Annotated in this window: 48 protein-coding genes, 1 tRNA gene and 4 pseudogenes (2 of these 53 only partly in view); 28 read left to right on the forward strand and 25 right to left on the reverse strand. The window is 50.2% G+C overall.

Annotation, left to right across the window (positions count from 1 at the left end):
* From ACM1PF_RS12130 to ACM1PF_RS12140, 3 genes and pseudogenes are all read right to left on the reverse strand, one after another.
* A protein-coding gene (locus tag ACM1PF_RS12130; RefSeq protein ID WP_416674811.1) for a permease crosses the window boundary here: on the reverse strand, positions 1 to 283 show its start. The gene continues 755 nt to the left of window position 1, outside the view; only the first 283 of its 1,038 coding nucleotides appear in the window; the start codon lies at positions 281 to 283; its stop codon lies beyond the left edge, outside the window.
* A gap of 149 nt (positions 284 to 432) precedes the next feature.
* Positions 433 to 1,889: pseudogene (gene glmM / locus ACM1PF_RS12135) on the reverse strand (phosphoglucosamine mutase).
* Positions 1,890 to 2,429: 540 nt separating this feature from the next.
* A complete protein-coding gene (locus ACM1PF_RS12140; RefSeq protein WP_416674813.1) occupies positions 2,430 to 3,308 on the reverse strand; it encodes a phosphate/phosphite/phosphonate ABC transporter substrate-binding protein in 879 nt (292 codons plus the stop codon).
* A 619-nt stretch (positions 3,309 to 3,927) separates the two neighbouring features.
* Between ACM1PF_RS12140 and ACM1PF_RS12145 the strand changes: the two genes are divergently transcribed.
* A complete protein-coding gene (locus tag ACM1PF_RS12145; RefSeq protein WP_416676634.1) occupies positions 3,928 to 4,830 on the forward strand; it encodes a c-type heme family protein in 903 nt (300 codons plus the stop codon).
* 68 nt (positions 4,831 to 4,898) lie between these two features.
* Here the strand turns inward: ACM1PF_RS12145 and ACM1PF_RS12150 are convergent, their stop codons facing one another.
* Positions 4,899 to 6,323: a protein kinase domain-containing protein gene (locus ACM1PF_RS12150; RefSeq protein ID WP_416674815.1), complete on the reverse strand. Its 1,425-nt coding sequence runs from the start codon at positions 6,321 to 6,323 to the stop codon at positions 4,899 to 4,901.
* A gap of 435 nt (positions 6,324 to 6,758) precedes the next feature.
* On the opposite strand from ACM1PF_RS12150, the gene ACM1PF_RS12155 reads away from it, so the two are divergent.
* Entirely contained in the window at positions 6,759 to 7,292 is a 534-nt protein-coding gene (locus ACM1PF_RS12155) for a tetratricopeptide repeat protein (RefSeq protein ID WP_416674817.1), read from the forward strand.
* On the opposite strand, the gene ACM1PF_RS12160 is transcribed toward ACM1PF_RS12155, so the two are convergent.
* The 4 genes from ACM1PF_RS12160 to ACM1PF_RS12175 form a co-directional block, all read right to left on the reverse strand.
* A complete protein-coding gene (locus tag ACM1PF_RS12160) occupies positions 7,289 to 7,891 on the reverse strand; it encodes a cobalt-precorrin-8X methylmutase (RefSeq protein WP_416676635.1) in 603 nt (200 codons plus the stop codon). The two genes, ACM1PF_RS12155 and ACM1PF_RS12160, sit on opposite strands and share 4 nt — an antisense overlap.
* A gap of 69 nt (positions 7,892 to 7,960) precedes the next feature.
* A complete protein-coding gene (locus ACM1PF_RS12165) occupies positions 7,961 to 8,752 on the reverse strand; it encodes a DUF1868 domain-containing protein (protein ID WP_416674818.1) in 792 nt (263 codons plus the stop codon).
* Between the two features lie 293 nt (positions 8,753 to 9,045).
* Positions 9,046 to 9,651, reverse strand: coding sequence for a YdcF family protein (locus tag ACM1PF_RS12170; protein ID WP_416674820.1), 606 nt, complete (start codon positions 9,649 to 9,651; stop codon positions 9,046 to 9,048).
* A gap of 559 nt (positions 9,652 to 10,210) precedes the next feature.
* Complete coding sequence (locus ACM1PF_RS12175; protein WP_416674822.1) at positions 10,211 to 10,435, reverse strand: hypothetical protein; 225 nt, start codon at positions 10,433 to 10,435, stop codon at positions 10,211 to 10,213.
* Between the two features lie 141 nt (positions 10,436 to 10,576).
* On the opposite strand from ACM1PF_RS12175, the gene ACM1PF_RS12180 reads away from it, so the two are divergent.
* Positions 10,577 to 11,542, forward strand: coding sequence for a glutathione S-transferase family protein (locus ACM1PF_RS12180; protein ID WP_416674823.1), 966 nt, complete (start codon positions 10,577 to 10,579; stop codon positions 11,540 to 11,542).
* A gap of 81 nt (positions 11,543 to 11,623) precedes the next feature.
* Positions 11,624 to 13,243, forward strand: coding sequence for a glycosyltransferase family 39 protein (locus ACM1PF_RS12185; RefSeq protein WP_416674825.1), 1,620 nt, complete (start codon positions 11,624 to 11,626; stop codon positions 13,241 to 13,243).
* A gap of 197 nt (positions 13,244 to 13,440) precedes the next feature.
* Here the strand turns inward: ACM1PF_RS12185 and ACM1PF_RS12190 are convergent, their stop codons facing one another.
* The 5 genes from ACM1PF_RS12190 to ACM1PF_RS12210 form a co-directional block, all read right to left on the reverse strand.
* Positions 13,441 to 15,492 (reverse strand): iron uptake porin, encoded by a 2,052-nt coding sequence (locus ACM1PF_RS12190; protein ID WP_416674827.1) that lies wholly within the window; start codon positions 15,490 to 15,492, stop codon positions 13,441 to 13,443.
* A gap of 312 nt (positions 15,493 to 15,804) precedes the next feature.
* Positions 15,805 to 16,200, reverse strand: a complete 396-nt coding sequence (locus tag ACM1PF_RS12195) for a DUF1622 domain-containing protein (protein WP_416674828.1) — start codon at positions 16,198 to 16,200, stop codon at positions 15,805 to 15,807.
* A 41-nt stretch (positions 16,201 to 16,241) separates the two neighbouring features.
* On the reverse strand, positions 16,242 to 17,111 hold the full coding sequence (locus ACM1PF_RS12200; RefSeq protein ID WP_416674830.1) for a bile acid:sodium symporter family protein: 870 nt from the start codon (positions 17,109 to 17,111) through the stop codon (positions 16,242 to 16,244).
* Between the two features lie 48 nt (positions 17,112 to 17,159).
* Positions 17,160 to 17,744: a hypothetical protein gene (locus tag ACM1PF_RS12205; protein WP_416674832.1), complete on the reverse strand. Its 585-nt coding sequence runs from the start codon at positions 17,742 to 17,744 to the stop codon at positions 17,160 to 17,162.
* Positions 17,745 to 17,796: 52 nt separating this feature from the next.
* Positions 17,797 to 18,771 carry a MarC family protein gene (locus ACM1PF_RS12210; RefSeq protein WP_416674834.1) on the reverse strand — a complete coding sequence of 325 codons (975 nt, stop codon included), beginning with the start codon at positions 18,769 to 18,771 and terminating at the stop codon, positions 17,797 to 17,799.
* Positions 18,772 to 18,899: 128 nt separating this feature from the next.
* On the opposite strand from ACM1PF_RS12210, the gene ACM1PF_RS12215 reads away from it, so the two are divergent.
* Positions 18,900 to 19,580, forward strand: coding sequence for a Uma2 family endonuclease (locus ACM1PF_RS12215; RefSeq protein WP_416674836.1), 681 nt, complete (start codon positions 18,900 to 18,902; stop codon positions 19,578 to 19,580).
* A 141-nt stretch (positions 19,581 to 19,721) separates the two neighbouring features.
* Here the strand turns inward: ACM1PF_RS12215 and ACM1PF_RS12220 are convergent, their stop codons facing one another.
* The 3 genes from ACM1PF_RS12220 to ACM1PF_RS12230 all read right to left on the reverse strand — a co-directional run bounded on the left by ACM1PF_RS12220 (position 19,722) and on the right by ACM1PF_RS12230 (position 23,061).
* Complete coding sequence (locus tag ACM1PF_RS12220) at positions 19,722 to 20,663, reverse strand: HAD family hydrolase (RefSeq protein WP_416676636.1); 942 nt, start codon at positions 20,661 to 20,663, stop codon at positions 19,722 to 19,724.
* A 74-nt stretch (positions 20,664 to 20,737) separates the two neighbouring features.
* The gene (locus ACM1PF_RS12225; RefSeq protein WP_416674838.1) at positions 20,738 to 21,751 is read right to left on the reverse strand and encodes a DUF1254 domain-containing protein; all 1,014 of its coding nucleotides are present in this window, start codon (positions 21,749 to 21,751) and stop codon (positions 20,738 to 20,740) included.
* Complete coding sequence (locus tag ACM1PF_RS12230; RefSeq protein ID WP_416674840.1) at positions 21,709 to 23,061, reverse strand: DUF1254 domain-containing protein; 1,353 nt, start codon at positions 23,059 to 23,061, stop codon at positions 21,709 to 21,711. The genes ACM1PF_RS12225 and ACM1PF_RS12230 overlap by 43 nt, the downstream gene beginning before the upstream one ends.
* Positions 23,062 to 23,166: 105 nt before the next feature.
* Here ACM1PF_RS12230 and ACM1PF_RS12235 point away from each other — a divergent pair, with 105 nt between their 5' ends.
* Positions 23,167 to 23,802, forward strand: coding sequence for a Uma2 family endonuclease (locus tag ACM1PF_RS12235; protein WP_416674842.1), 636 nt, complete (start codon positions 23,167 to 23,169; stop codon positions 23,800 to 23,802).
* A gap of 90 nt (positions 23,803 to 23,892) precedes the next feature.
* On the opposite strand, the gene ACM1PF_RS12240 is transcribed toward ACM1PF_RS12235, so the two are convergent.
* Genes ACM1PF_RS12240 through ACM1PF_RS12255 form a run of 4 tightly spaced genes read right to left on the reverse strand, consistent with a single transcriptional unit; the run spans position 23,893 to position 30,566 of the window.
* Positions 23,893 to 26,247 carry an arylsulfatase gene (locus ACM1PF_RS12240; RefSeq protein WP_416674844.1) on the reverse strand — a complete coding sequence of 785 codons (2,355 nt, stop codon included), beginning with the start codon at positions 26,245 to 26,247 and terminating at the stop codon, positions 23,893 to 23,895.
* A 24-nt stretch (positions 26,248 to 26,271) separates the two neighbouring features.
* On the reverse strand, positions 26,272 to 28,638 hold the full coding sequence (locus ACM1PF_RS12245; RefSeq protein WP_416674846.1) for an arylsulfatase: 2,367 nt from the start codon (positions 28,636 to 28,638) through the stop codon (positions 26,272 to 26,274).
* 60 nt (positions 28,639 to 28,698) lie between these two features.
* Positions 28,699 to 29,679 (reverse strand): formylglycine-generating enzyme family protein, encoded by a 981-nt coding sequence (locus ACM1PF_RS12250; RefSeq protein WP_416674847.1) that lies wholly within the window; start codon positions 29,677 to 29,679, stop codon positions 28,699 to 28,701.
* A 41-nt stretch (positions 29,680 to 29,720) separates the two neighbouring features.
* Positions 29,721 to 30,566 (reverse strand): hypothetical protein, encoded by an 846-nt coding sequence (locus ACM1PF_RS12255; protein ID WP_416674849.1) that lies wholly within the window; start codon positions 30,564 to 30,566, stop codon positions 29,721 to 29,723.
* Between the two features lie 366 nt (positions 30,567 to 30,932).
* Between ACM1PF_RS12255 and ACM1PF_RS12260 the strand changes: the two are divergent.
* The 3 genes and pseudogenes from ACM1PF_RS12260 to ACM1PF_RS12270 all read left to right on the forward strand — a co-directional run bounded on the left by ACM1PF_RS12260 (position 30,933) and on the right by ACM1PF_RS12270 (position 33,578).
* Positions 30,933 to 31,493 (forward strand): annotated as a pseudogene (locus tag ACM1PF_RS12260) (HaeII family restriction endonuclease).
* Positions 31,494 to 31,587: 94 nt separating this feature from the next.
* A pseudogene (locus ACM1PF_RS12265) lies at positions 31,588 to 32,615 on the forward strand (IS5 family transposase).
* Between the two features lie 444 nt (positions 32,616 to 33,059).
* The gene (locus ACM1PF_RS12270) at positions 33,060 to 33,578 is read left to right on the forward strand and encodes a hypothetical protein (RefSeq protein ID WP_416674851.1); all 519 of its coding nucleotides are present in this window, start codon (positions 33,060 to 33,062) and stop codon (positions 33,576 to 33,578) included.
* 233 nt (positions 33,579 to 33,811) lie between these two features.
* On the opposite strand, the gene uraH is transcribed toward ACM1PF_RS12270, so the two are convergent.
* Both uraH and ACM1PF_RS12280 read right to left on the reverse strand, forming a co-directional pair.
* Positions 33,812 to 34,174, reverse strand: coding sequence for a hydroxyisourate hydrolase (uraH, locus tag ACM1PF_RS12275; protein ID WP_416674853.1), 363 nt, complete (start codon positions 34,172 to 34,174; stop codon positions 33,812 to 33,814).
* Between the two features lie 175 nt (positions 34,175 to 34,349).
* Positions 34,350 to 35,540 (reverse strand): Gfo/Idh/MocA family oxidoreductase, encoded by a 1,191-nt coding sequence (locus ACM1PF_RS12280; RefSeq protein ID WP_416674855.1) that lies wholly within the window; start codon positions 35,538 to 35,540, stop codon positions 34,350 to 34,352.
* Between the two features lie 387 nt (positions 35,541 to 35,927).
* Between ACM1PF_RS12280 and ACM1PF_RS12285 the strand changes: the two genes are divergently transcribed.
* Entirely contained in the window at positions 35,928 to 37,076 is a 1,149-nt protein-coding gene (locus ACM1PF_RS12285; protein ID WP_416674857.1) for a baeRF3 domain-containing protein, read from the forward strand.
* Positions 37,077 to 37,172: 96 nt separating this feature from the next.
* A complete protein-coding gene (locus ACM1PF_RS12290) occupies positions 37,173 to 37,520 on the forward strand; it encodes a cupin domain-containing protein (RefSeq protein WP_416674859.1) in 348 nt (115 codons plus the stop codon).
* A gap of 159 nt (positions 37,521 to 37,679) precedes the next feature.
* Here the strand turns inward: ACM1PF_RS12290 and ACM1PF_RS12295 are convergent, their stop codons facing one another.
* Positions 37,680 to 39,074 carry an ABC transporter substrate-binding protein gene (locus tag ACM1PF_RS12295; RefSeq protein WP_416674860.1) on the reverse strand — a complete coding sequence of 465 codons (1,395 nt, stop codon included), beginning with the start codon at positions 39,072 to 39,074 and terminating at the stop codon, positions 37,680 to 37,682.
* A gap of 571 nt (positions 39,075 to 39,645) precedes the next feature.
* Here ACM1PF_RS12295 and apcA point away from each other — a divergent pair.
* The 6 genes and pseudogenes from apcA (at position 39,646) to ACM1PF_RS12325 (ending at position 45,756) form a co-directional block, all read left to right on the forward strand.
* The gene (gene apcA / locus ACM1PF_RS12300; RefSeq protein WP_106170825.1) at positions 39,646 to 40,131 is read left to right on the forward strand and encodes an allophycocyanin subunit alpha; all 486 of its coding nucleotides are present in this window, start codon (positions 39,646 to 39,648) and stop codon (positions 40,129 to 40,131) included.
* Between the two features lie 133 nt (positions 40,132 to 40,264).
* Complete coding sequence (gene apcB, locus ACM1PF_RS12305; protein WP_416674862.1) at positions 40,265 to 40,750, forward strand: allophycocyanin subunit beta; 486 nt, start codon at positions 40,265 to 40,267, stop codon at positions 40,748 to 40,750.
* Between the two features lie 291 nt (positions 40,751 to 41,041).
* Positions 41,042 to 41,245, forward strand: coding sequence for a phycobilisome linker polypeptide (locus tag ACM1PF_RS12310; protein WP_416674863.1), 204 nt, complete (start codon positions 41,042 to 41,044; stop codon positions 41,243 to 41,245).
* 197 nt (positions 41,246 to 41,442) lie between these two features.
* On the forward strand, positions 41,443 to 42,600 hold the full coding sequence (locus tag ACM1PF_RS12315) for an FtsW/RodA/SpoVE family cell cycle protein (RefSeq protein ID WP_416674865.1): 1,158 nt from the start codon (positions 41,443 to 41,445) through the stop codon (positions 42,598 to 42,600).
* A 176-nt stretch (positions 42,601 to 42,776) separates the two neighbouring features.
* Positions 42,777 to 44,356, forward strand: a pseudogene (locus tag ACM1PF_RS12320) (B12-binding domain-containing radical SAM protein).
* Positions 44,357 to 44,661: 305 nt separating this feature from the next.
* The gene (locus tag ACM1PF_RS12325; RefSeq protein ID WP_416674866.1) at positions 44,662 to 45,756 is read left to right on the forward strand and encodes a sensor histidine kinase; all 1,095 of its coding nucleotides are present in this window, start codon (positions 44,662 to 44,664) and stop codon (positions 45,754 to 45,756) included.
* Between the two features lie 173 nt (positions 45,757 to 45,929).
* Here ACM1PF_RS12325 and ACM1PF_RS12330 read toward each other — a convergent pair whose 3' ends face one another.
* Entirely contained in the window at positions 45,930 to 46,733 is an 804-nt protein-coding gene (locus ACM1PF_RS12330; RefSeq protein WP_416674867.1) for a glycosyltransferase family 2 protein, read from the reverse strand.
* A gap of 920 nt (positions 46,734 to 47,653) precedes the next feature.
* Between ACM1PF_RS12330 and ACM1PF_RS12335 the strand changes: the two genes are divergently transcribed.
* The 7 genes from ACM1PF_RS12335 to ACM1PF_RS12365 all read left to right on the forward strand — a co-directional run bounded on the left by ACM1PF_RS12335 (position 47,654) and on the right by ACM1PF_RS12365 (position 51,094).
* The gene (locus ACM1PF_RS12335) at positions 47,654 to 47,902 is read left to right on the forward strand and encodes a hypothetical protein (RefSeq protein WP_416674869.1); all 249 of its coding nucleotides are present in this window, start codon (positions 47,654 to 47,656) and stop codon (positions 47,900 to 47,902) included.
* Positions 47,903 to 48,230: 328 nt separating this feature from the next.
* Complete coding sequence (locus ACM1PF_RS12340) at positions 48,231 to 49,217, forward strand: NAD-dependent epimerase (protein ID WP_416674870.1); 987 nt, start codon at positions 48,231 to 48,233, stop codon at positions 49,215 to 49,217.
* Positions 49,218 to 49,415: 198 nt separating this feature from the next.
* Positions 49,416 to 49,489 (forward strand) — tRNA-Pro (locus tag ACM1PF_RS12345).
* A gap of 213 nt (positions 49,490 to 49,702) precedes the next feature.
* A complete protein-coding gene (locus tag ACM1PF_RS12350) occupies positions 49,703 to 49,957 on the forward strand; it encodes a hypothetical protein (protein ID WP_416674872.1) in 255 nt (84 codons plus the stop codon).
* On the forward strand, positions 49,858 to 50,127 hold the full coding sequence (locus ACM1PF_RS12355) for a type II toxin-antitoxin system VapC family toxin (protein WP_416674874.1): 270 nt from the start codon (positions 49,858 to 49,860) through the stop codon (positions 50,125 to 50,127). The genes ACM1PF_RS12350 and ACM1PF_RS12355 overlap by 100 nt, the downstream gene beginning before the upstream one ends.
* Complete coding sequence (locus ACM1PF_RS12360) at positions 50,124 to 50,339, forward strand: hypothetical protein (RefSeq protein WP_416674876.1); 216 nt, start codon at positions 50,124 to 50,126, stop codon at positions 50,337 to 50,339. The genes ACM1PF_RS12355 and ACM1PF_RS12360 overlap by 4 nt, the downstream gene beginning before the upstream one ends.
* A gap of 224 nt (positions 50,340 to 50,563) precedes the next feature.
* The gene (locus tag ACM1PF_RS12365; protein WP_416674877.1) at positions 50,564 to 51,094 is read left to right on the forward strand and encodes a hypothetical protein; all 531 of its coding nucleotides are present in this window, start codon (positions 50,564 to 50,566) and stop codon (positions 51,092 to 51,094) included.
* A 12-nt stretch (positions 51,095 to 51,106) separates the two neighbouring features.
* Here ACM1PF_RS12365 and ACM1PF_RS12370 read toward each other — a convergent pair whose 3' ends face one another.
* Positions 51,107 to 51,319 (reverse strand): acetyltransferase, encoded by a 213-nt coding sequence (locus tag ACM1PF_RS12370; protein WP_416674879.1) that lies wholly within the window; start codon positions 51,317 to 51,319, stop codon positions 51,107 to 51,109.
* A gap of 203 nt (positions 51,320 to 51,522) precedes the next feature.
* Here ACM1PF_RS12370 and ACM1PF_RS12375 point away from each other — a divergent pair, with 203 nt between their 5' ends.
* The 4 genes from ACM1PF_RS12375 to ACM1PF_RS12390 all read left to right on the forward strand — a co-directional run.
* On the forward strand, positions 51,523 to 54,156 hold the full coding sequence (locus ACM1PF_RS12375; RefSeq protein WP_416674880.1) for a chloride channel protein: 2,634 nt from the start codon (positions 51,523 to 51,525) through the stop codon (positions 54,154 to 54,156).
* A 43-nt stretch (positions 54,157 to 54,199) separates the two neighbouring features.
* The gene (locus ACM1PF_RS12380; protein ID WP_416674881.1) at positions 54,200 to 54,376 is read left to right on the forward strand and encodes a hypothetical protein; all 177 of its coding nucleotides are present in this window, start codon (positions 54,200 to 54,202) and stop codon (positions 54,374 to 54,376) included.
* 157 nt (positions 54,377 to 54,533) lie between these two features.
* Positions 54,534 to 55,571 carry a hypothetical protein gene (locus tag ACM1PF_RS12385; protein ID WP_416674883.1) on the forward strand — a complete coding sequence of 346 codons (1,038 nt, stop codon included), beginning with the start codon at positions 54,534 to 54,536 and terminating at the stop codon, positions 55,569 to 55,571.
* 352 nt (positions 55,572 to 55,923) lie between these two features.
* Positions 55,924 to 57,671, forward strand: the beginning of a protein-coding gene (locus ACM1PF_RS12390; RefSeq protein WP_416674885.1) for a WD40 domain-containing protein. It continues 2,206 nt past the right edge of the window; 1,748 of the gene's 3,954 nt are visible here — the first part of the coding sequence; the start codon lies at positions 55,924 to 55,926; its stop codon lies beyond the right edge, outside the window.

A 57,671-nucleotide genomic window follows, 5' to 3' on the forward strand; every position in this document is an offset into this window, starting at 1 on the left:
GGGCGGCCAACAGAAACCCGATCGCCATTGCGGGAGGCGCACCCTGCACCATTAACCGTCGTGCTACAGGTACGTTGCCACATTCGCAGACTGGAAAAAAACAGCCAATCAAACTCCCTGCAAAGGCTGAAATCAGGGGATTTCGAGGCACTGCTGCCACCAGCTTGCGCTCATCGACAAACAGCAAAAGGATACTGGAAAACAGCACTCCCAGCAGCAGGAAGGGCATGGCCTCAACCAGCAAACTGAAGAACAGTGTCAGCGCGTTGTTGACCTGATTCATGGGCATTTATGCGTGAAGAGCAAATCGGGGATCACAGAGCGTCCGGTTGGGGATCAAATCACGACATGCTATTGTAACCGATCGCTGACAGAAGGCAAGGGATGGCGCGTGCCCCCATCCCCTGATGCCCTCCCTCAAAACTCCTAAAATCATTGTGCTGCATAGGCTTGGACTGCCAACACCAGATTTTCTGTCCAGTGCTGAGTCAGTTCCGCATTTGCCGCCTCCACCATGACCCGAATCACGGGTTCCGTCCCAGAGGCCCGTACCAGAATTCGCCCCTGATCGCCCATTGCCGCTTCTGCCTGGGTAATGGCCGATTGCAGAAGGTCGTTCTGCTGCCAGTTGAGCCGTCGATCGCGGTCTTCCACTCGCACATTCCGCAAAATCTGGGGGTAGGATTGGAAACTCTGGTTCACCATTTCTGTCAGGCTGGTTCCCGACTGCTTCACCAGGGCTGAAAGGTGCAGGGCGGTCAGCAACCCATCGCCTGAAACGCCATAGTGAGGACAGAGGATATGCCCCGACTGCTCTCCCCCTAGCTTGGCTCCCCGTCGCTGCATTTCGGCATGAACGTACTGATCACCGACAGCCGTTCGTACCAGGGTTCCTCCCTGCGCCTGCCAGGCCCGCTCAAAGCCCAGATTCGCCATCACTGTCGAAATAATCAGATTTTCTGGCAGTTGGTTCGCCTGCTGAAGCGCATTTCCCCACAGATAAAGAATATAGTCTCCATCCACGATTCGTCCCTGGGCATCTACCGCAATCACCCGATCGGCATCTCCATCAAAGGCAAAGCCCAAATCGGCTCCTGACTGCTGTACCGTCGCTTGCAGTAATTCAGGATGGGTGGAACCACAGTTAACATTGATGCGATCGCCATCGGGTTGATCGTGCAGACAGATGACTTCAGCTCCCATCTGACTGAAGATCATCGGGGCCAGCTTCGCAGCGGCTCCCCAGGCTAAATCTAAGACAATCCTTAGCCCTTCCAGGTTTAACCGACTCAGGAGGGGGCCTGAACCGATGCTTGATAGTGATGAATTAATTCGGGGCGGCTGTAGTGTTTCCCCCAGGAGCGATGGAGTAGATTAACCGGATTGGCGTGGAGTGTCCCGCGTAAAGCGGCTTCAATTTCGGCTTGCAGGTTAGCATCCAGCTTGGCTCCATTTGCCCCAAAGAATTTAATCCCGTTATCCTCTGGCGGGTTGTGGCTGGCGGAAATCATCACACCACCCAGGGCGTGGGTACTGCTGGTTAAATGGGCCACCGCAGGGGTTGGACAGAGTCCCACATTCCAGACCTCTAATCCAGCGGCCGTCAGCCCTGCCGACAAAGCCATTGCTAGCATATCGCTAGAGTTGCGAGAGTCTTGCCCGACCACGATCGCCCCAGGTTCAGTCGAATGCGATCGCAGCACTTGCCCCGCCCAAAAGCCGACCTGCATAGCCAGCGGAGCCGTCAACAAATCCCCCACTCGTCCCCGGATGCCATCGGTACCAAATAAGCGAGTTTTTGGCAGCTTTACCCAACCCCACGGAGCTGTTTCTAGCTCTGGAATGGGGTGATCAACATCGGGGCGATCGATAGCGGGGCGATCGATCATCGCATGGGTTGCTTGGCTGACGGTTGCAGGACTTGAACTTTCGGTCGCGGCAGGAACCTGAGAGGAGGAGAGCCGAGTCTTCTCAGAAGGCACAGATGATAGTACCATAACGTTTTCACTCCATACATCACACTCAAAGCGGAGCATAGCACGGTTGTTCACGAAGCGCACATCAACAGGGACACCCGTAGTGACACTTGAGATAGCCCTAACAATGGCACCGATCGCAGCATTCCGCATCCTACTAAGTAAACAGAACTGTCTGGCGCAACGGCTCTATTGACTTAATTCACTCTCTTTAAAGTTTTGCGATTTTGGGTAGTGCGAATGGTAGCAAAAGGCACAAGTTTAACCGAGCTGTTTGCTCACTGTGATTATATGGCGAAGAGAGAAAATTGGCCCTGGTATTTTTGCGTTTCTGAGTTTTGCGATCGCCCAGGCTTTCCAGAAGGCGATGATGCCTGCACTATGGTTGGCTCAAATCGCTGCATCAAATTTTTCTTCATCCTCTACGAAATAGTGCTATCCGGGGTGGGTGAGTCAGCCTCCTGCTTCTTCCTCGTAGAGTAGAACCGCTGGCGTTTGCCGTACCTGTTCTCTGAGCGGAAACACCTTTTGAACTAACTCATTGAATTGGGCGTAGTTTGGCACCTCTGCGGTGGGTACATATCCTGCATCTGACGCAATATCGGCGGGAGCATCCAGTAAGGTGCGTTCAATTTCCGCTTGGAGATTCCGCTCGACGGTCGGCCCAAGCAGCACTAGACCCGGTGGAATCCAGCGGCTGGTATGGAGAATCCGGAACTCAGTTTCAGGAAAATCGCGGCGATGTTGTTCAAAATCTCCCATCGACAACGCGCTGGCATCCACTGTTCCCTCACTCAGCCATTGCAGTGCCGTCCGAGGCGTGGGGGCAAACTGGATTTCCTGAAAAACTAACCCATAAAGGTCATAGATCGGGAGATAGTAACCTGCTGCTGATCCCGGTTCTCCTAAGGCGATGACTTTGTTATTTAAGTCCACCAGCGTTTCTGCCGGACTTTCAGCCCGAACGATCATTAAAGACCGGCGAGCACTATCGATTTCCTCTAGGGCGAATAGCGGGATGTAAAGATTTTGATCGATGGCGATCGAGGCTAGCCCTGGTGGTGCAAACACAATATCCCATTGCCGCCGTTCAATTTGCTCCAGGGCTTGAATTTCGTTGTAAGCCGGTTCCAGTTGGACGAGCGATCGTGTTTGTTCGGCTAAATATTGCTGAAGGGGTTCGTACCGTTCCAGGGAGATTTCTCCTTCATCGTAGCTAACGACTCCGATCGTTAACTCGTTAAAGCCTTGCGCGTCCGGTGTTGGATTACAACCAACGCCTAGCAGCCCTACTAATAGTAGTTTAGCGAACAAAATTCGATGAACAAACATAGTGATATCACAAAGATATGGCAAAGGAAGGGGGGCAAGCTGTCAACTCATTGGGTCGGATTCAAAGATTGTCTTAAGAAGAATTTTCTTCAAGTGAAAAGGGGCTAAGATTGAGTCACGTTATAGCTACAATGTACCGCCTGGAAAAATCTGAATCCCTTAACTTTTTTAATATTTTTTGACCCGGAAACTGCGTTTGACGATTGTGTTGAACTCCAGCGTACGAGTTCCGCTGGATCATCGCCAGCTCATCTACGCCAGATCATTGATACTAAGCCATTTTAGATGTGCCAGATTTAGACCAGATTTAGACCAGCACTCAGATATGCCAGCTCATTATGCCGCCCCATTGCAGCCATGAACAAACTTAAAGCGTAACGGAATTGAGCATTGCGAAGTTGTAGCGGTAAGCAATCGCTATACCCAATTGTTTACAAAATTGTCATTCAACCGCCTCGATCGCCTGATCGGCAAGTCTCAGGCGTTGTATGCAAAATCAAGGATGCAACCTGAATATCTGAAGTCGTAGCAGAAGGCAAGAAATATGAATAAATGCGAAGCCGTTTTAATTCTTAATTTCAACTCCGAAACAATTTAGTTTTAGTCTAGCCGTGTGATGATGTTAAAAAACTTTAGTCTAAGACGAAAATTTACAATTCTGCTAACAATAATTCTTGTAGCAGGTTTAACCCTCAGTGGCTTAGTTCTCTCCAGCGTTCTCAGGCAAAATGCCCGGAATGATGTGGCCGCCACCGGGTTAATTTTGATGGAAGCAATGGGATCGGTGCGCGAGTACACCAGTACCCAAATCAACCCGGAATTAGCCGATCGCCTCGAAGAAGTATTCCTGCCGCAAACCATTCCAGCTTACTCAGCCCGCGAGGTGTTTGACCTCCTGCGCGGTCATCCGGAATACCGCGATTTCTTCTACAAAGAAGCAACTCTCAATCCCACCAACCTGCGGGACAAAGCCGATGGATTTGAAACTCAAATTGTCGAGCGATTTCGGGACAATACTAGCCTCCGAGAAGTCAGCGGTTTTCGTTCCGTTCCCAGCGGCAAGGTATTTTATATTGCTCGTCCGTTGATCGTGCCCAGCGAAACCTGTTTAACGTGTCACAGTACACCCGATCGAGCACCCAGAAGCCAGATTGAACGGTATGGGGCAGCGAATGGATTTGGTTGGCAACTGAATGAGATTGTGGGAGCCAGAATGGTCTCTGTGCCGGCCAGTCGTGTGATTAATAAAGCCAATCAGTCGATCTTGCTAATTCTGGGCATCGTTTCGGGCATTTTTGTGGCAGTGATTCTGCTGGTGAATGCAATTCTCAATCGTCAGGTGATTCGTCCCTTGAAGCGCATGACTCGCGTTGCCGAAGAAGTCAGCACTGGACATACCGACTTAGAGTTTGAGCAGCTTTCTAACGATGAAATCGGGAATTTGGCCCGCGCCTTTAAGCGAATGCAGTTGAGTCTGGAAATTGCCCTGAAGCGACTGAACCGCAACACGCACGGCGGTTGAGGAATGGAATCAAGGATGATTGGGGATGGACTGCTTGGGGGTGCATCCCAATTTGCATTTTCCTGGACTCACGAGAGCAATTTCCGTCTGAACTCTAATCCAGCCTGGGGATCAGGAATTTCCTGCGCCAGAATTTCTACAAATTGCTGTAAGCTAACCAGGGTATGTTCAGCAATGGCTTCCTCAACCACTAAACCTGCGATCGGGCCAATGTAGTAGGCCAGTTCCTCTCTACATCGCTTCACAAAAACCGGATGCAGAGCTGGATGCAGGTTAGGTGGTACTGGGGCTGGGGCTGGATGGGAGGATAGATTGTGTCCCGGAATATTCTGGAGGGGCTGGGGCGGCTGGGGTGGATAGGAGGGTGGAGTCACCAGGGTCTCAGCATGAGCTGGTGCAGCACGGTGAGGTGGAAACTGCGTTTCTATCCCATCTTGGGAAAAGTCCACTTCGTAGGGCGATGCCAGTAGCGTTTTGTCGTCGGCATTGGGGCGAGGCTGATTTAAGCCTTGAGCAGCGGAGCGGGCTGTAATTGCTGCCAATACCTCCTTAGCCGACTGAAACCGTCGCCCTGGAACAAACTCCAGCATCTTATCCAGCAACTGTTCCAGTCGATCGCTGACTCGCGTATAGGGGTGCCAATTCCAGGAATCCCCATTGGCATCGAGCAAGGCTTCGGGGGATTGCCCAGTAAGCAAACATAGGGCTGTTACGGCCAGGGAATAGAGATCAGTGGAGGGATAAACCTGTTTGCCTGCGATCTGCTCTGGGGGTGCGAAGCCAAGGGTGCCGAACACCAGGGAATTACTTTTAAGGGGGACTCCCGTTGTCACCTGTTTCACGGCCCCAAAATCGATCAGATAAATACGCCCATTTTGATCCCGCATCATATTACTGGGCTTAATATCCCGGTGAATGGCTCCGCGATCGTGAATAAACTGCAACACAGGTAACACCTGCTGCATGATCTCCAACACGTCCGCTTCGGAAAACCTGCCATTTTGCCGTAATTCTTTATCTAAATCTCGCCCCTGCACATACTCTTGCACCAGATAAATATATTCCTCTGGTTCTCCTTGATGGGGATCAGAAGCACGCGAACCTGTAAAGCCAGGAGCCGTTAAGCCGAAGTAAGCAAACAGGGTCGGAATTTGATGATGATTGTCCCCTAAAACTTCTAAAATTTCTGCTTCTCGACGGAATGCCCGTTTTACCCCTTCCACCTGATTGGGAGCAAGATGATTACGCAATTGCAATTGCTTGATCACACAATGACGCTGCTTGGCCGATCGCAAATCTAATCCTAGAAAAGTTGTGCCAAAAGCTCCACCCCCCAGGCGTTCGAGTGGCAAATACCGTCCATCCAAAACGAGCGGCATGGTGCAAGCAGCACAATAACGTTGCTGTACTGTCCTGAAGAAGGTGCCGTCATCTAAATCAGGGATGGCATTAACCGGATCTGGGCAATTTGGACGAGTGCAATAAATGTCCATCTATAAAACTTATTAAATCTGAACAATCAATCGCTTGGGGTGAAGGTAAATTGTGAGTTGTGCAAAGGTAAATTGAACCGACAAAATACTTCAGCGCGGGGCACTAGCTACTAAATGCTGCAATCCCAACCAGCAGGATAGGGGAATACTCAATTTGGTGATTCACCATCATTGCATCCGGCTAACCCTGCACCTAGCTGATAATGCATCTTGTCAACCATTGACTCGCCTCAGATCAGTAAGCTCTGATTGAAGTATTAGCAGCTATAATACCCTTTACTCAATTTATACGGTCTGTTAGAGCCAAATTCCTTAAACAAACGCTGAAATGAAACAATCGATCGCCCAGCCCGATTGCGGATGAGTCTTTCTCCATTGCAACTCCAATTGTAGTGTAGGCTGAAAAAGGAAATCGTTTGCTGTGTACTAAGGGTTATGGATGATCGTTTACTTCCTGTTGTCTATCTCAGTATCTTGGTGACGCTGCTGGCCATTGCAAGCTGGTTTTTGTTTCGGCAAATTTTGAGGACTCGTCGCACTGAAAGCACTCTGTCACGGTTGCAGAGCAAGCTGAGTAAGGAAAAAGGCACGGCTCAGGAATATTACGAACTCGGCAGCATTCTGCTAGACAAGCGGCTCTATGCTCAGGCCATTGCTCAATTTCAAAAAGCTTTGAAGTCCAAAGATCTAAAAGACGACGAAAACGCGGCACTGATTTACAACGCTTTGGGGTATACCTACACGGCCCAAGAACAGTTTGATCTGGCAATTAAGCAATACAAAGAAGCATTAGATCGCAAGCCAGCTTACCCCACTGCCCTCAACAACCTGGGGTTTGCCTACGAGAAAAAGCAGCTCACGGCGCAAGCGTTGGAAGCCTATGAAGAAACTTTAAAAATTGAACCCAAAAACGCCACAGCCAAGCGGCGAGCAGAGTCCTTGCGACGGCGATTGGTTCCTTCTTCCTAGACTTCATCCCACGCCAACAGCAGCAATGCATTGACGATCGCAGCGGCTACCGGAGAGCCTCCCTTCCGTCCTTCCACCCGAATTTGAGGCACTGGAAGCTGGGCCAGGGCAGCTTTAGATTCCAGCACCGAGATAAAGCCCACGGGAGCTGCGATCGCCACAGGTGGATAGGCTGCCTGCGATCGCCAATCCTCACATAACGCTAATAGGGCCGTGGGAGCATTACCAATCACGTAGATTGCCTGGGGATAACGCTGCCAGCAGGAGAGCATTCCCGTTTCGGTACGGGTTTTACCTGGCAGAGCGACCTCGGCTTGCTCCACTGCACAAATGATGGGATTGCCAAAGGTTTTACTCACCAGGGTGGCAATCCCCTGTTTGACCATACTGACATCCACCACGATCGGCACCGATCGCCGCATCCCCTCGATCGCTCCTTCGATCGCCCCTGAACTGAACTGAACGAGATCTTTGAACTCAAAATCGGCAGTACTGTGAATGATTCGCCGGACGATCGCATATTCCGCGTCCGTCAGTGAGTGCGTTCCAATTTCCCGATCAATCACCGCAAAGCTTTGCTCCAGGATGGGATGGTTCAGGGCAGCCGCCTTGCAGGATTGATGGGTTTTATTTGATCCAGAGCGTGATCCGGGTGATGATCCAGCCACTTAAAACTCCAGTGTTGCCCAACCTGACTCTCGGTAGTAGCGAGTCATGTCATCAAACTTGCGCAGTTCAGCCCGATGTACCCACATTTCCTGGGGTGCGTGGGTTTCTAGCCAGTGGTCATTCAGGGCAATCAGGTCTTGCGCCAGGCGATCGTGGTTTGCTGCCCCTGCGGGTTCACCGAAATATCCCAGGGTAATGTGAGCCGTAAAGTTATATTGCTGCTCCACCCCCAGCGCAATCAACTCTGGAGATTGATAGAGCATTCGCCGCATCAGCAGCACCCGGTTATAGGACTCTTCATCTCTGGGAACCAGGCAGACTCCTAAGGCGCGAGTTCGTAGAAATAACCCAATCACCTGCCAGTAGATCGGCTGATCTGCCTGAACCATTGCCTCACTCTTTTGAAACACCTGAGCTACACAGGTCTGAAGCCGTTGCTCAAACTCTGGCGTATCTTCACAGGCATGGTGATAGGCACTGGCCCAAACCAGATCGGCCAGGGTGAAGTGGAAGCTATCCACAGGCAAAGGAACCAACAAGCCTGGCTCTAATCGCTCTAAGATTTCGCTTTGATAGGTTTGCAGATGTTCATAGAACTCCGCATTTTTGCCATCATCGACGCAGGGCGGACTGATGACGGTATAGCCCGGAAACGGCGCAGGTTCAATCCCTCCGCTGGCAAGGGGCTGAAACTTTGGCGAGGGCTGGATGAACTGCACCTGAGATTGAAACGTCTCAGGCAAGGTCATACGGGCCACTCGATTTACATAAACCTGGTAAGTGTCGTCCAATCTGGCTTACCTCGAACTTCAACGCTGAAAAAGTGTATTGGGAAGATTTCCTTAATGTACCGGGAATCTGGACAAAACGGGGAGGTGGGAGGAAGAAAAGACAAAAGTGAAGCTGGTGGAAGGCAGCGTGGGAAAGGGAGCAACCTATTAATGTTTAGATATGTAACGCCTCCTGAAGGATGGAATATCTCACTTTAGGACTAAATGCGTTTGTGTTTTGTAGAAAATCATTCATTTGGGAGTGAGGAGTGAGGAGTGGGGAGTGGGGAGTGGGTGGGTGGGTAAGTTGGGGGTTATCCTTCTGCCTGTTGTCTTTTGGTTTGGGATGCCCATTGCTGGATTCGATCGACGGTAATCAGGCATTGCTCAGAGGGATAGGGGGTGGTGATGTCCCTGGTGGGTTGGAGCAGGGTGTTGGGCGATCGGGGGTTGAACCGTCCCAGGGCGGCGTAGCTGAGGAGTCCCAAATATTCTCGAACGGCAAGGAACGATCGTTGGCTTTGTCCCACAGCATCTGGTAGAGGTTCGATGTGGGGGATGACAGAAAACCCAAGGCTTTTGAAGGTGAGCCAAGATCGCAACATATGGGGTGGATCGGTGATCAAAATAATTTGATTGATGCCTTGAGGCCCCAAAATCCCGGCGGCGGAGTAGGCTTCTGATTTAGTCGTGCGAGCGCAGGCTGTGCCTGAAAGTGCCTGGGTGGGTAAATCCTGTTGTTCGAGCTTTGCAAAGACCTGAATGCTCTGGTGGCGACCCGTCACAAAAAGTTGGCGGACTCGACCGCTGTTGAACATGGAAATTGCCGTATTGTAGCGATCGCCCTCGATGTTGCGGCCACGGGAAAGGACAACAACAGTATCCGCAGCCTGCCCGGTGTCCTGAGGCACCAACTGCACCAGTAACCAGGTCGCAGGGATCGAAAATAGGGGTGAAATGGTGAACCAGTAGCCTGCCAGTAGAATGATCCCCCCTTCACCACACGCTGTCTGAGGGGGGAAGAACTGACCAGGAGCAGGAGGATTCCCATGACCACCAGCAGGGTGAGGGTGATGAGTCCAGGATTGGTCAAGCCGTTGTAAATTCCCCAGGAGAAGCGCGTCCAGCGAACTCCTACCACAGAGCGCAGCAGGTCTAGCATGGGTAGTCCGTATGGGTACGTCAAAATAGAGGTGGCGGGTCAGGCTAGCTCAACCCAATCTCAGTAGATCGAAAATGGATTGCATTCACGGCAACGCCTGCTGTTGATCCCCCTAAATCCCCCTTAAAAAGGGGGACTTCAAACCTTTTTCGGCTCGGTTCCCCCTTTTTAAAGGGGGCTAGGGGGGATCTAAACTGGGTTTGCGATCTACTGAATCTATAGAATTTTTAACATTGAAATCAGGAATCGTCTGGCTAGAAAGCCGATTCAACATCAGTTCTTTAAATTCAGGTCTTTGGAGTTCAGGTCTTTAAGGTTCAGTTTTTAAAATTTCTGATCCGGCGCACATAGCCTGAGTCGATCGCATCTTGCAACAGATCCAGCAGGCGTTGATCCGATTCTGATAGGTTCTGGGTTGTCCAGCGTTGAATTTGGGTTTCCATGCCCGGCAGGATTTCTCTTTGTTCCAGAACCGATCGGACATCGGACTCTAGCAAACGGAACTCTGGACGACAAGCGCGATCGTTGAAGGTTGATACCATGCTAGGGAAAGGTTGGTTTGAAACAAAATATTGCTACAAATAGAAATCCACCACTGGGCAAGGGTATTCCCGAAAGTAGGTGAATTTCTGCTGTAGAACTGCTTTAATCCAAACGGGATAGATTACCACAAGGAGAGAACGATGGGATTGGGTGTGTTAATCGATGGCAAGTGGGTTCCAGAACGGGAACAGGAGGATAACCAGGGAAAGTTTGTCCGTCCTTCTACGACGTTCCGCAATTGGATCACGGCGGATGGTTCCAGCGGTTTTCCGGCAGAAGCCGATCGCTATCATCTCTATGTGTCTCTGGCGTGTCCCTGGGCACATCGCACCTTAATCATGCGCCAATTGAAGGGATTGACGGATGCGATTTCCGTCTCAGTGGTGGATCCGGTGATTGACCAAAATAGCTGGGAATTTTCCAATGCGCCAGGGAGCATTCCCGATTTCGTCAACCACACAGAGTACCTCTGGCAGGTTTATCTCAAGGCAGACCCAGAGTACAGCGGTCGGGTAACGGTTCCGGTGCTGTGGGATAAGCAGACGGGCACGATCGTTAACAATGAGTCCCGCGAAATTATTCGGATGTTGGATACGGAATTCACGGGGGTTGCCAATGAAGTTGATCTGTATCCAGCGGAGTTGCAGGAGGCAATCGAGCAAACGATTGATGCGATTTATCAACCCGTGAATAATGGCGTGTACCGGGCGGGTTTTGCTACGACTCAATCTGCCTATGAGGAGGGAGTAACTGACCTGTTTGCAGCCCTTGACCATTGGGAAACTGTCCTGGGACAGCAGCGGTATTTATGCGGCGATCGGCTGACGGAAGCGGATATTTGTATGTTCACAACGCTGTTGCGGTTTGATTCGGTTTATTATGTACATTTCAAGTGCAATCTACGACGAATCGTTGACTACCCCAATCTGTGGGGCTATCTTCGGGATATCTACCAGCATCCGGGTGTGAAGGAAACTTGCAGTTTAGAGCATATTAAATTGCACTATTACAAAAGCCATCCAAAGGTAAATCCAACCCGGATTGTGCCGAAGGGGCCAATCCTAGATCTGGACGAACCGCACGGACGCGATCGATTGTTTGCCTAATTTGCTTCTTGCGCTTCCCTGTTTTCCAGTGTGTGCATCTACCACTTTGGGAACAATAAAGAGGGAGTTAGAAGTTATTTCATGCGCCTGATTATTTTTATTTTGGGCTTAGTCCTGGGACTGGGAACTTGCCTGCGGTTTGATCACTTAGACCAAAAAATCTACTGGTATGATGAAGCCTTTACTTCATTGCGGGCAGCGGGTTACACCGAGGTGGAAGTGGTGCAGCATTTTGCTGACTCTTCAGTGGTGACCGCAGCCGAACTTCAGCAGTTTCAACAGCCCAATCTACAGCGGAGGTTAGGCGATACCTTACACAGTCTGGCGATCGAAGATACCCATCATCCTCCCCTGTACTATTCTCTGGCCCATCTCTGGATGCGAACGATCGGCAGTTCGGTGACGGCGATGCGGAGTTTATCTGCCCTGTTAAGCCTGCTTCTGTTTCCAGGGCTGTACTGGCTCTGTAGGGAATTATTCGGCACAAAGGATGCCCTTTGGGGGCACACGTCCGGCTGGATGGCGATGGCTTTGGTGGCAGTCTCTCCCTTCCACATCCTCTATGCTCAGGAAGCCCGACAGTATAGCCTCTGGGCAGCGATGACGGCGATCGCCACGGCGGCTTTGCTACGGGCAATCCGGCGGAATACGGTGGTCAGTTGGGGGATCTATGCCCTGACGTTGACCCTCAGCTTCTACACCTTTTTGTTTGCTGCATTAACGGCGATCGCCCACGGCATTTACGTGCTGGTGATCACACGATGCCGATTCAACTCAACCTTGAGGCGATACTTGCTGGCTTCGCTGGTGGGGACAGTCATCTTCTTGCCCTGGGCCTGGATTGTGGCGACGAATCTAGAACAGGCTCAGGCGGTAACGGAATGGACAACGCACCAACGGCCGTTGCTGGGGTTGGTTAGCAGTTGGGCCAATATCTTAGGAGAACTGTTCTACAACCGGGGAGAAACGATCGTCGATCGCGCCCTTCAGGCAGGCATGATTGCTCTGATTGGTGTTGCCTTCTATTGCCTCTGGCGACGGACTCAACAGTCGGTCTGGTCCCTGGTGGTTTTGCTGACGGCAGTTCCAGCCCTGACGCTGATGGTGCCTGATGTATTGCTGGGGGGCCATCGATCGGCTTTTCCCCGCTACCTCACGCCAACGTTGCTGGGAATTCAACTTGCTGTTGCCTATTTGCTAACGCTGAAGGCAGTGAATCCAGGATCGCAAGCTAAAGCCAGTCAGGTGTTCCTGTGGCGATCGATTCTGGCGGTGGTGATGGTGGGCGGGCTGATCTCCTGTATGGTCACGGTTCAGGCTCCCAGTTCTTCTATTAAATGGTTGAATGATATTAATTTTGAAGTCGCACCGATCGTCAATCAGGAGGCAAATTCCCTGCTGATTAGCGATACGGCCACAGCTGATTTACTGTCCCTTAGCTATTCCCTCGATCGAGATGTAAACTTGTTCCTGCGACCACGCTGCTATACCTGTCGTCTGGATGCTCCAACGGGAATTGACATGAATGTGCTAGAGATTCCAGAGGGATTCTCATCTGTGTTTTTGTTTCATCCCCGAAGTACCAGTGAGTGGCGGCGATCGCTGCAAACAGTCTCCGGCTTCGAGTTTGAGCTGGTTCCCACCGGGGAAGATCAAGCCCTCTGGCGCGTGCGGCGATCGGATGATGCAGTGGACTCTTGACCTATGAAGGCGAAGGGAGCATGTCACTTTTGTCGCCCTCACCCTAAATCCCTCTCCCAAAGGGCGAGGGACTTCAATCCGGCTCCCCTTCTCCCTGTGGGAGAAGGGGTTGGGGGATGAGGGTCAGACTTGCAAACGTGACATACTCCCAAGGCGAATCCCTCCACAAAACCTCGAAGGAGGTAGGGCGGGTGTCCCTAGAACTTGAAGGTTGTCCGTACGGTGGCAATAAAATCATTACCGTTGGCATTGTCCTGGTTAGGAGCCGTTAGCCAAATCACTCCAGGCGTGATGGAAATATTGCTGTTAATTTGGTGGCGGTAAAAGGCTTCGATGTGGAAGGGAATGTCTGTCTCGAACTCATCTGGACTGCCGCCTTCAAACCGGGTTAAGTAAGGCTCTGCCCCAACCACCAATCCCAACAGGTTGCCTTCCTGCCCTAAATCTGGGAAGGCAAACGTCAGGGCATAGTTGAGAATCTGTCCATCGCCTTGTTCGATCAAACGAGCATAGGTTGCACCAAACCAGCCGCTAATGGCAAACCCTGGACTGGGTTGAAAGGTTGCCTGCACGCCGTAGGAGTTGGTAATGACTGGATCAACGTCAAATAAACGCTGGGCAGAGAGGCGAGTTTGACCCGCTAAGGTATTGGCAACGGCTGTCCCGGTGACTGCAAACGAGTTGTAGTTGAAGCCATAGCGTCCACCTGGGAAATAAGCGTTGATATAGGTGGCTGCAATGCTGAATTCTTGAGCCGGAGTCCAGGTGATTTGTCCGATCGCCGAATAGCCGCCATTGAACAGCCCTCTGCCATCTCTGGGATCGCTCAGGGTCAATCCGTCTGCCAAATAACCGGCTGACAGCCTGAGTTGCTCACTCAGAAAGTAATTCAAGCCCAGACCACCGCCTGACCCCAAGCTGTAGATGGCATTACGTTCACCAAACACCGAGATTGCCCCTGTGCCGCCATCATTGTCATCCAAGTAGGGGTTAAGGGTGGGTGCAACGGCATAGAGAGGCAAAAAGCCACCGGGCGCAACGGTAACGAGCAACTGTTCTCCAATGGGAAAAGTGTAGGCGAGGGTGATGAGCAAGATGTTGTTGTTCGTATTTGCCCCGAACTGGGATGACAAGGTTCCTTCGGCACTGGGAATCTCAATTCCCCCCGCTCTAGTTCCAGGAAGATTGAACCCGACTCCTAACGCGGGAACATTCCCTGCCCAAAAGCTGGTCAGTAGCAAATCTCGTCCGGTGAAGCTGGTTAGAAAGTCGAGACTGACGCGATATTGCCCGACCGTCACGTTCTCACTACCGCTCTCGCCAAAGACATCTGCCACCGCAAAAATAGCGGTTCCTCCCAATCGGGTGGTGGTGGAGAATTGGTTCTCCTCTAATTCCGCTACACGAAATTCCAGCCCATCGACTCTGGCTCGTATGGTGGCTAACTCCGCTGCAAATTCTGCTTGCAGACGCTGTAGGGTTGCCAAATCTTCCTGGGTTGCCAGGTCGGCGGTGCTGGCTGCGAGCAATTCACTGATGCGATCGAGACAGGCATTCAGACCTGCGGCAAATTCATAACGAGTCAAGGCACTTTGTCCACGATAGGTGCTATCGGGATAACCCACAATGCAACCGTATCGCTCCACCAGCGATTGCAATGCCTGATAGGCCCAATCAGTGGGTTGTACATCCGAGAGTTGGGTGACTGAAGTGACTTGTCCCATTGCATCCAGTTCTGTCCCAATTTCCTGAGTGTCTGACAGATTCAGGTCAAGGCGATCGACAACAGATGGATTTTCTTCAAGGGGCTGGAACGATTCATCCGTCTGTTGATCTGTAACTGAATGGTCGATCGATGGTACGTCAGCGACTGTATCTGACGTGCTTAATTCAGCAACGGATAGAGGTGGGGAGATCAACACTTCGGTTTCGATAATTGTTATATTACCGTCATCTAAATGAGTTTGCGTTGTGGAGTCGATCGCGTTACTCTCAAGTTCAGTTAGCTGTACAAAGTTGCTCAGGAAATCATGTCCAAATCCCTCTAGGAGTTGATCAGAATCAAGTTCGTGGTTCTGAAATTCAGGTAACTCACTGCTGCTTCCCTCTGCGGCACTGGCTGGAGCTTCTACCAGTATTGATAGGGCAAAGACGATCGGCATCAACATGGGCAGTGTCAGTAGCCATTTACTCCATTCGCTACTCCAACCGTTACTCCGTCCATTACTCCAAACGGTATGATTTAACATTTCCCTCACCCACTTTAAGGTTTGTAATTGTCACTTGAATGTGTTTTTCCAAGAAAGAAAATTGGGTGTATCCCACTTTTGCATTTGCATGATGGATAGTTCACTGGCAGGCAAGATGCCTGCGCTACGGAAATCGATCAATTCGCATAAATAGGATGCTCCCAATAAAATTCAATAAAAACTGATATAGCTATCCTCCGTAGGATTTGAACGGGGTGCAGGGGTAAAACCCTGGCGTGGGGGCGTTGTCCCTACCCCCTTGCTCACAAACAATTTGTGAACGCTATAGAAATTTCTAACTTCTATCTCTATCTAAGCTTCGATCGGGCGTTCAGATAATCGTTTTTCCTTTGCTTGTTCTTGTAGTTCCATCAGGTTTTCCAGCTCTTTGTTTAAGAAGTAGTTTAGAAAGGTGCGAATCAGGGCAATGACTCCCAGTTGAATCAAAGCTTGTTGGGAAGGGGCGATCGTGGTGGCTAAAATATCTGCTCCTAATTGGAATTCCAGAGCTAATGCCAACCAGATACCAAAACTAATTCGTAGTTGAATAAATGGAAAGTCAACATGACGGCGGCTGATCTTAATCGCAAATTGAATCGCTTTAAATACCCCAAGCAAAACACAACCCACCGAGAGCGATTCCAGCAGAAATTCGCCCAGGGTTGCTATCCCAATTAGTACATCTTCAAGAGATTCAAACCATTCCATTGTCTTCTCCAAACTAAGCTGCTGAAATTAAGAGCCTGCAATTAAAGAGCCTGCACTTTCTCTCTTTCTCTCCTGGCACGTTTACCAAACTCAGCCGCAACGGGCATCACAATCATCATCCCAACCAGCCCTGCCGCTGCTAAAAAAACCAGCACATCCGGTCGATCGCTAAAGTTTCCAGTGGCAACGGTAAAAGCAGCCGCCATATTACGTTGACCTGTGCCTAGAGCCAAAACTTTTCTAGCATCACTCCCGGAACCACCCAGAAAGTAGCCAACGGCTGTAGCAATTACAACCAACAGCGCGATCGCAAAAATTGCGCCACTGCCAAACAGCCCTAAAACATTACCTAAGTTCAATCCAAGCATCAGCACCAGCAGTAATGCCAAACTCACATTCGAAATTTGGGTGAAGGGATGAAGAATGGCTACTGCGGTGTCCTGATACCGCGCATTGATCAACAAGCCAATGACTAGTGGCACTAAAATTTCCAGAATGAGGGTAATCGCAATGCTGAATGCATTGACTTCAACGCCAGGGAGGAGTAGGGGCAGCACAAGCGGCAGATAAATCACCGTCGTGATGACCAGGAGAGTCATTAAACCAACGCTAAACGGCACATTACCTTTGGCAATTTGAGCCAATTTGGGCAAGAAGGGGGCACCTGCTGCCGCTGCCAGCAAAATTAATCCAATTTGATGCTCAAGCGAAAGCGGAATGACTCGTGACAGTATCACGGCTGCGATCGGCACTACCCCAAAATTGACCAATAATGCCAGAATCACGAGTCGTTGATTGCGAAGGGAATTAAGAATTTGTGGAACGGTCAAAGTCAAACCCATGCTGAACATACTGGTGACGACAAACGTCAGCGTAAATAGATTTGAAAGAGTCTGTAGAATCTCAGCCATTCGTGATCTCCCTGTAGTTCATAATTACGCCTAATCAAGTCTCTAGATTTAATGTCTTTCAACGTTGCTTCTGCGCTCGGTTAACAAATATCCAATGATTCCTGGTATTACAAGAGTTGTGATAAAAATGGTGGTTGAAGTGCTGAGCCGACTGGAATAGGAGCGGGCTTCTTCCAGTCCAGCGACAATAAATTCTGCTGTGACATTGACCGCGAAAATTCCAGTAGTTAATGCGCTTACCCTAAAGAGAAACATTCTCAGGGGAGGAACATGGGGATTATGTAATTTTCGACCCAATAGCATTCCAGCAATGAAACCTGCCACACCCTGCAATCCTAGCATCAGCAAGCGAACTTGAAATTCAGGAGGAGCATCCGCCTGGGATTCTGACAGCACAGCACTCGTACCAATGATGACACCCGCGATCGCCCCTACTGCCGTCCACCAGAGCGACGGCTTGGTGAGTAGAGTACAGGCGACAGCTAAACAAGCCGCCACCAAACTACAGACGATCGCAGCCGGCACGGGAGGTAAGGCTCTAATCACCAGCAACGATACAGTTCCTCCCGCTACACTGCCAAACACCATCAGCAGTTTGTCAGTAGAAGTTGCGTTTTGCTCAAAGTTTTGCATGGGTGTCGCAAGTGATTGTTAATTAATGGAGGGGATAGTCTTCTTCAATTCATCAAAAGCCGAATAAACGACGAAATACTAATGCTTCAATTTCTAATCCAGTAATGATCCATTCAATCCCTAACGCCAACTGCAACACCCCCAGCACAAAACCAAAGATTCGCAGGGTGATGGGTCTGAGGAATGTCAAAATCGGTCGGGCTGCCAGCATACCCACGAGATTTAGCAGCATCACCAGCACCAACACGCCCAAAACCACCAGCGAATTAAAGCCAATTTCCTGGGAGATCAACATCAACACCAGGGCGATCGCAATGCCAAAGGGCGGCAGAATGGTGGGAAAGGTGAGGGGCGCAACAACCAGATCGAGAGAAGGGGGAGAGGACTCTTCAGGCAGCGGGAGCCGCTGGTACTGGATCATCACCATGTTGAGTGCGACCAGAAATAGGAGAATTCCCCCCGCAATCAGTAATGCAGGTAGACGAATCTGCCAAACGCGCACCATGTTTTGCCCGATCAGTGCCACTACCAAAATGACGATCGTTGCCAGAGCCGCACTACGAAAGGCTAACTGTCGGCGCAATAAAGGGTCTGCCTTTTGAGTCAATTGCACAAAAGATGGAATGACTTTGAGCGGTCCCAGGGTGACAAAGAAAACGATAAATAGATTAAATATCCCCAGTGGGGCATCGATTGGCGTACGGGCAATGCGATCGGCAATGCGTTGCTTGGGTAAAATAACGGGTTCAGAGGCAGGGGGGATAGGGGCAGTGGGGTCAGGAGCTTGAGCGATCGGGGAGGAGGTCAAACCTTCTGAAGCATAGCATTGCTGGGTATCAGTAGCGATCGAACATGCAACGGCATCGATTTGAGCAGTGGCTAGATTGGGGAAAGGTAGGTGCAGGGAACACGTTAAAAGGAAAACAGCGAGTACACTAATTCCTCGTCGCGCTAACTTGGATCGACAAAAATTGCCGCACAACACTGAATTATAAAACGATCGCCAGAAAATCGCTAGACGAGACATATTTGTGAATTGAAATAAGTCTTTTATAAACATACTCATTGCACCTGATTTGAAAAATTCTAGGCAGCCGCCTACTTTCTGGGTTGCGATCGATTGGTATAATGGAGTACAAGCGTTCGGTTAGAAACATGACTGCAACCTTTCCCTCCCAAGTGAAAACGGGTTTACCGCCCCTCAGCTATGACCTGATCCATTGGCGGCAGGCAACCTGGCAAGAGTACGTTGCTTTGCGTGATGACCCTACACAAGAGCGGGTAAAATTGGCGTTTAATCAAGGACGGCTGTGGGTAGCGATGGGCGGAGAAGGAATTAATCATGCGGGTGTAAGCGATTTACTAACAATGATGTTTGGTTTCTGGGCGGCTCAACATCCAGAACAACTCTTCACCTCTCTGGGGCGATGCCTGTTGGAGAAGCCCGAAACCCAGGCGTGCGCTCCTGACCTGGTGCTATACCTTGGTGCAGATTATCCCCAGTGGCAACCCGGAGAGCCGCGCCGAATTGACTTGACCCAATCCCGTGTGCCTGATCTGGTGGGAGAAATTTCAGACACTACACTGACAAATGATTTGGATGAACAAAAGCATCTCTATGCCTCGCTGGGCATTCCTGAATATTGGGTGGTAGATGTGCGCGGGCAGCGGGTATTTGCATTTCTGTTACAGGAGAATGGAGAATATAAAATTTGTGAGGAATCACGATCGCTGGCAGGATTGCCGATCGCATTGATGGAAGAAACGCTACAACGATTAGGTGAGGGCACAAATACGAGTGCGGCTGCCTGGTTTGCTCAACAGATTGCCCAGTAAATTACCCAGCAAATTTCTTAGGAATGCGAATTTAATCATCTGAAATTCTTGTGGGGTGGGCATCTTGCCCGCCCAGTCAATGAGGCAGAATTACTGCACAGGTTATTTAATCCATGATCCTTGGCAAGAAAATTGGCGTAGTCATGGAAACACCTGCTTGAAATCCCGTTTCATACTGACGATATGCCCACCGTTTAGCTTCGGAACTTCTTCTAATGCTTCTCGCAGGGGACTGAGGTGAAAATCCCGATCGTAGGCATATTCGCGTTCTGCGTCATCGTGGTGCAGCAACAGTGCCAGCCGTGCCCCCGTTCCTGCTGCTGTGTATTGCAGCATTGCCAGATCCCCATCGGAATTACCAAAGGCCAGAAGCGGACGGCGACCAATGTGCAACTCGATATTCACTACTTTTTCAGCTCGATCGTCAAAACTGTTCAGTTCAGGTTGTTTTACCAAAACAGGCTTGCCATCTTGCCATTCCAGTTTTGTTTTGCCGCTACTGCCAATCACCTGTTCTGGCGGAATACCATAGATCGATTCAGCCACGGTTCGTACCACTCCATTGCCACCCCCCGTGACAATAAACGTCTTAAAGCCATTCGATCGCAAATACTCCAGCAGTTCTCGTTGTGATTGGTAAACGCATTCTCGAAATAAACGTTGAAAGCGAGGGTGCATTGCTGAATCAAACCAGGATTGGGCGATCGCCCGAAATTCCTCGATTGCCATACCCGTATGGGTGGCAAAGACCAGCGTTACCAGCTCTTGTTTGCCAAAGGTGGCAAGGGTGGTTTTGTCATTTTCCAGGACGGCTTTGAAGGGCTGTTGTGCTGCCAGCTCTGGTTGTGCGGCGGCGATCGTTTTAACGCGATCGAGTAGGAAAAATCCCTGAACAAAGTTCGGCTGTTCACACCAGAGCGTACCATCGTTATCAAAGGTGGCAATTCGTTCAGAGGGGGGTACGTAATCGGGACTTCCTTCGGTCGTGACTCGCTGCACAAAATCCAGAATGGCATCCCTGGTTGCTCCCTCGTTCCAGGAAGGGAGGGGAGCGATCGCCGCTGCAACAGAATTTGAACTCATCATGACTCTTACTTCGGAAAGTGACCTGAATTAATCTGCTTTGTGAGATTGGTTAGCCTTTCTGGCGAAAGCTATCATTTCTCAACGGGTACGGCATCCGGTAGGGTGTAGCTGCCATTCAGCACTGACTCACCAGGACGATAGACGCGCATCAGGAAATTCCAGCCCTCGGTCACATCCAGACGATTTGGAACGTCACCGCAGGCTTCTTTAGAACCGAAGTGGACTGTAAAAGTACCGCCATTGTTGAACGTCGCGTTGAACTGATTCAGCAGGTTGTTAGTGCTCTTCATATAGCCATCAGCACCATAGACCGTAATCGACCAGAAGCCAGCATTTTCAGGCACGGTGTAAGTCGCCCTATGGCAGCGATCGGCGGGTAGCTTGCCGTTGTAGTTGATGTAAACCGCATCTTTGTTAGGAAACAGTCCCCATCCTCCAGCACAAGCGAACTGGCGTGTCTGCTCGTTGACCGTTCCCCGCGGCCCCATCCAGTCATCAGGAAATCTGTCGTACTTAGCAAATTCTGCGTTGAATTGTTCTTTGAGTGCGTCAAGCGACTTTGTATCCCACTTTGGCTCTGGGAAGGGATCTGCGCTCGCCGCCGTGATCACAAACTGGTCTTGCAGGCTGTTCACCAGGGCAATGTCCGATGGATCATCGGGGTGGTGCAAATGAATGCGGACAATGAGACAGAGATACTTTGTATCCTGGGGCAGTTGATGGGTGCCCGACTCATAAATCACGCCAGGTGCATAGTGGTCGTTGTCCACCATCAGCACAGAGAAATATCGACCTTTCGGCATTTGGGGCACCGTGAGGGTTGCCCCTTTGGATGTGTCAACCAATGCCGTAGAGTACAGCGTGTCTTTGTTCATCCGCACTACGTTTTGCTGGTCGAGAGGTGTCAGGTTGCGGAAGTGGAGCCAGCGGTTTACACCACCCGCTGCTGCGAGACCACTTGCAAAAGCCCGATCGGTTTCAGCACGGCAGTAGTTCTCTGGCGTGACGATCGTGCCGGATACTTTTTGATCTGGTGTATTCATCATTTTTCCTCCTTTACCCGCTGCATGGGCGGTAGTTTCCATGGGCCGTTGAGTGCTTCTTCTTTGGGCCAATACAGGCGCACCGTGACCCAAAATGGACCCGTCGGTGCAGGCAACCAATTTGATTCCTTATCCGTTCCGGGAGAGTCGTTTTGGATGTAAAGCGTGATTCCCTGATCGTCATCTCGTTTCAGTTGGGGCAGCATCGGGGAATTGATCAGATAGCGATCGATCGGGTTGGCAACCAGCAAACTCGCGGGCAGTTCATAGATCGTGATCGACCAGAAGGCATGGGCAGGGGGAAGCTGATCCGGCTCAAACCGCACTCTGTAGCGATGGGCACCGTTGAGTCTCTGTCCCTCAGAGTCCAGGTAATATGAGGGGTAGAGTGCTTCCTCTTTTGAGTTGCCGTAAATTCCCAGGGCAGCGGATGTCATGCGGAAGAGGTAATTGTTCTGCAAAAATTCGCGGGTGCCAAAGCCATCGGCAGCCGTGAGCTTGCCTGTATCAACATTTGCCTTCTTGTTCTCGCCAAACGCCGCCCAAGCATCAGCGATGCCGTCCTCTAATGCTTGCTGGAGTTCGGGTGAGAGCGAATTAACATCAAACGGTTCATCCACACCAATACCGATCGTTGCAAAACGCGCCATCAACTCCTGCTCAGAGGGATGGGTGGGGCAGAACTGGAGAACAAAATTCAGGATGTTGAAAAAATCAAGCGAGGTGCGCTGCTGATCGGCAGGGAGTGGCTTCAGGAAATCGATCGCGGATGCGGCTCCGGGACCAGGCGCACCCAGAAACTCAGAAAGCCTCTGAACCTGATAGCCCGTCTGGATCTGCTTAACGTTTTCAATATCCTCTGGATTGAAAAGCTGCGTCCGGTAGAGGACAAAAACAAATTCTGTTTCAGAGCGAATGACTGACTGAATACCTTCCGGTTTCTCGCCCTGCCAGCCCGGACCCGCCAGCAGAAAGCGACCGCCATTATTGCCCGTTGCACGACTGCCGACATAGGCAAAATTGTATGTGTACATGTCAATGAATTGCAGCGAGTAGTAACGCCCTGCCTCGATCGCAGGCACAGTCAGCACGATCGGCTCTGCGCGTAGATCGGCACCCACATAGGAATAGGGCGTATCCGAATTAGGAGTCTGGATCGCCTTATCGTTCGGTGTGTATACCCGCGCATTGTTGAAGATGGTGTTCCAGGGTGCCTTGAACTCCAAACCGTCGCGATCGACGAAGTATGAATATTGAATGCGGTAATTATCGACCAGTGGGAAACCGTAGATATAGGCTTCTTTAGCGATCGATCGGGCTTCGGCAAGTGTTACAGGCTGTTGTACTTGCATTTCTTCACCTTTATGCTGCAAATGGTCAAGTGATCGGTGCGAGGTGCAATCCTGTGGCAGGCTGCGATCGCTCTACAATAAATTCAGTGCAGGACGCGAGGGCATATGGTACTCCTTAATGATTTAACGCAACGGCTGCAAATTGATGACCCAGAAGAACGGCGATCGATCAGCAATGTCAGTTGGGCGCAGTATGAAGCCTTGCTGGCTGATCTGGAAGATACCTCTCACTATCGGGTGAGCTATTTAGATGGAGTGTTGGAAATTGTGTCTCCCAGTCGTCGGCATGAAAGTGGAAAAACTCAGATCGGAACATTCCTCGAAATCTATTTCCTGGAAACCGATACTGAATACTTCCCCACAGGCTCCACGACCCTTCGCAAAGAGGAGCAACAGGCAGGTACAGAACCCGATGAAAGCTACTGCATTGGCACTGACAAAGAGTTTCCCGATCTGGCAATCGAAGTCGTCGTGACCAGCGGCGGCATCAATCGGTTGGAACTCTATCGACGGTTGGGAGTGCGTGAAGTATGGTTCTGGCAAAACAATCAGTTTTCGATGTATCACCTGCGTGAAGAAGCCCCTGCTCAGTTCGCTCAGACCTTTGGTTATGAAGCAATCAGCCACAGTGAAATCCTCCCTGATTTAGATATGAATTTGCTGGCTGCCGGTGTGCGTAATCCCAATCCGCTAGCGGCAGCCAAGGAATTTCGGCAAGGTGTACGAGAGCAGCGATCGTAGGAACTCGCTACGCTGGTTAGTGATCGATCGCGTGTTCATTCAGGAAGCAATCTCAGCGATATCGCAGTGTTATGACGAGTTCAGTTGTAGTTACTGCCGCGCTAAATAAATTCGCATCTGATCCGCGTGGTCTTCCACCGATTCTCCAGTCACATCCACCAGGGCTTTATGCACCTTCCCCGTGAACTTAAACGGGGGCTGGTAGTCGGGCATCGTCGGAGAGCCCGGATCGGAACCGACCGCAACCCCGGCTGACCATCCAAGGGCGATCGGAGTGGTGACAGGCAGGTGCTCTTCACCGACTGGCTGCCCATCCACCAGCAGCGTCACCTTGGCGGGTGTGCCCTTGCCGTTGGGAATATCTGCTGGCCCTGTCGGCTCAAATTGCACGCTAAAAATGTGATGACCACTGGGTAAAGGCTGAGTTGCTTTGACTCGGTAGTAGGTGTCTGCGACGTAGTTGTAGCCGTAGATCAACAGTCCATTTTGCACGTAGAAGGAGAAGCCGCCATCGTTGCCCCCCATGCTGAAGAGAACCCCTTCCGCCCCTGCCTCTGGAATCGTAGCCTCCACTGAAACCGAATGGGCACGGTTCACGACTCTGGGGGATGCGTTGGGCGGAACAACCTGAGCACCAGGGTAGAAGGTGTACTGTTGGCGATCGGCGGCAATCTGAGGGCGTTCTTCCAGACCTCGTGTCGTTACCCGACCGTCGATGGGCATCACATTGTATTTACCCGCCTCTACATACCACATGCCAATCATGGCAATCAGTCTTTCGCGCTCCTGCGCTGCGAGATTGTTGGTTTCAGAAAAGTCCTCGTCTACGTTGTACAACTCCCAACCCTGAGCATCTAGCTGAATCAGTTGCTCATAGGAGATCGGTGCGCCCAGAGGATGATTCGCCTCCGCAAATGATGTACCCGGCCAGGGGCACACGGCTCGCCAACCATTGTGGTAGATCGATCGGTGTCCCAGCATTTCAAAGTATTGGGTAAGGTGTTTGCTAGGGGCATGGGAGTCGTTGAACGCATGGGCTAGACTGATGCCTTGAATGGGCGATTGAGTGACCCCTTTGATCGTGGTGGGTGGCTCGATGCCCAGCGCTTCTAATACCGTAGGCACCAGATCGATCGCATGGGCGTACTGAGGGCGAAGCTCCCCTTTTGCCTCGATCCCAGCGGGCCAGGTGATAATAAGCGGATCGCTGATGCCACCCCGGTAGGTCTCTCGCTTCCAACGTCGGAAGGGCGTATTGCCGGCATGAGTCCAACCCCAGGGGTAGTGGTTAAAGTATTTGGGGCCGCCAATGTCGTCGATCGCCGCCAGGTTTTGAGCGGGGTTCTCAGGCACATTGTTGAAAAACTTGACTTCATTGATCGAGCCGGTAGGACCACCCTCGGCACTGGCCCCATTATCTGAAATCAGCATGATCAGCGTGTTTTCATACTCGCCCAGTTCCTTGAGGAATTGAATCAACTCCCCGATGTAGTGATCCGTGTGTTCTAAAAAGCCTGCAAACACCTCCATCATGCGAGCATAAAGTTTGCGCTCGTCTGCTGACAGAGCATTCCAATCCGGTACATCGGGGTCATGGCGAGACAAGACGGTATTTTGAGGAATGATGCCCAACTCCTTCTGGCGGGCAAACACCTTTTCCCGGTAGGCATCCCAGCCATCATCAAACTGACCTTTGTACTTATCTGCCCATTCTTTGGGAACGTGGTGCGGCGCGTGCATGGCACCCGTGCAGAAGTACATGAAGAACGGCTTATTCGGCGCGACCTGTTTTGCATCGGCAATCATCGCCTTTGCTTTTTCCACCAGGTCTGGGGTGAGGTGATAGCCTTCCTCTGGCGTTGTCTCTGGTTCAACCTGGGTATTGTCCCGCACCAGTTCAGGATAGTACTGATGGCTATCGCCGCCTAAAAAGCCGTAGTATCGCTCGAAGCCCCGTCCCAATGGCCAGCGATCGTAGGGACCCGCCGCGCTGGATTGTTCGGCTGGGGTCAGGTGCCATTTGCCGATCGCGTAGGTGTTGTACCCCTGCTGAAGCAGAATTTCTGAGAGAAACCCATTCTCAAAGGGAATGTAACCGTTATATCCGGGATAGCCGGTTGACCCTTCGGTAATGCAAGCTAACCCGTTCGAGTGATGATTTCGTCCCGTGAGGATGCAGGAACGGGAGGGGGAGCAAAGTGCGGTCGTGTGCATATTGTTGTAGCGCAGACCATCGGCGGCAAGGGCATCGATATTGGGGGTATTGATCGGGCTACCATAGCAGCCAAGCTGACCAAAGCCTACGTCGTCCAGCACGATAAACAGTACATTGGGCGCACCATCCTTCGATCGTTTGGGTTCGGGCCATGCGGGGGTAGATACATCCGTTGTGCGTCCGACCACGCCTGGAAAGCTAGCTCCCGCTTTGTATTCGTTCAGTGGCATTATTCTTTTCTCCTGGTGAAATGTTTATTGGCGTGCCATTGCAACTTTCAGGCGTTGCTCTGGAGTGATCATGTGGTTATGGTCATCCTCGCCCAAATCGATTTGAACCCAGTTGATCTTGCCGTTGAAGTGACTGCTCTTGGCGGTGTAGTCAGGGCTGACCTGAGTCCCCGTTTCACGACCGACATCGGTGGTTTCATCGGCTGAAAAAATAATCCCGTGGGTTTGCTCAACCCGACAGGCACCGACCTTTTCTCCGTCGTAGAAGAGAGTTGCGTTGCCACCCTTGCCAAGACCACCGCCATCGTAGGCAAACTCGACGCGCACCTGATGTTTGCCGGATGGAAGGGGGCGATCGGCTTCGATCGTGTAATGATGAATGCCCAGAACGTTGTAAACAAACTTGGCTTTGCCATCTTTGGCGTATACGCTCCAGCCCCCAAATTTACCACCCTGGGCAATAATTACGCCCTCGGTTTGTTCTTCAGCCGCAACGATTTCGGCGGTGACAGAAAACGACTTGTTCTTGACATTGACCACGCTGTTTTCAGACAGCCTGCCCATGCCGCCGAACAGCAATTGCGAGTTACCGCGAATGAGCATGGGACGACCTGCGATTTCTGGATTGACTCGTTCCGCACCCCGGTCATCCAGCGGCAGCACATTGTATTTCGCGGCTTCAATCAGGAACTGGCGCTGCAATTCTTGCAATTTCTCCGGCATTTGCTGAGAGAGGTCGTGGCACTGGGTCCAGTCTTTGCTGCCGTCGTATAGCTCCCACACATCGTCGTCAAGCGGGGCAACGGCACCAGTCAATTCCCAGGGGATTCGGTGTTTGGTGACCGCACTCCATCCCTTGTAGTAAATGCCCCGATTGCCCACCATCTCGAAGTACTGGACATCGTGACGTTCAGGCGCATCCGCATCGTTAAAGCTGTAAACCATGCTGGTGCCCTCATAGGGGCTTTGCAGCACGCCGTTCACCATCGTTGGCTCAGGAATGCCAGCCATCTCTAGCACCGTTGGCGCGACATCAATCACATGGCAAAACTGATGGCGAAGCCCTCCCTTTTCCTGAATGGCCCTGGGATAGTGAACGATCGTGCCGTTGCGAGTGCCGCCCCAGTGGGAAGCCACCTGCTTTGTCCACTGGTAGGGCGTATCCATTGCCCAGGCCCAGCCTACAGCGTAGTGGTTATAGGATTCAGTCCCACCAAACTCATCCAGCTTTGACAGCATAAACTCTGGCGTTTCCAGATCTCCCATACTGTTAAAGCAGGTTATTTCGTTGAATGCACCCTGAAGCGTCCCTTCCGCCGACGCACCGTTGTCGCCAATAATCACGTAAATCAGGGTGTCTTCCAGCAGCTCCAAATCCTCCAACGACTGGACGATTCGCCCCACCTGATAATCGGTGTGCTCCAGGAACGCGGCATAGACCTCCATCTGCCGTTCCAACACGGGTTTGAGTTGCGGGTCCATGTCATCCCAGGCGGGAATCTCGTCATGGCGGGGCGTGAGGTCAGCATCGGCTGCAATCACACCCAGTTCTTTCTGCTTGGCAAAGGTGATCTCGCGCTGTCTGTCCCAGCCGTGGGCAAATTTGCCTTTGTACTTGTCGATCCACTCCTGGGGAGCATGGTGAGGCGCGTGGGTGGCACCAGGGGCAAAGTACATGAAGAAGGGCTTGTCTGGCACCAGGGCTCGTTGCTGATTGATCCAGGCGATCGCCCGATCTGCCAAATCTTCGGTGAGGTGATAGCCCTCCTCTGGCGTTTTAGGTGGCTCGATCGGGGTGGTGCCTTCATACAGAGCCGGGTCCCACTGATTATTCTCACCGCCAATAAAGCCATAGAAGTACTCAAACCCACCGCCACCTGTGGGCCAGGCATCAAACGGCCCCATCGGCGACGTTTGCCAAACCGGAACTTCATGGCACTTGCCAAGCTGTGCAGTTGAGTAGCCATTCAGCTTTAAGGTGAGTGCCAAAGGGGCTTTGTTGTTGGGACGAACGGAACTGTAGCCCGGAGCCGCTGTCGCGCTTTCAGTGATCATTCCCATGCCAACCGAGTGATGATTGCGTCCGGTGAGCAATGCCTGCCGGGTGGGAGCACACAGAGCGGTGGTGTGGAAGCGGGTGTATTTCAGCCCTGATGCTGCCAGTTTCTCGAAGGTTGGCGTGTGGCAGGAACCCCCAAACACACTCGACGCTCCAAAGCCCACATCATCCAGCAGGACAATCAGAACATTGGGCGCACCAGCGGGTGGACGGATATCCCGAATCGGGGGATAGTGTGTGTCTGGATGTTTGGCATCGTAGGTGGTTAAGCCGATGTACGGCTGATCTGGAATCGGCAGAATTTGACGTTGAAAACCATTGCTTTGAGACATTGCATTTCCTCAGATGAATGTGTAAATAGCGTATTCAACCCGTTTAAATCACGGTTGAAATCACGCTCGTCGAACAATTAAACGAAAGCCTAAATGGCACGTACTGGTATCGATCGGCTGTGCCATCCGCGCGGCGGGACGATACCGCTGACAGTAGCTGGGCGCACACAAAAACGAACCACCTTTAATCACCTTGCGGGGAATTTTGCTCTCCGGCATTTGGGAGTCATAGCTGTTTTCCGGCTCTCCGCCACGGGGATTAGTCGTTGTGCAGCAAGGGCTTTTTTTAATCTGCCGATGTTCCTGATACCAATCCGTTGTCCATTCCCAAACGTTGCCAATCATGTCGTAGAGTCCGTAGCCGTTGGCGGGGAATACGCCGATGGGAGAGGTGCGATCGTAGCCATCGGTACACAGGTTTTCAAACGGAAACTCACCCTGCCAGGTGTTTGCCATTTGTTTCCCCTTTGGGTAAAAGTCATCCCCCCAGGCAAAGTCCGCCCCCTCCAGCCCTCCTCGCGCCGCAAACTCCCACTCTGCTTCGGTGGGAAGCTCTTTGCCAATCCACCTGGCGTAGGCTTCCACATCTTCGTAAGCCAGATGCACCACCGGATGCTGTTCCCGTCCTTTAATCGAACTGCCTTTACCTTCGGGATGTCGCCAGTTGGCACCGGGCACGTAGCTCCACCAGTTGTAATGATTGTCTTTGCTGACGGGGCGATCGGGTTTAACAAAGACAGTGGAGGACGGTTGCAGCAGTTCTGGCTTCGCACCGGGATAATGATCAGGATTGGCAGGACGTTCGGCAAAGGTGACATAACCTGTGGCTTTGACAAACTTTTGAAACTGGGCATTGGTTACCAGAAATTTATCCATCCAGAAGCCATCGACTGCAACCCGATGAGCGGGGGCTTCCTCCGGGTAGTGATGATCTGATCCCATTAAAAACTTACCACCCGAAATCCAGATCATGTCTTTAGCTGGCGGACGACCCGGCACGCTGGTAGGAATCAATTTTGTGGGCAAAATAGATTGAGTCATAGATTTTTTCGACCAGGAATTAACAATAGAGAAACAATGCTTTATGGTACTTGTAACGCCATATTCCAGGTTAAATAACCGATCGTCAGCGCACCCGACTCCAGTACATAAATTGTGATAGCAGGTGACACAGACAGGTGAGGTAGATTTAACGCAGCAATGAACAACGCCAGTGCCGCACTGTGGGTCGCAGTTGTGGCAGCCAACGTCGTGCGAGTAGACGCTTCCCTGCCTCCCAGAAAATGCCCGACCCAGAGTGAAATTAAAACTAACAACCCAATCACAAGGAGAGGAAAAATACCAATTTGCAAAATTGCGTCTAACTGTTGTGCTAAGAACCAGATCATTAGGATGAAAAATAATACGTTTGCTGTCTGAGTCATTGGTGTTTCTAAGTTGTCTGCTAAGGCTGACCAGCAGTATCGCAACGTTATGCCGAGCATCAGCGGTAAGAATTGGGCGATCGCCAGTTGTTGAACTACGGTAATTGGTGGAATCTGCGCCTCAGGCGGAAAGAATTCTTGCAAAATGGCGATCGTCAGTGGCACGGTAAGCACTGCCAACAGAGAAACCGTTGCCTGCAATGCAAGCGCATAGGGATGCGATCGGTTGAAGCAGGGTAAATGAAAGGTCAACGTACCCGGAGTAATCGCGACTAAGATCAGCCCTACTTTAACTTCCGGCGATAGCCGAAAACCCATGACCATCATGACCACCAGCATCGGTACAACAACGACGATCGCCAAGATCGAACGATTGAGCAGTCCGGGTCTTTGCCATAGCAAGAGAACTTGTTCTAACCGCAGCGTTATCCCTAAAGACAACATGAGTGAGAACAATGTTAACTTGATCAAATTAATACAGGGTAATGGAATTGAGTCGTCCATAGCTTGCACTGCTAGTTGTACAGGTTGCACAACTAGAGATAATGTTAGGAATGACTAGAGAAATCGCAGTGGAAAGTTGCTTTGAATCATCAATCAGCACCTGGATGATTCAGTTGATTTAATCCAATAGTGCCATATGCGATCGGTTAAAGTTTGAAGTTAAGCGACTGGGCTGAGAAGTTAGGCAAAAGATAAGGATTTTTGCTAATTCATCCCTTCTGCTGGAAAGCATCTTGCAGGATCGTAGTAACCCAGATCGCATCTGACTCTGATAGCGGCGGTAGAGCAGGTTGGATATAGTCAATCGCTAGATAGTACTACCGCCCTCGCTCATACACTCTCTGCACAATAGATTGTAAGTCTAAGATACTTAGAGAATTTAGTGACTTAACAGGCTTACTTTTAGGAATAGACAAGAATACCTTGAGCTGGGAGCAGCCTGCTCACCTCTACAGAGTTGGAGTGACCAATGCTGCCGATCGAGGCTTAGATATGTGAGCTAATTTCGGATGTGCCGTGCAGGTAAAGCATCTTACTTTAAACAGTAAATTAGCAAATCAAATTGTTGATCAAATCGAGAGTGACCACATTGTAATCGTTTGTCAAGATACCGATGCTCAAGTCATTGAAACGATCGCCGAACAAATCAGTTGGGGACAGCGAGTTAGAGGCATCGTCAGAGAATCAAATCTACTGGATTGGTATGAGCGTTGCCTGCGGGGAAAATTCTCAAATCATTTAGCTACTCCTCTACTCCAGAAGCTTGCTGACAGTTTCAACGTAGAATTTCCGCAAGCTGCAACCTTGGCAGATTTTTTAGAAGAGAGAGGCTATACCGTTTTACCACTTGAAAAACGTTGGTACTCGGAAACAGACAGGACTCTAATAAAAGACTCTAATAAAAGATTCAAACTAAGTGGACTCTAATTGCTCTGGGGAACCTCGAAAAATTGTTTCAGGAGCGTCTTAAATTGAGACTACTATGAGATCATAACATTAGGTTAGAACGGAGCAGGGAACAATGAGCCAAACTGGAGTTTGGGAGTGGGAAAAACGTCAGAGCAAATTGAACCAGAAAAAAGATTTACTGATGAGGCTCGATCAAATTATTCCCTGGCAGGAGTTCCGCCCGACTCTAGAGAAAATTCATAATAAACCTCGCAAGAGCAACGCGGGTCGTAAAGCAATGGATGTCGTCGTCATGTTTAAGTTGTTGGTGCTGCAACAGTTGTACAACATTAGCGACGAAGAATTAGAGTATCAGGTGAGCGACCGACTATCGTTCATGCAATTCATGGGCTTTGGCTTAGCCGATGAAGTTCCCGATGCCACAACGGTATGGCTGTTTCGCAAACAACTGAGTGAACAAGGATTGATTGAAGCAGTGTTTGAGCAGTTTGATGGCTATCTCGTTGAGCAAGGCTATGCAGCTAAAGGTGGACAAATCGTCGATGCGACGCTGATTCCCGTCCCCAAACAACACAACAGCGACAAAGAAAACGAGCAGATCAAGCAGGGCAAGACCCCCCAACAGTGGCAAGATCAACCGCATCGCCGCGCTCAAAAAGACACCGATGCGCGCTGGACGAAAAGGGGGATAAGAGTTACTTCGGCTATAAAGACCACATTGGCATCGATGCAGCGTACGGTTTGATTCGTCGTTATGCGGTTACAGATGCCTCAGTGCATGACTCTCAAGTGTTAGGAGCATTACTCGATGAAGACAACCAGAGTGATGAAATTTGGGCAGACAGTGCTTATCGCAGTGCTGCCATTGAGGAGACTTTAGAACTAATGGGCTTTGAGAGCCAAATTCATGAACGGGCTTATCGCAATCGTCCCCTCAGTGAGGCGCAAAAGCAATCCAATCGTGACAAATCCAAAACTCGTGCCAGAGTCGAGCATGTGTTTGGTCGGTGGACGATGCAGATGGGAGGCAAGCTCATCCGTTCGATTGGTCTAGTGAGAGCGAAGGCAACGCTAGGGTTGAAAAACTTGACCTACAACTTTGTACGCTACACGTTTTTACAGACTCAATGTCCTTGCTGAGGCAGAAAATTGAAGCGTAGGGGTGCATTGGAGTGTTCTGTTGGCTGCATGGAATGAAGAATTGATTGCATGACTATCAGCACAACGTTGTTCTTTGTCTCATTTGAGACCCAATCTTACCTCAAAATGAATTAATCGAGGTTCCCTCTGGATTGTCGGCACTTAAAAATTAAATCTCACTTGGGTACGTTACTCCCCCTGCTTCCAGCAAAAGGACGGGACTGCAAACCAAATCAAAGGTTTGGGAGTAAAACGTTTGCCCAACCAATTTCCTGACTGACACATTCTCCCTAGAATCCTGCGGAACAGTCTGCACCTACTGTGTATCGCTTTATAGAGAGAACCAAGACCTCACTGAGGTTATGGGAACCAGTGATCCTCAGACAGGATGCTGGCTCATATCGTTGTTAATACATTTTTTTCTATATTTGAGTGTGTTTTGAGATGTGGACTCCCCCCCAAACCCTGCCCCTGTATGAAACTCAGTATGAGAAGTTTGTTTACCAGCCTTTTTCGTGTCTTCCAGTTACGGATCCCCTGCAATTGGACTTTACTGATTTAAAAGTGTTTGAATCTGTTCAGGATCAGTATCAACGGTGGGGAATTCGCTTTGAAGGGGCGATCGCCCTCCGTCCATCTAATCCCGCTTTTCAGATTGAACCGGAGACGATCGTTCTTGTCCCAGAAGTGGGTTGCTCGAACATTGCAGTTCAGTTTGAGCAGTTACGAAAATGGGTGGGAGCGGTCGTAACGGCTACTCAACGAGTCAAATTAACCCTGTTAAACCGTGAAAATGAGCCGATCGCAGAACAGTGGGCCGGAACAGTGCAGTATGTCCAAGGACGGCAAACAACCCATGAGTTCTTTCCTCAACACTCTATGGAACTGATCCAAGACAATATTGCCAGGGTCGAGTTTAGCTCTGAGGCACCATTTATTCTTCATAGCTTTTTTTGTGCCTGATAGATAGGTTTGGCTGAATTGATTTTTTTACGTGAATTGCTGTGAGATCACCCTAACGGAGGATGGAAGAAAGCCAGGAGCTATATATCTTGAGATATACCTGATATACCTAAGCAGTTTGTTCGCCCGGTAGGAAACTATCGGGTTTTTTATCGGTTTTTTATACGATCGGTTTCGTCCCAACTCAAGACGTAACCGTACAGAGGATGGTATCCAACAGGGTGGTTAAAGCTTTAGCTGCCACGATAGGTGCTGTAAGCCCAGGGGGAAACAAGCAGAGGAACATGGTAATGCGCCTGGGTATCTGCAATCCCAAACTGCAGGGGAATGCGATCGAGAAAGGCTGGCTCATCGGTTTTGACCGCTTGCTGAATAAAGTATGCACCTACGCTAAAGACCAGTTCATACACTCCCACCTGCATTTCTGCTTCAGACAATACAGGAACATCGGTGCGGCCATCTGCATTCGTATGAATGGTTTTCAGCAACGTTTTTTCACCTGTTTGAGCTTGAACAGACCATAATTCAATGGTCATATTTGCAGCGGGACAACCCTGAGCGGTGTCTAATACATGTGTTGTCAATTTGCCTGCCATCGGTGCAACTTCACTCCTCAAACCTCAATCCCATTAATCCTATCGCATCATTATTCTGCTCCCAATGCCTTTTCACCAGGGCTAACCCACCCGCCTGGAACAAAGCAAAACCCCTGAACACCGTCACAGTATCCAGGAGTCTAAGGCGTGGAAGTGCCACAGAAAGGAAACGGAATTAAGATTTCCCTGGAGGGGGAGCTGCGTGAACCAAGTCAGGCTTGTCGGTGGTGGGAGGGCGTTTAACCTTTTGTGTGGCATCGGGATGGGGTTTTGACTCTAACTGTCCGATCGCCACAGGTTTGCCAGTTTCGATCGACTCATACAAAGCGCGAATAATCCGAACATCGTTTAAGCCTTCAGTGCCAGAAGGTTCTGGATCTTCATCCTTCAGAATGCAGTTTGAGAAGTAGGTAAATTCTGCTGCTAGCTGATCCCCAGACTCAAAGGTCTGTTCTTCCGATTCACCCTCTACCGTTAGGGTATGGGTCAGGGAACCTTGCCAGGTATAGGCAGGCTCAACCTTCAAATCGCCCTTTGTGCCAAGGATTTGATACGTCGAGGTTGGCGCGGCCCCAAAGCTACAGGTAAAAGTAGCAAGCCGTTCTTCAGGAAAGCGAAGAATGACACTGGTCATTTCTTCTACTTCAGCGAAGCGCGGCTCTCCGTTGTTGGCACTCATCGCAAATAATTCGATCGGTTCATCCTGAAAGAGATAGCGAGCGGCATTGATGCAATAGATCCCAATATCATCAAGGGTGCCTCCTCCCACTTCCTTCCGCAGGCGAATATTTCCTTCCTTCACTTGCTGTGTAAATACAGAATTGAAGATCCGAGGTTCGCCAATTTGTCCCGATCGCACCGTTTCGATCGCCTGAAGATTTGCCTCTTCCAGGTGTAAACGATAGGCAATCATTAGTTTAATACCGTTATCATTTGCTGCTTTGATCATGGTTTCACACTCCTCTTCCGTGATCGCCATTGGCTTTTCACACAACACATGAATACCCTGATTCGCAGCTTTCACCGTAAATTCACAGTGTAAATGATTGGGTAAGGCAATATAAACGGCATCAATATCACCCCTGGTCAAACAATCTTCGTATTCCTCATAGGAATAGGTCTGCTCGATATCATAGGTTTTACCAAGCTGTTTTCGCTTTTCCGCATCATCTGAAACCAGGGCAACAAGTTCTGAATTTTCAGCATGGGCAAAGGCCGGGAGGGCTGCCTCTTGAGCGAACCAACCCAAACCCACTACTGCATAACGAATCGTAGCTTGCTCTTTGGATTGATCCTGGGTTGAAGCTGGAGAAGCTTTAGATTTGGACGATTTAGATTTGGATGATTTATTCGATGATTTAGCCATTGGGTCACCCGTAGTTAGGAATAGACAGCAGACAAGCTTGCACATTCTGTTAACCAATGTGCAACTAAAGGAAGATGGAAGTTAATGGAGAAAAAACAGGATGAAGCTGTAATGATTCAGTCTAAAGGACTGGCGATCGTTTCTCTTCCTGCCAGGGATGGAAGATGCGAATTCAAGCATTACGGGAAAAGGTATACCTTAAAACACAAGGATTGTTAGCATTTCAACACGATCAGCGAATGTCTTGGAACTCAATCCATGCAATTCAATTTAATTTTCGATTGTCCTGACTGTAGGAGGAGGAAATCGGACGGGATAACTTCTTAGAATGAAACCATACCTTGCACTTTTTCAATAAATTTGCCGTTATCGTTTTGCAGTAAAGCTATGAGCACATTGCCGATCGAAGAACTCAAAAATTTGGTGGAACAAGCTAAATCGCCTTGTATCTCGCTGTACATGCCGACCTATCAAGCAGGTTCTGAAGTGCAGCAAAATCCAATTCGGTTTAAGAACCTCATCCGACAGGCAGAATCTTTGTTGCAGGAGCAGCATGGGTTGCGGCAGTCCGATGTGAAAGAATTACTACAGCCTGCTTTAGCACTGGATAAAAATGATTTTTGGCAACATCAAAATTCAGGATTAGCAATTTTTGTTTCAGAAAACTTTTTCCGTTATTACTGTTTGCCCCTGTCGTTCGAAGAGTTGGTTATTGCAGGGGATCGGTTTCACTTCAAACCCCTGATGCCGTTGCTAACAGGGGATGGCACATTTTATCTTTTAGCCCTGAGCCAAAAGCAAATTCGCTTCTTTGAGGGCACTCGCCATAGCATCCATGAGATTGAGTTGGAAGATATACCGACCAACATGGAGGATGCATTAATGTACGACGAAACGGCGAAAGAAGGTCAGTTTCGTTTGAGTAGTCCTAGAGGAAGTACAGGCAACTCCTTCCGATATTCCGGTAGCTTCCACGGGCAGGGCAGTCCAGATCAGGATAACCCTCAGGAAGACTTGCTTCAGTTTTTCCATATTGTCGATCGCGGCTTACAGAAATACTTGCACGACGAAAAGGCACCGCTGCTACTGGCAGGTGTGGAATACCTTCTCCCCATTTATCAGGAAGCAAACACCTATGCCAACTTGATGGCAGAAATTATTCCGATCGAGAATATTGGCGTGATCAAGCCAGAAGACTTGCTGGAACCTGCCTGGTCTCAGGTAGAACCTTACTACACCCAATCCAGACAGGCGGCGATCGAGCATTATCACGAACTCGCAGGCACCGGCCAAACTTCAACGGATTTGAAGGAAACGATCGTAGCGGCTTACTACGGACGGATTGATCAATTGTTTGTTTCAGTTGATACCCAGAAGTGGGGCAATTTTGATCCCCAAGCCAATCAGTTAGATCTTCACGCAGAGGCAGAACCCGGTGATGACGATCTGCTGAATGAGGCTGCCCTGCAAACGTTGCTGACGGGGGAACAGTCTACGCCGTTGAAGCAGACAAAGTACCGGAACAGGCACCTTTAGCAGCGGTCTTCCGGTATTAAAACCATATCCGAAAATCCGTCAGGGGTTTTGGATGCCAAAGCCAGATGCAGTACACTCTCAGTTGAGGAAATCCATATGTCAGACACAAGCGTGATCAATGTCAATTCCCAAACTTCCCCAACCGGAAAAATGGGACAGAAATATTTGGCTTCCGGTATTAAGGTTTCAATGCGGCTATGGGAAAATGAACAACCCGGTGAACCCAAACCAGAATCGCAGCGAGATTATGAAACGATCGGCTATGTGATTCAGGGGCGGGCTGAACTCCACCTGGAGGGACAAAAGGTTTTACTCGAACCGGGAAGTTCCTGGGTCGTTCCAGAGGGAGCCAGCCATACCTATAGAATTCTGGAACCGTTTACTGCAGTTGAAGCCACCTGTCCTCCGGCTGAAGTACATGGTCGGGATGAGGATGCAGTATAACTCGATCGAAAAATCTGGTTTGAGAATTAGATTTAAGGGGCAAATTGCTTTGCCCCTTTTTACATTTGCGATTTTACGTTTGTGATCGACTTTGTCTGAACAATCGACTGAACAGTTGCCTGAACAGTTGCCTGAACAGTTGGCTAAACGAACGGGTGGTTAATCGACACCCACTTCGATCGTTGATTCCACTTCCAGACGACCTTCATCCGTAATCGTCCAAATATCGTAGGCTCCCACGACATCCCCTTCATCATTGAAGTCTACGCTGCCGCTGGCCCCCTCATAGTTAATGGTTTGTCCATCCCGCACCAGAGCCAGTGCTTCACAAATATCCGTGACCTCCTGTCCTGGAGGATTGGCCACTTCACGAATTTGATCTCTCAACGCAGAGCCGGTGCCGTTCTGAGCGGCCTCTGCAGCCAATAGCAAGACTGCTGCCGCATCCCATGTATTGGGATCAAACACGTTGGGATCGCGGTTAAAGCGGGAGGTATAGACTTGCTTGAAGGCATCCAGTCCGGGGCCACCCGCACTCGGAGCAGTGCCAATTACCCCTGCCACAATGTATTCTCCATCAGGCGACTGCCCCACCAATTCCCCCAGTTCATCCGTCTTCATCCCATCCGTCAAGATGATTTGCGTATCCCCATCCAGCAAACCCTGTTCGTAGGCCGATCGCAGAATCAAACTTCCCGTTTCTGGGTAAGCCACCAACACCACAGCATCTGGATTACCGCTGAAAGCTGCACTCAACTCTGAATCAAACGTGGTTGCATTTTCAGCATAGAGTGTCGGGTTCGCTTCGTTGGTGACAGTGCCACCATTTTCAGTGAAGGCCGTCGTAAAGGCTTGAACCAGCCCATTACCGTAGTCGTTGTTGATGGCCATCACCGCAACATTCTCAAATCCGCGATCGTTGGCCAGTTGAGCCAGGGCATCTCCCTGAAAGGTATCGGGTGGAGCCGTCCGGAACCAAAAACCATTAAAGTCGCCTTCCTTCGCCCGCTCGGTGAACTCTGGACTGGTGCTAGAAGGAGAAATCTGCACCACTTGATTTCGGACTGCAATATCAACGGCGGCACTGGACACCGCACTTCCCGCCGCTCCAATCACCCCTGCCACTTGATCCACTTCAGCCAGCTTCGTCATCCCAGACGCTCCAGCCGCTGGATCGGTCTGATCATCTTCTGGAACAAGCTGCACCGATTGTCCCAATACGCCATCGCAGGCATTTGCGGTTTCAATCAATAGCTGAGCTGTGTCTTGCATGGTGGTGCCGAACTGGGCTAGATCTCCAGTGATCGGCAACAACGAACCCAATTTGAGCGCGTCACCGGTTGCACGACTGGCGGTTTCAGTTCCCGTCTCCGCCGGAGTTTCCGTTGTGGTTTGAGTGCCCGTGCCGCAGGCAGCCGCCAGTAAAAGCAGGGCAACCATCCCACCCCGTCCTGCTACTTGAGTTAGGGTTTTTGTCCAATGGACATGAGGTCGCTCTGAACGAGATGTAACCGGTGACAAATCCGCCTTAGATTTAGATTTAGAGTGATTCATACCTAAAACACCTTGAAAATGAGATTGAAAGTTACTAAGACCGCTCCAACCCCTCCTGCGTCTTACCAGCTCCCCCAGGAGTCTTATAGGCTTAAAACTTCGTTGCGTTTTGAGCCATCCGTTCAATAATAAGCACTCGAACCCTTATCATACTTCACCTGCATCGACTCGCTTCAATCATTTACCAGAGTGCTCAAACTCTTTAAACCCAAGGGATCGCCCGCTGATTTAGCATCCCTAATCTCCGGTTTTGCTGGAACTAATCCAGCGATCGAGCATCTGCCTGAATGAGGAAAATATTACAAAATATTGCGGATCGCCTAAGAGTGTGAACTCAATGCCGGAAAATATTTGCGGAAGATGACTGAGTTTAAGACCGTCCAAGCAGAGCTGGTAGCCATTATCGTGTTGCCAGATTGTTTGTAAAGGTCAAAGTTGGCTGAAACCAGGAGTTGGCTGAAAATGGCAATCAGACCAGCAGACTGCGGCCTCCTCTCAGGCTTGGTCATTCAGTGGTGAACGCCAGTTTAATCATCTCTGGTTATATTTTGCTTTTCGGAGGAATCCATCAATGAGTGTTGTCACGAAATCAATCGTGAATGCTGATGCTGAGGCTCGCTACTTGAGCCCTGGCGAATTGGATCAAATTCGTAGCTTCGTCACTTCGGGTGAGCGTCGTCTGCGGATTGCTCAAGTCTTGACTGATTCTCGTGAGCGGATCGTCAAGCAAGCTGGTGATCAGCTCTTCCAGAAGCGTCCTGACGTTGTTTCTCCCGGTGGTAATGCCTACGGTGAAGAAATGACTGCAACTTGCCTGCGTGACCTCGATTACTACCTGCGTCTGATCACCTACGGTGTGGTATCCGGCGATGTGACTCCTATCGAAGAGATCGGTATCGTTGGCGTACGTGAGATGTACAAGTCTCTGGGCACCCCAATTGATGCTGTGGCAGAAGGTGTTCGTGCCATGAAGAACGTGGCAGTGTCGCTGATGTCTGGCGAAGACGCTGCTGAAGCAGGTTCTTACTTCGACTATGTCATCGGTGCAATGAGCTAATTGAGGACTGAGTGCTGAGGACTGAGTGCTGAGTTTAAACCACTCGCTTCACTCAAACCTTGGGACAAAGAATTCAGAACTTCTATAACCTCCTAGCCTGATAGACAATCACGAGACTTAAGGAAACGAAATCATGCAAGACGCAATTACTTCTGTTATCAACTCTGCTGACGTTCAGGGCAAATACCTGGATGTTGCTGCTCTGGAAAAGCTGAAGAGCTATTTCTCCAGCGGTGAACTGCGGGTTCGGGCTGCAACGACTATCAGTGCCAACGCTTCTCAAATCGTGAAAGAAGCAGTTGCAAAGTCCCTGCTCTACTCTGACATCACTCGTCCGGGTGGAAACATGTACACGACTCGTCGCTATGCTGCCTGCATCCGCGACCTCGACTACTACCTCCGCTACGGCACCTACGCTATGCTGGCTGGCGATCCTTCCATTCTGGATGAGCGCGTTCTCAACGGTTTGAAGGAAACCTACAACTCCCTGGGTGTGCCCATCTCTGCTACGGTGCAAGCAATTCAGGCGATGAAAGAAGTCACCGCTAGCCTGGTAGGCGCAGATGCTGGTAAGGAAATGGGTGTTTACCTCGACTATATTTCCTCTGGCTTGAGCTAACCCGTGTACTGAGTGCTGAGGACTGAGTGCTGAGGACTGAGTTGAATCAGACCAAGTTGCTCAAGCTCAAAGCTCATGATTTTACAGGTCTGGGAAGTCCAGAGTGAGTGTTAGATGGTTGGTGGCGGCTTTATACAGTTGGCTATGACGATCTAAGATTGACTCTAGACTCCCAGACTTACCGTAAGTGGATCTGTACGCAGTCGATTTGTACGGCGATTCATTACCCGAATTTTAGTTAAACCCCAATTCAACAAGAACTTTCCAGTTACACAGGAGGGCGATCGACCTATGAGAATGTTCAAAGTCACAGCCTGCGTGCCCAGCCAAACCCGGATTCGCACTCAGCGAGAGCTTCAAAATACTTACTTTACTAAGCTGGTTCCTTACGAAAACTGGTTCAAGGAGCAGCAACGGATTCAGAAAATGGGCGGCACGATCGTTAAGGTTGAGCTGGCGACGGGCAAGCCTGGTACGAACGCAGGTCTGGCATAGACGAAACCAATCCGTTTGTGAACTGAATATTCAGATGAGGTTTACGAGGTTTAGAGATTCGGACAGTGCAGTGGGGATATTGCACGGTTGAATCCTTAAACCTGGTAAACCTCTTAGTTTGAGGATTTTTGAAACTGACCGCTTCAATTGAATCGACTTGCGCTACTGTTATGGGGCAATCTTGATACGGGAATCACGTGGCTGTCCGTAACGTTTTCAAGTTTTTTAATCTTTCCACTCAGGACTGGGCCCTGGAAGCGCGCTTACTACACTGGATCACATTTTTGTGGTTGTTTGTGGGGTTGGCGGTTTTGTTCTCTGCTTCCTATGCGATCGCTGAAGCCAGTCTGGGAGACGGATTACACTACTTTAAGATTCAGATCCTCTGGATTTGCTTAGGATTAATTGGCTTTAATTTACTCGTTCACTCCCCGCTGCGCTACGTTTTGGGGTTAGCGAACTGGATCACGCTGATTATTCTGGGGTTGGTGATCATGACGTTGCTACCCGGCATGGGAACAACGGTAAACGGAGCCACCCGCTGGCTGGTGATTGGCCCGATCGGCATTCAGCCTTCGGAACTGATCAAACCCTTTTTAGTGCTGCAAAGTGCCCGGATTTTTGGCCGCTGGGAAAATTTGACCTGGACAACGCGCCTCTCCTGGATTGGGATTTTTGTCCTGACCCTGGTGGCAATCCTGCTTCAGCCCAACCTCAGTACGGCAGCTTTATGCGGCATGATGCTCTGGTCGATCGCCGTGGCGGCAGGATTACCCTTTTCCTACCTGTTCACTGCTGCGGGAACGGGGGTAATGGCAGCGGTGGTTAGCGTCAGCATTAAAACCTATCAGCGCCGACGGTTGATCTCCTTCCTCAATCCCTGGGCCGATCCGCGGCAGGACGGCTATCAGCTGATTCAAAGCCTGTTGGCGATCGGTTCTGGCGGGTTTCTGGGAACCGGCTTTGGACTTTCCCAACAAAAGCTGTTCTACTTGCCGATTCAATATACAGACTTCATTTTTGCCGTTTTCGCTGAAGAATTTGGATTCGTCGGCTGCATTTTATTGATGGCTCTGCTGGCAACCTACGGCACGATCGCGCTGCGGGTGGCCATTAAGACGAAAAACCGGGTGCATCAACTGGTGGCGATCGGCGTGATGATCTTAATGGTGGGACAGTCCCTCCTCAATATCGGGGTGGCAACCGGAGCATTGCCGACCACGGGTTTGCCCTTCCCCCTATTTAGCTATGGCGGCAGTTCCATGATCGCCAGTCTCGCTTCGGCGGGGTTGATCATCCGCGTGGCCAGGGAGAATTGTGGGGCGGATGTGGTGAAGTTGAGGAGTGAGGGGTGAGGAGGAATTGATAGGCTGCATCAAATTTGTTTCGCTGAACCATCGAATATTCTGTCCACCTGGGAAGAGACAAAATCCCGATCGCAGGATTAAGCTAAGAGGACTGTGCATTTTTGTTGGTTCTCATCTTTTTGCTTAACCTTTCGCGTTTGTTTCTCCTATATTAGGTGTGGTGTATGCGGGTACTTTTGCTCTATCCTCGATTTCCTAAAACGTTCTGGTCGTTTGAGAAAATTCTGGAGTTGGTCGATCGCAAAGTTTTACTGCCGCCTCTGGGGTTGATTACCGTTGCGGCCATCTTGCCCCAAACCTGGGAATTTAAGCTGGTAGATCATAACGTGCGGGAGGTAACGGAGGCAGAGTGGGCGTGGGCCGATGTGGTGATTCTGTCGGCGATGATTGTTCAGAAGCAGGACATGCTGGCTCTGATCCGAGAAGGCAAGCGGCGAGGCAAACGGGTGGCAGTGGGTGGGCCCTACCCAACTTCGGTGCCGGAAGATGCCCTGGAGGCAGGGGCAGATTATTTGATTCTGGATGAGGGGGAAATTACCTTACCTCGGTTTGTGGAGGCGATCGAACGGGGAGCATTGCAGGGAACGTTCCGGGCAGATGGGGAAAAGCCGGATGTCACGGTCAGTCCTGTACCCCGGTATGATTTGCTGGAGCTGGATGCCTACGATTCCATGTCGGTGCAGTTTTCTCGCGGTTGTCCGTTTCAGTGTGAGTTCTGCGACATTATTGTGCTGTACGGTCGCAAACCCCGGACGAAAACGCCTGAGCAGTTAATTGCGGAACTCGATCGGCTGTACGAACTGGGCTGGCGACGGGCCGTGTTCATGGTGGATGATAACTTCATTGGCAATAAGCGCAATGTCAAACTGTTGCTGAAGGAGTTGAAGGGCTGGATGGCAGATCACCAGTATCCCTTCACCTTTAATACAGAAGCTTCGGTGGATCTGGCTCAAGATCCAGAACTGATGCAACTGATGACGGAATGTAACTTCAATGCGGTCTTTTTGGGCATTGAAACCCCCGATGCTGAAAGCCTGGCTTTAACGAAAAAGTTCCAGAACACGCGAAATTCCCTGGTGGAATCAGTGCAGATGATCAACAAGGCCGGACTGCGGGTGATGGCCGGATTCATCATTGGCTTTGATGGAGAAAAACAGGGAGCAGGCGATCGGATTATTGAATTTGTGGAGCAAACGGCAATTCCCACGGCGGTGTTTGGTATTCTGCAAGCCTTACCCCACACGGCCCTCTGGGAGCGGCTGGAAAAGAAGGGCGGTTACTGGGCAGCAAAACCGATGGCAATCAGATGGCGTTGATGAATTTTGTGCCGACGCGCCCAGTAGAAGACATTGCCAGGGAATATGTCCACGCCTTCTGCACCCTGTACGATCCCCATCGCTTCCTCGATCGCGTCTATCGCCACTTTTTACCCATGACTCCCCTCCCCGGTAAGGCTCCCTTTACGATGCCCAGCCTGGTTGAGTTGCGGGCGTTGGCGATCGTGATCTGGCGGCAGGGGGTGAAGCGCAGTACTCGCTGGAAGTTCTGGCGCAATTTGTTTAGCATCATCAAACACAATCCCGGCGTTTGGGATCATTACATCACCGTCTGCGCCCATGCCGAACACTTTATGGAATATCGGCAGATTGTCCGCGATCAGGTGGAAGCCCAACTGGCAGAATTTCAAACTCGGGAAGCAGTCCAGGAAACAAAAACTGCACCCGTTGCCCTTACATCTAGTTAAGATGGGCCTAGTAGACCTTGGCGTGAGTTTAGCTACCGTAGAGCGGGCATCCTGCCCGCGCAGGCTAGAAGCCTGCCCTACAGATGGTAGGCCTATTCAAGCCGCAGTGTACTAGTTAAAGTGGGTGGGCAATATCCACTACGAGATTTCTGGTAGGGAATGCCCACCTACGAGATTTCAGCTACTCGATCTCAGGCTGACGCATTTCATTCACCGATCGAATTGAAGTTCTGGTTTGTTATTTGATCACAGGAAGGATAAAACGAAACCTTCTAACATGGTGAATGAAACCGTAGGGGAACGCTATGTCCAAAATGGGTTTGCGGGAGCGGCTATTTTTGTCCCACGTCATTGTGATGATTGTGGGCTTGTTGACCCTACTGGCGATCGGTAAAATTTCCTCTCCCCGATTCTTCGTGGTGTATCTGCGCCAGATTGAAGTGGGCGGAGTCAGCGTTCGGCAGGTGCGAACCCAGTTGTTGCAAAGTTTTGAAGATGCCTGGAGCCAGGGGGCCTTCTGGTCTGTCGTCGTGGGGGCATCGGCAGCGGGGGGGTTGAGCTATCTGGTGACCAAGCGGATTGTCAAGCCGTTGATTCAGATGGAGGAGATTACCAAAAAGTTTGCAGCGGGTGATCTGGGCGAACGGGTTCCCACCAGCGAAATTCCGGAAGTAGACCAACTGGCGACGAGCTTTAATCGGATGGCGGCCGGACTGGAGGATGTGGAACAGCGACGGCGAGAGTTGGTGGGGGATTTGTCCCACGAGTTGCGCACACCCCTTACGGTCTTAAAGGGCTATCTGGAAGGACTGGCAGACGGTACGATCGACCCTTCCAGCGACATCTATTTGCGTCTGTCCAACGAAGTCTCGCGGATGCAGCGATTGGTCAATAATCTGCAAGAGCTATCCAAAATGGAGGCTGGTTATTTACCCATTGATGTGCGATCGTTTGATTTGTATCCCCTGCTGCTGTCGGTGGTGCAGAAATTTTCCGATCAGCTTGTGGCCGAAAACAGTCCCCAAATATCGCTGGATTACCCCACGGGCACCTCAGCCGTCCTGGCTGATCCAGAGCGGGTCGAGCAGATTTTAGTGAACCTGATTGGCAATGCCCTGCGCTATACCCCGGCTGGATCGATTACGGTACAGGTACACCAGGAAGACGCTCGCCTCTGGGTGGCAGTGATCGATACAGGACAGGGCATTGCTGAAGCCGATCTGCCCCACGTCTTTGAGCGGTTCTGGCGGGCCGATCGATCGCGGAATCGGAATTCGGGCGGTACAGGGGTTGGGTTAGCGATCTGTCGGCGATTGGTGGAACTTCAGGGAGGCACGATCGAGGCGGAAAGTATTCTGGGTCAAGGCAGTACCTTTCGGTTTTCCTTGCCGATCGCTTAACTTGTTGCCCCTCTCATGCCAATCGATCGGGAAGAATCAGGGTTTTTTGAACCGGGTTGCGACCCTTGGAAATTCCTGCTCCAGTATGCCTTCAACAAAACCCAACTGGTAGCCAATTCCCCACCACCATAGGGAAAATCCGCCTTTTCCTCGACCAATATTAAAGAGCCGCATCAAATATAGCCTGGGCCCCACAGTAACCAAACTGAAAATAATGGCCCAAATTTCCTGAAGCAGATAATTGAACCCAAACGGTTCACCTCGGTAACGAGTTGCCAGGGGGCCCAATCTTTACCCCAACTTCTAGCTTGCCGATATATGGCTTTTAGCTCATGCCGCAATCGATAATGCACCACAAGTCCTGGAATAAAATGAAGCTGAATTCCGGCGAGTTGCACTTTCCAACAATAATCTGTATCCCAGGCTGCGTAGAGGGATGTATCAAATTCGCCAACTTTTTCGTAGACCGATCGCCGCATTCCCAGGTTGCAGCCAAATGCAAAGGGGAGATAGGGAGGAGTGCCAGTAAAATCATCCATGAGTCTTTCTGATTGTTTCCAGCGACCGTTATTAATCGCTGCAACTAGCCAGGGTTCATTAAGTCGAGTGTATTCCAGGGGCCCAGCTACAAATTCGTAGCAAGATAGGGCATCTGCCATTTTTTCCAGCCAGTCGGGGCATACTTCGTCATCTGATTCACAAAAGCAAAAAGCATCTCCCGTGGCGGCTTTAACTCCAACATTATCGGAATGGGCTACACCTAAGCGAGGTTTCCCTGGTTCGTAGGCATCAACAATTTGCAGATTAGGGAGGCGATCGCGGTAGCGTTCCACAATCTCCATCGAATGATCCGTTGAACCATTGTTAACCACAATCACTTCCCATTCACCAGACCACTGTTGACTGGCCAGGGCATTTAATTGCACGTCAATGGTTTTCGCCCCGTTAAAGCAGGGAAGAATTACGCTTAACTTCATGCAAGACTCCTAAAGACTTAAAAATCGATGGTTATGTAACAGGATGTTCAAAAGATGAGAATGCCATGCAAACACCGATCGAATTTCAATAGATTCGATCAACGACGTACATTATAGCCCTACCAGCTTATTGCTCCTAAGTTGGGCTTGAGGCAATCAGTCGAAACGCTACCCACCCTAAAAAAATTCCAGATAATTAAATTCTCGTATTCCTTAACCGTCTATCTGCAATAAGTAGAGAACTCAAAATAACCGAGATAGACACACCGTAGTGAAGCACCTGGGAACAAAAAGATTATTCCACTTGTTTTACGAATCCGAACTGTTCTGAACCTGTCGATTGCTGCATCATCTACCAGAGCGTACGAATCAAAAATCAGTTTTTTGGCAGCACTTCAGGGAAACAAAATAGAATACACCGATTTTTGTACAGGGTGATAGCTTTCTATTATGGTGATGGATTTCTGGGAATGTCCAGAGTAGTGCTATTACTATAAACAGGGTAAATAGAACACTATAATTAAACAAACTTATCAATATTCTCTAGACTCACCCAATGCCCCTGTACCGCAACCGCTAACTCTGGTATCCGTTTTCACCTTTTTCTACATTGCAAGCCAAACTGTAACATTTTTGACTTGATTTGCCCGATCGATTGATGCTACGCTCTTCAGCTATAGCTGTCTTTTGGGTTGCGCAAACCTGGGGGACAGTTGGACGACCTAGAGACGAAATTCTCTAACGGAGGTCAAGCGTCGCCCACCAAAGCATACGCTCAACCTCCTACCACAGACTAATAGCGCTAGTCCGGGCTAGGGTGATGATAACACCCAATGCTCTCGGCTTGCATGGTCTGAAAAAGCTGAGGGCTAGTCTCTAGGGTTTCTTCAAACCCTGGAATACAAGGAGATTAACTGAATATGGCTCAAGATTTTATCGATCGAATTTCCCTGGGCGATCGGCTGTTTTCCTCTGCGAGTCGCTCCGTGAAAATTCTGATGATCGGGCAACCCAATGATGTAGAATTGACCATTGCTCGTCTGTATCAGTGCGATTTTTGCCGAGTTGAGGATTGGTCCCGTCCGTTACCCTTCTCCCAAATTCAGCAAGCCATCACCAAAGAACCCGGAGAAATTATGCGGATTTATGTGCGATCGATGACCTTATAGAGCATCAGTACGTATTCCTGGCAGGTCAGAAGACTGCGCTACAGCTCCGCGCTCCGGGGATTGCTCCAGGGATTGCGATGGCTTCGGGCAGCATCTTGCCTGCCAGTGAAATAGTTTTCAAGCAAGGGCAGAATTGGGATACACCCACTATGGAGTCTATCCCTGTTGCAGGGAAGGTTGCAGGGAAGATTGTTGCTCCTCTCAAACGGGGCGATGGCATGCATGAAAAATTCTGAGCCGTCGCCAGCATTTTTGGGAAAGCTTGTTGTTAGAATCTTGTGTAATTTAAACAAACGACCCTTTCCCTTAACGTTTGAGAGAGCCTATCATGCGGGTACTTGTGACTGGAGTGGCTGGATTTATCGGTTATCACCTGGCAAATCGCCTTCTAGCCGACGGATTAGAAGTCTACGGCATTGATAACCTGAGCGATTACTACGATGTCAACCTGAAGCAGGCTCGGCTCGCCCAACTGAACGCCCTTCCTGGCTTTAGCTTTGAATTTCTGGACTTGAGCGATCGCCAGGGAATGACCCAACTGTTTCAATCTCAGCAGTTTGACTATGTAGTGAACCTGGCTGCACAGGCAGGAGTGCGCTATTCCCTGATTAACCCCCATGCCTACGTAGACAGCAACATCACAGGGTTTGTCAATTTATTGGAAGGCTGTCGTCAAACGCCACCCAAACACCTCGTCTTCGCCTCTTCTAGTTCAGTTTACGGCGTAAATCCTAAAGTCCCTTTCGCCACTACCGACAATGTCGATCACCCAATTTCGCTGTATGCCGCCAGCAAAAAAGCAAACGAACTTATAGCCCATACCTACAGTCACCTCTATCGCTTACCCATCACAGGACTTCGGTTTTTCACGGTCTATGGGCCCTGGGCCGCCGATATGGCCTATTTCAAGTTCGTCAAGGCGATCGAAGCAGGCAAACCGATCGATGTTTACAACTTCGGCAAGATGAAGCGAGATTTTACCTACGTGGACGATGTGATTGAGGGCGTTGTGCGGGTGCTATATCATCTTCCCCAAACAGAAGCTCTGGGAGATGCGATCGCCCCAGTTCCCTACAAACTCTACAACATCGGTAATCATCAACCCGTCGAACTGCTTCAGTTCATTGAAATCATTGAACAACTCCTGGGTAAATCTGCTCAGAAAAACTTTTTGCCGATGCAGCCCGGTGATGTGCCCATGACCTATGCTGATGTGGATGACCTGATGCAGGATGTCGGCTTCAAACCCGATACGCCGATCGAAGAGGGAATGAATCGATTTGTTGCATGGTATCAAGACTATTATGGCAGTTAAAGACCGGAATCCAGTTCTAAGCGTGAGCAAAGTCTGCGCTTCCACTCCAGTTTTTAAGATTTATCCTTTGTTTGATCTGCTAAACTGATGTAGGTGTTTGCATCAACAGATTACCTTTTCTAGACAAAAATTCTAGATGGCAACTTGCTCTAGAAGATAATCTAGAAAGAGATCTAAGCAGTGATGCGATTGCCTTTACGGGATGTAGCGCAGCTTGGTAGCGCACTTCGTTCGGGACGAAGGGGCCGCTGGTTCGAATCCAGTCATCCCGATTCTTGTAATCGAATAGCACTTTGTTTGTCATCGTTAAAAATGAGATGCGATCGCTACATCTGACAATCGATCGCATATAGTCCATATGCTCTCGGGGAAGGGGCAGGTGATTGTTTCGGCTTCTTACAAGGATGTGCCGTTGCCTGTACAGGTGCCGGAGTTCGATCGGATGGAGGTGAGGAGATTAGAGGAATCGTAAAGTGAGGATTTGTTTGGATACCAGTGTGTTAAACCGACCGTTTGATGACCAGACGCAACCCCGCATTGCACTGGAAACTCAGGCATTGCGAACGGTTCTCCAGCTTGTGGAAGCAGGGGAGGTGGAACTGGTCAATTCAGCCGCGATCGCCTATGAAAATAGCAGAAATTGTCACAGCCCAGACGACAGTGGGTTGAGCAGTGTCTTCAGCTTGCAAGCCAGTTTCAAGCAATCGATGAAGGGATTACTCAGCGAGCAACTTTGCTAGAGGGTCAGGGCTTGGGGGCGATCGATGCGTTGCATGTGGCATGTGCGGAGGCTTCTGGCTGTGATTACTTCTTGACCTGTGACGATCGTCTGGTGCGACGGTATTCAGGGCAACTGAAGGTAGTGAATCCGGTGAGTTTTGTTTTAGAGATAACAGGAGAGAACGAATGAGCATTCAGCTTCCCAGGCAGCAAGAGGTTGTTGCAGAGGCAATGCAGGTATTACAGCAGCATTTGCCTCCCTCGAAGGTAGCTCTGGTGATTTCGATGTGGTTTGCGGAGGGAGGAGATTATCTCAAAACGCGAGAGGAACTGTTTGCAGGGGAAACGGTTGCATCGTTGGCAGCAAAGATACAGGCTTTTCAGGAGCAAAAGGTTGATTAGCCTCTCATAGCTAAAAGCCCTCACCCTAGCCCTCTCCCCTCGGGAGAGGGAACTGGAAAAGTGAATAGCTCCCTCGCCCTTTGGGAGAGGGGTTGGGGGTGAGGGCACACAACTTTTGTCAGTCAATCAGCTCGACAACTGTTAACTCGCCCCGCACCCTTGCTAACATTGCGGAATCAGGGATTGTGCGATCGGCTCCAGTTGTGAAGTAAGGAAAATGAGTGATGACCCATTCCTCGGAAACAGCAAACGATTTACAAACTTTAGAAGCTATAGCCAGCCTGGAGGCAACCATTCAGAATGCCCACCAACGGCTGGAACAACTTTTAGCCACTGTCCAGGACTATGAAGGAGCACAGGACTTATTAGAGGAATTGCGTCAGGGTCAGGCAGCGATGGCCACCACACAGGAATATCTATCCGAAACCGCAGACCAACTCCAAGTTCGCCAAGTTTTCCTGGAACGCTCTACTCAGCAAGCCCAGGAAGTCATTACTCACCTTGGGCCCCTGATGGCAAAGATCGAGTCCCTTGCAGGAATAGATGCTATCCAGGAGCAATTACAAGCCATTCATCGAGCATTGGAAACTGATGAAACCAGGCTGGAACAAGCGAAACATGAACTTCAACAATCAGTTGCAACCGACCTCCAACCCCTTGCCAGCCAAATTGCCCACCTGCGCGCCACCAATAAGCGACTCACGTTTGCGGTGATTGCGATCGGAGCCATTGCCCTGATCAGCTTGTTGACCTGATTTTACTGCACCTCAGTTGCGAGACTGATAATCTGCATCGAGCCAACATTGGGGCAGCGTTTCACCAGAGGGGAAAACCAGATCACCCTTGGCAAATTCTTCAGGATCCTGTTCCTCTTGCCCTGCCTGAATTCTTCCAGAAATGGTTGATTTGAGTGGATCAATCAGCTCCGTCGTATCCATGACTTCAACGAGGATGCCGTGATCTTTGGTTTGTAAAAACATCTTTACTTGTTCACCTAACGTGCAAAATAACAAACGGAAGCGTAACCCTCCGCATCTTTCCTTCCAAGTTCCTATATTTCTAATCCTTTCACATCCCCCCGAAGGGATAAGGGCCTGGCATCTCAGAGATTTTGCATAACCAGCTCACACCATTTCGTGCCTCGATCGGGCAATATGAATGTGAAAGCGCAATCCTGGCTAGAATGTGGCATTTCTCTGTTCCTCGTCAATTTCGACATTTACGGCTCGGCTCTAAAAACGTCACGATTTTTGAAGCTTGCTTTATCGGGTTGGTTTCCGGTTTAGCCGCTGTGTTCCTGAAGCAGGGCATTGGGTGGTTGGGGGGATGGCGAGTGCATCTGTCCCATCAGTATCCGGTCTGGCTCGCGCTGCCCTTGATTGGGTTAACGGGTGGGATACTCGCAGGTTGGCTCACAGAACGTCTGGCTCCTGAAGCGGCAGGAAGCGGTATTCCTCAAGTCAAAGCGGTTCTGGCTGGAGTGGCAATTCCCCTGAACTGGCGGGTGGCTGCCGTCAAAATGATCAGCGTAATTATAACGATCGGTTCGGGTCTAAATCTGGGACGGCAGGGCCCGACGGTACAAATTGGAGCTGCCCTCGCGGCCCAACTGAGCCACTGGCTGCCCACCTCCCCGGAATATCGTCGTCAATTGATCGCGGCGGGAGCGGCGGCCGGCTTAGCGGCGGGATTTAATGCACCGATCGCTGGCGTGTTGTTTGTCGTAGAAGAATTTTTGCAGGACTTCTCAGGACTGACCTTAGGAACCGCAATTCTGGCATCGTTTGTCGGGGCAGTCGTGTCGCGTTTGCTGGGGGGGCAGGGCCTTAGCCTGACTCTGGACTTGATGGCATCGCGGGCGGAATTTTCCTTGCAGGATGTACCGTTTGTGCTGATCTTGGGACTACTGGCGGGATTGTTGGGAGCGTTATTCAGTCGCGGAATTTTTGTCGGGCTGGCCTTCAATCGGCGGGTGTTGAAACTGGGGCTGCCGTGGAAAGTGGGGTTAGCAGGACTCATTACTGGCTTAGTGATGACCCTATTGCCTCCGGAGTTTCGAGATAGTGCCGGACTCCGAGAAACCTTCATCATTGGCGATACTCAGTGGCATTTGATTTTGTTAGCCTTTACCGTCAAGTTTGTTCTGACGCTGGTTGCCTATGGAGCCGGAACGCCAGGCGGTTTGTTTGCCCCTTCTTTATTATTAGGAGCTGCGCTGGGCAGTCTGGTTGGGCATCTGGCCGGTGCGCTAGAACTCTGGGTGGGGCTGCCGTTGGGATTTCCGGCTGGCGTTAGCTCACCGACGACTTACGCACTCGCAGGGATGGGTGCGTTTTTTAGTGCTGTGGCCCGGGGCCCCATTACCGCGATCGTGATTGTGTTTGAAATGACGACGGATTTTAACCTGGTCTTGCCCTTAATGATTGGCTCAGTGATTGCCTACTTACTCAGCGATCGATTTGCCTCCGGTTCTCTCTACAATCGCCTCCTGGCAATGAATGGCATTCACCTGGATGAAGGAAGCACGCCGGGGACAGCCTTAACTGAATTGACCGCCGCTGACCTGATGCAGCGACGAGTGGAAACCCTCTCCAGCCAGATGACGCTGGATGAAGCAAAGCAAGCCTTTTCCCGATCGCACCATCGCGGTTTTCCAGTTGTGGATGATGGCAGGCTGGTCGGCATCGTGACTCAAAGCGATATTTCCGATCGCGCCCGTCGTCCAGCGGAAATTGGGGATATTATCCTGTCTGATGTGATGACTCCCCAGCCCGTTACGGTTGCGCCAAAGGATCAGCTCAGCCATGTCCTGTATTTGCTCGATCGGTTTAAGCTCAGTCGATTGCCCGTCACCGAAGGAGCCAAGCTCGTTGGCATCATCACCCGTGCAGACATCATTCGGGTGGAAGTGGATCAACTGAGCGGTGAGAAAGGCTTTGGGCCTCAGCCGGAACCCTCCTATGTGATCTACCAGACTCGATCGCCAGCTACCGGAACTGGACGACTGCTCGTTCCCCTCAGCAATCCCCGCACTGCCCCCTCCCTCCTCCGCCTGGCTGGCTCCATTGCCCGCGAGCGGAACTACGAACTGGAATGTCTGCATGTCATCACCGTTCCTCGGAGCAAAGCCCCTGCCGAAACGGCTGTTCGGACCAGCATCAGCCATCGACTGCTACAACAGGCGGAAAAACTGGCTCAGGAAATTCAGGCTCCGATTCATACGCAAATTCGAGTTGCCCACGAACCGGCACAGGCCATGCTGGAAACCATTAAAGAACGCCATATTGACATGGTATTTATGGGCTGGGAAGGCAGAAGCACGACTCCTGGCAGGGTCTTTGGCAGTACCGTAGACACGATTGTTCGCCAGGCGGCTTGTGAAGTCATGCTAGTGAAATTCCATGAACCCGTCCGCTTTAACCACTGGTTAGTTCCTGTGGCAGGGGGCCCCAATGTGCTGGAAGCGATGAAACTTTTACCCGCCTTTGTGAAACTGGGTGACTATGCCGATGTGCGCGTGTGTCAGGTCTTCGAGCATAAACCATCTATGTCCGAAATCCAGCCGCTTCAACAAATCGTGCAGGACTTGTCTCTACAACTGAAGTGCCCAGTGCTGGACAGACCGATTTGGGGCGGTTCCATTGCCGATGAAATTATTCGCCTGGCCTGGAATGAACACTGCGATGTGATTATGTTGGGAGCAAGTCGGGAAGGGCTGCTGCAACAGGTGATTAAAGGCAATATTCCTGAGGCGATCGCCACCCAAAGTAATCGAACGGTGATTCTGGTGCGCGGGCCCATTACTAACCTGGAGTAGGTCAAATTGTCAGCCAGGAATTCTGACCAGGTCAGTAGAAGGTATGGCGGAAGTTATGTTATTTGATGCTGAAGCATACTCGATTGCAGAACGGCATCTACCTGGAACATCGGTACAGCAACCCGATCGGGCAGGCAGGATAGACAGCCCAACGATACGCAATTTCTGGAGTGCCGATGCTGGCTGGGTGGTCAAGATGCCTGCTCTGCAAGAATTCTAGATTATTAAATTCATTACTAAATTCGTATTCCTGAAAGAAAATAGAATTTATCCAAAGCAAATAATGGGTCTTTTCCCTGAGACACAATCGATCATTCCTTTCCAAAAAGGTATGGTATTATTTGATTAAGTTATGGTTTAACCAGTTCAGGTGGATTATGACCAATCACTCTCCCCATACACCAGAAACCGAGCGATCGACCCAGTTTACTCAGTCTTCTGCCCATTCCAACCTCAAGCAACCTCCTTTTGCCAGGGCCGACCAGCAAACGGCTTTACCACCAGCCCGATCGAGATGGAGAAAGCTGATTATCTACCTGTCCACCTTAAGCATCACCGCTTCTCTGGGAGCCGGTAGCGGACTCCTGCTGCTCCAGTCTTACCAGATTTGGATGGCTAAACGACAGCAGGCTGAAACTAGAATCTTGAACCAGGCAAGCCGCTACCGCCAGCAGGGGGAATTCGATCGCTGTATTGAAACAACTCAGCAACTCCCGGAGCATCGAATCAGCCTATTAATCCAACAGAGCTGTGAGGAACAGCGGGATCAAGAGAAACTGAAGCAGGCTGATCAGTTGGCCTTTGTGCAGGGTCAGTTTGCCATGGGAATTTCCCTGGCCCAGGAAATCACCAGTCCCGCCCTCCAAGAACCTGTCAGTCAATTTATCCGACGGGCGACTCAACGCATGATGACATTCATGGAGGACTACTATCGAGAAGGCAGAATCGATGATGCTATCCACGTTGCCAGAGCGATCGATGATAGCAATCCCCTCTACTTAACCGTACAGTCCAGAATTCTGCGCATGCAAAGCGAATGGAGTGCGCAAAGTCAGTTATTTGACATGGCTCAAGCCCAGTTTAGTGCCGATGAACTAGATGCCGCAGACCAGTCTTTGCAGTCTATTACCCATCCCTACTGGCGCAAGCAGTCCCAGAGGATTCAGGATGCCGTGGAAAATCGTCGTCAGACCCTGGAGGCGATCGTGGCAGATGCGGAACAGGCTTTAGAGCAAGGTAATTTCGATCGAGCCATTGCACGGGCGAATTCCCTGCCGCAAACGGAACCCTGGTCGAACACAAAGGCAGAAATTCTGACTGAAGCGAAACGGCTGGAAGATCGACAATTTTTCTACCAAACATTGGCCTTAATCGTTGTATTTTTTCTGTTTATTTTGGTGGCATTTCCCAGGTAGAAAAGTCGGGGGAAATGCATACAGTATGTAAAGCGATCGATGTTTCTGTCTGTAGGAATAAGGTTTGAGAAAACGATTATTTTAGGATGGACTAAAGGAGTGATTTTAAGCCAAAACGCCGGAAAATTTGACCGTTCCAGGGTTGGTTTGAACTTCCTTCACTTATGTGAAGTTTAGGTATGGTCTGACCCCCTACCCCAAAGTTGTGTTCGAGCCGCAACTACGATAGGATTAGGTCTCAGGTTCTTGTTTAGAGGCTTGTCTCACTTGTGTGAGGTGAGTCTCGCATTGATGGGTCTGTACAGTTCAGGGTATGCTGAACCACCGCACACATCAGGTTAGTTAAACCGTTATGAAGTTTGAAGATGTGTATGTCGTCCTGAACCAGGCTGTCTTGGATCGAGAAGGGCGACCCTTAACCAAAGCAGAGCAATTCGTTCTTACTGGAGCTTGGAATGATGCAACCTACGAAACGATCGCTGAGCAATCCCATGAGTACAGTATTAATTATTTAAAACGGGATGTTGGCCCCAAACTTTGGAAGCTGTTAAGTGGAGTTTTTCATCTGGAAGTCAATAAGAAAAACTTCCGTGATGTGGTTCAACGGATAGTGTCAAAAAAACACTCAGACACTCCTTTGATCAGTGCTTTAAAACCTCCCGTTAGCCAAACAATCGTTGCATCACCCGATCGATATTCTGCTCCCTCCGAGGCTCCAAACCAACCACGCTACGATTTAGGAGAAGCAGTAAATGTCGATTTGTTTTTTGGGCGCGATCAGGAACTCAATAAATTAGAACAGTGGATCGCGGATTCTGATCATCGATGCCGCATCGTCTCCCTGCTGGGAGTCGCTGGAATAGGTAAGACTTCCTTAGCTGTCAAGCTTGTAGAGCGCGTCAAGTCTAAATTTAAATTTGTCATCTGGCGATCGCTGAAACAGGCTCCCACCCTGACCGCACTGCTGGCCGACTTAATCGATGTTTTATCGGGAAAAACCGCCAAACTGAATGAAGACAGCGAAGCCAGTATTGCAGAATTGATGGACTATCTGCGGCAGTATCCCTGTTTGCTGGTACTCGATGATGTTGAGGCAATTTTGTCTCCCCAACGCAGTGCTGGGCGGTATCGCCAAGGGTATGAACAGTACGGCGAACTGATTAAATATATTGGGGAAGAAGCCCATCAAAGTTGCCTGCTGCTGGTGGGACGGGAAAAGCTGAATGAGGTCGCTCTGATGGAGGGCGTAAAGCTGTTTGTCAAATCCCGGAAATTATCAGGCTTGAGCGTCGAGGATGCGCAGAAGATCGTAGATGTAAAAGGGTTTCAGATCTTTGAAGCAGCCGATTCAGCCGAGGAAAGATTCCCTGGTTCGGCGATCGAATCGGCGGACTCCGAAAGCATTTCAGTTCTGGAACATATTCAAGCCTGGAATCAGCTGATTGAACATTACGGTGGTAATCCTCTGGCAATTAAGTTGGCCAGCACCGCTGTTTATGAGCTGTTTAACGGAGATGTCATCGCGTTTCTCTGCCAGAGTAGAAATGCAGCGGTCAGTTCTGAACATAATCAGTTTCCTTACCAGGGTAAAACCATTCACAGTAAGACTATTTTTGATAGCATCTACGATTTGATTGAGGAGCAGATTAATCGCCTCCCCAAAGATGAGCGGACGATTCTCAACTGGCTTGCGTTGAGCTATGCCCCTGTGTCCTATGTGGAATTGCAGAATGCTATCCTTTCCCCGGAAGTCCGACGCAAGTTCTTGGGGCTTTTGAAGTCCCTGAAGGATCGATCGCTGATTGAAGTAGAGCCACCCGGATTCACCCTACAACCCGTGATTCGGGAGTTTCTGATTGAAAAGCTAATTGAACAACTGCTGGATAATCTCAACAACATCGATCTGGTCATTGCTGCCGATCAGGAACCAGAACTCAATCAATATGCCCTGATCCAAGCCAGAGCCGAAGACGATGCGATCGAACGGCAAATTTTAGCCATTATCCAGCCCATGCTCGATCGATTACTGACGGATTACGGTAGTCAGGAGGCAGTGGAACAACAACTAAAATTTGTGCTGCAACGACTTCAGGCGGTTCC

The sequence above is a fragment of the Egbenema bharatensis FJBBOT/2019 genome, from assembly GCF_048077055.1.
GTDB lineage: Bacteria > Cyanobacteriota > Cyanobacteriia > Elainellales > Elainellaceae > Egbenema > Egbenema bharatensis.

Bases quoted from the DNA above. Each gene is read 5' to 3' on its own strand.
- ACM1PF_RS12140 (WP_416674813.1), bottom strand. From the start codon at position 3,308: ATGTTTGTTCATCGAATTTTGTTCGCTAAACTACTATTAGTAGGGCTG.
- ACM1PF_RS12280 (WP_416674855.1), bottom strand. From the start codon at position 35,540: ATGGCTAAATCATCGAATAAATCATCCAAATCTAAATCGTCCAAATCT.
- ACM1PF_RS12340 (WP_416674870.1), top strand. From the start codon at position 48,231: ATGCGGGTACTTGTGACTGGAGTGGCTGGATTTATCGGTTATCACCTG.
- ACM1PF_RS12310 (WP_416674863.1), top strand. From the start codon at position 41,042: ATGAGAATGTTCAAAGTCACAGCCTGCGTGCCCAGCCAAACCCGGATT.
- ACM1PF_RS12285 (WP_416674857.1), top strand. From the start codon at position 35,928: ATGAGCACATTGCCGATCGAAGAACTCAAAAATTTGGTGGAACAAGCT.
- ACM1PF_RS12155 (WP_416674817.1), top strand. From the start codon at position 6,759: ATGGATGATCGTTTACTTCCTGTTGTCTATCTCAGTATCTTGGTGACG.
- ACM1PF_RS12375 (WP_416674880.1), top strand. From the start codon at position 51,523: ATGTGGCATTTCTCTGTTCCTCGTCAATTTCGACATTTACGGCTCGGC.
- ACM1PF_RS12270 (WP_416674851.1), top strand. From the start codon at position 33,060: ATGTGGACTCCCCCCCAAACCCTGCCCCTGTATGAAACTCAGTATGAG.
- ACM1PF_RS12255 (WP_416674849.1), bottom strand. From the start codon at position 30,566: ATGGACGACTCAATTCCATTACCCTGTATTAATTTGATCAAGTTAACA.
- ACM1PF_RS12180 (WP_416674823.1), top strand. From the start codon at position 10,577: ATGGGATTGGGTGTGTTAATCGATGGCAAGTGGGTTCCAGAACGGGAA.
- ACM1PF_RS12225 (WP_416674838.1), bottom strand. From the start codon at position 21,751: ATGGAAACTACCGCCCATGCAGCGGGTAAAGGAGGAAAAATGATGAAT.
- ACM1PF_RS12230 (WP_416674840.1), bottom strand. From the start codon at position 23,061: ATGCAAGTACAACAGCCTGTAACACTTGCCGAAGCCCGATCGATCGCT.
- apcA (WP_106170825.1), top strand. From the start codon at position 39,646: ATGAGTGTTGTCACGAAATCAATCGTGAATGCTGATGCTGAGGCTCGC.
- ACM1PF_RS12240 (WP_416674844.1), bottom strand. From the start codon at position 26,247: ATGCCACTGAACGAATACAAAGCGGGAGCTAGCTTTCCAGGCGTGGTC.
- ACM1PF_RS12150 (WP_416674815.1), bottom strand. From the start codon at position 6,323: ATGGACATTTATTGCACTCGTCCAAATTGCCCAGATCCGGTTAATGCC.
- ACM1PF_RS12175 (WP_416674822.1), bottom strand. From the start codon at position 10,435: ATGGTATCAACCTTCAACGATCGCGCTTGTCGTCCAGAGTTCCGTTTG.
- ACM1PF_RS12360 (WP_416674876.1), top strand. From the start codon at position 50,124: ATGAGCATTCAGCTTCCCAGGCAGCAAGAGGTTGTTGCAGAGGCAATG.
- ACM1PF_RS12235 (WP_416674842.1), top strand. From the start codon at position 23,167: ATGGTACTCCTTAATGATTTAACGCAACGGCTGCAAATTGATGACCCA.
- ACM1PF_RS12295 (WP_416674860.1), bottom strand. From the start codon at position 39,074: ATGAATCACTCTAAATCTAAATCTAAGGCGGATTTGTCACCGGTTACA.
- ACM1PF_RS12325 (WP_416674866.1), top strand. From the start codon at position 44,662: ATGTCCAAAATGGGTTTGCGGGAGCGGCTATTTTTGTCCCACGTCATT.
- ACM1PF_RS12250 (WP_416674847.1), bottom strand. From the start codon at position 29,679: ATGACTCAATCTATTTTGCCCACAAAATTGATTCCTACCAGCGTGCCG.
- apcB (WP_416674862.1), top strand. From the start codon at position 40,265: ATGCAAGACGCAATTACTTCTGTTATCAACTCTGCTGACGTTCAGGGC.
- ACM1PF_RS12215 (WP_416674836.1), top strand. From the start codon at position 18,900: ATGACTGCAACCTTTCCCTCCCAAGTGAAAACGGGTTTACCGCCCCTC.
- ACM1PF_RS12330 (WP_416674867.1), bottom strand. From the start codon at position 46,733: ATGAAGTTAAGCGTAATTCTTCCCTGCTTTAACGGGGCGAAAACCATT.
- uraH (WP_416674853.1), bottom strand. From the start codon at position 34,174: ATGGCAGGCAAATTGACAACACATGTATTAGACACCGCTCAGGGTTGT.
- ACM1PF_RS12290 (WP_416674859.1), top strand. From the start codon at position 37,173: ATGTCAGACACAAGCGTGATCAATGTCAATTCCCAAACTTCCCCAACC.
- ACM1PF_RS12370 (WP_416674879.1), bottom strand. From the start codon at position 51,319: ATGTTTTTACAAACCAAAGATCACGGCATCCTCGTTGAAGTCATGGAT.
- ACM1PF_RS12245 (WP_416674846.1), bottom strand. From the start codon at position 28,638: ATGTCTCAAAGCAATGGTTTTCAACGTCAAATTCTGCCGATTCCAGAT.
- ACM1PF_RS12185 (WP_416674825.1), top strand. From the start codon at position 11,624: ATGCGCCTGATTATTTTTATTTTGGGCTTAGTCCTGGGACTGGGAACT.
- ACM1PF_RS12145 (WP_416676634.1), top strand. From the start codon at position 3,928: ATGTTAAAAAACTTTAGTCTAAGACGAAAATTTACAATTCTGCTAACA.
- ACM1PF_RS12385 (WP_416674883.1), top strand. From the start codon at position 54,534: ATGACCAATCACTCTCCCCATACACCAGAAACCGAGCGATCGACCCAG.
- ACM1PF_RS12205 (WP_416674832.1), bottom strand. From the start codon at position 17,744: ATGCAAAACTTTGAGCAAAACGCAACTTCTACTGACAAACTGCTGATG.
- ACM1PF_RS12195 (WP_416674828.1), bottom strand. From the start codon at position 16,200: ATGGAATGGTTTGAATCTCTTGAAGATGTACTAATTGGGATAGCAACC.
- ACM1PF_RS12190 (WP_416674827.1), bottom strand. From the start codon at position 15,492: ATGTTAAATCATACCGTTTGGAGTAATGGACGGAGTAACGGTTGGAGT.
- ACM1PF_RS12200 (WP_416674830.1), bottom strand. From the start codon at position 17,111: ATGGCTGAGATTCTACAGACTCTTTCAAATCTATTTACGCTGACGTTT.
- ACM1PF_RS12210 (WP_416674834.1), bottom strand. From the start codon at position 18,771: ATGTCTCGTCTAGCGATTTTCTGGCGATCGTTTTATAATTCAGTGTTG.
- ACM1PF_RS12220 (WP_416676636.1), bottom strand. From the start codon at position 20,663: ATGAGTTCAAATTCTGTTGCAGCGGCGATCGCTCCCCTCCCTTCCTGG.
- ACM1PF_RS12335 (WP_416674869.1), top strand. From the start codon at position 47,654: ATGGCTCAAGATTTTATCGATCGAATTTCCCTGGGCGATCGGCTGTTT.
- ACM1PF_RS12380 (WP_416674881.1), top strand. From the start codon at position 54,200: ATGGCGGAAGTTATGTTATTTGATGCTGAAGCATACTCGATTGCAGAA.
- ACM1PF_RS12365 (WP_416674877.1), top strand. From the start codon at position 50,564: ATGACCCATTCCTCGGAAACAGCAAACGATTTACAAACTTTAGAAGCT.